This window comes from Streptomyces sp. NPDC002513 (assembly GCF_053595355.1).
On sequence record NZ_JBSFXK010000001.1, the window covers coordinates 1 to 56,174 of the forward strand.

A 56,174-nucleotide genomic window follows, 5' to 3' on the forward strand; every position below is an offset into this window, starting at 1 on the left:
TCGACCGAACCAGCTACAAAGCCACCACCAGCATCGAAATCCTTGCGGCCGCAAGCCCTTGACAACGTGCCCCAGCCACAAACTTCACGGCCTTGCGACTAGTGCCCCAACAGGCAACGTTCGCCCCGTCGCGGCGCCCGGCACGCACTCTCGCCGCACCAGCCGAAAGCCCAAGTACATCCAGTACGAGGACTTCCGGCCGGCACGCCGAGAGCACGCACCGGACGCCGCTCCTTGACGGGCAAACGTTGCCTGCCGGGGCACTAGCCGCACGACCAGGGGCGTCATCAAAGGGGCGCGCGTCGCCACAGGGAGTGCGCGGCGACGCGACCTCCCGCGATCGGCGACGGCTCCCTGAAACCGGGTCAAATGCCTCGCCAGCACGGCCGCTTGGGGCCTTCTTGACTTCTTCATTCCCCTGACATGAACAGTTCATCGACAGAGTGGCCCCCATCGCGTGATCCCTTCACCGCGCCGTCACCGCGCGGTTGTCTACGCGGATCACCTCGACCACAACATGCGACGAACCGCATCGCAGGGGGTTCTATGAGATCCAACCGCGCCAAGGCGCGCGCCGGGGTGAGCCTGGCAGCGACGCTGCCGCTGCTCACCGGCGCACTGGCGCTCGGCATACCCGCGGCGCACGCCGCGGACAACCCCGGCCGGGCCCTGCTCGCGGGCACCAAGCCCGCGTGGGCCACGGCCAAGGCGGACAAGGGCGCGAGCGCGGACAGCGCCCGGGTCTCGGCCCGCGTCTACCTCGCCGGCCGCGACTCCGCCGGCCTCGCCGCCTACGCGAAGGCCGTCTCCGACCCGCGCTCGCCGCTCTACGGCAAGTACCTGAACGCCAAGCAGACGCAGGCGCGCTTCGGCGCGACCAAGGCCCAGGTGGCCGCGGTCACGTCGTGGCTGAAGTCGTCGGGCCTCACGGTCACCGCGGTCACGCGGCACTACGTGGCCGTCACGGGTGACGTGACCGCCGCCGAGAAGGCGTTCGGCACCCAGCTGCACAACTACGCCAAGGGCTCGAAGATCTACCGCGCGCCGTCGAAGGCGGCCTCCGCGCCCCAGGCGCTCAAGGGTGCCGTCCTGACCGTCACCGGCCTGGACAACGCCCCGCACAAGGCGAACCACGACGACCAGCTCCCGCCGCCGGACGCCGTGTTCAACAACTCCGGGCCGTTCTCCTCGTACTACGGCTCGAACACCGCGACGACGCTGCCGGACGCGTACGGCACCAAGATCCCGTACGCCGTCAAGGGCTACACCGGCCGGCAGTTGCGGGCCGCGTACGGCGCCGGGACGTACACGGGCAAGGGCGTCCGGATCGCCATCACCGACGCCTACGCCTCGCCGACCATCGCCTTCGACGCGGCCACCTACGCGAAGAAGCACGGCGACGCCGCGTACGGCACCGGCCAGCTGCACCAGGTGCTGCCGGACACGTACACGAAGACCAAGGAGTGCGGGGCCGCCGGCTGGTACGGCGAGGAGACCCTCGACGTCGAGGCCGCGCACGCGGTCGCCCCCGCCGCGGACATCACCTACGTCGGCGCCGCGTCCTGCTACGACGACGACCTGCTCGACTCGCTGAGCAAGGTCGTCGACAACCACCTGGCCGACATCGTCTCCAACTCCTGGGGCGACGTCGAGGCCAACCAGACGCCGGACCTCGCGGCCGCCTACGACCAGGTCTTCCAGTTCGGCGCGGTCGAGGGCATCGGCTTCTACTTCTCCTCCGGCGACAACGGCGACGAGGTCGCCAACACCAAGACGAAGCAGGTCGACACCCCGGCCAACTCGGCGTGGGTGACCGCGGTCGGCGGCACCTCGCTCGCCGTCGGCAAGGGCGACAAGTACCTGTGGGAGACCGGCTGGGGCACCGAGAAGGCCTCGCTGTCCACGGACGGCAAGAGCTGGGTGAACTTCCCCGGCGCGTTCACCTCGGGCGCGGGCGGCGGCACCAGCAAGACCGTGCCGCAGCCGTACTACCAGAAGGGTGTCGTCCCGAACGCGCTGGCCACGGCGAACAACGCCGCGGGCAACCGCGTCGTCCCGGACATCGCGGCGATCGCCGACCCCAACACGGGCTTCAAGGTCGGCCAGACGCAGACCTTCCCGGACGGGTCGCAGCAGTACAGCGAGTACCGGATCGGCGGCACCTCGCTCGCCGCGCCGGTGATCGCGGCCGTCCAGGCCCTGGCGCAGGAGGCGCACGGCGGCAAGGCGATCGGCTTCGCCAACCCGGCGATCTACGCCAAGTACGGCTCGAAGTCGTTCCACGACGTCACGGACGACCCGACGGGCTCCGGCCTCGCCGTGGCACGCGTCGACTTCGTCAACGGCCTCGACGCGAGCGGCGGGGTGAGCGTTTCCGTGCGCAGCCTCGGCAAGGACAGCTCCCTTCAGGCCGTGAAGGGCTATGACGACGTGACCGGTGTGGGCTCGCCCGCCCCGGGCTACGTCGACTCCTGGCGCCGCCGCTGACCGGCGGCCCCGCGCGGTGACCGCGTCGCGCCCGTCCCCCTCGCGGGGGGCGGGCGCACGTGCGTGCACACCCTTGGGATCAGGCCGGGGCGGGGCGGTCCGGCCCCTCGTCGTCGACGCGGTAGGTCCTGGTCCAGGTGGCTCCGCACCGGCAGCGGGACCGCTCGATCAGTTCCCCGTCCTCGGACACCCCCAGGCCCTCGGTGACGCGGACGTGCACATGCTGGCTCATGAAGCGTCGCTTTCCGTAGTGCTGTGTCCTGGCTTCGGGCCCATCGTCACCTGTGCCGCCGTCGGCGGCAGTGCCCTGGGTCACAGGCCCGGCCCCGGACCCCGGGCCGCCGCGTGGGATGGGCCACACCCCATTGTGTCGCTCTGACGATTACACTGGCCGGGTGCCTCAACTTCGCCTCGCCCTGAATCAGATCGACTCGACCGTCGGAGACATCGCCGCGAACGCCGAGGCGATCGTCCGCTGGACCCGGCACTCCGCCGACCAGGGAGCGCACCTGGTGGCGTTCCCGGAGATGGTGCTCACCGGATACCCCGTCGAGGACCTGGCCCTGCGGTCGTCGTTCGTCGAGGCCTCGCGCGCGGCCCTGAAGGACCTCGCCGCGCGGCTGGCCGTCGAGGGCCTCGGGGAGCTGCCGGTGGTCGTCGGCTACCTGGACCGCTCCGAGACCGCCCAGCCGAAGTACGGCCAGCCGGCCGGCGCCCCGCAGGACGCGGCGGCGGTGCTGCACCGCGGCGAGGTCGTCCTCACGTTCGCCAAGCACCACCTGCCCAACTACGGCGTCTTCGACGAGTTCCGCTACTTCGTGCCCGGCGACACGATGCCCGTGGTGCGGCTGCACGGGATCGACATCGCGCTCGCCATCTGCGAGGACCTGTGGCAGGACGGCGGCCGGGTACCGGCCGCGCGCACCGCGCAGGCCGGGCTGCTGCTGTCGATCAACGCCTCGCCGTACGAGCGCGAGAAGGACGACACGCGCCTGGAGCTGGTGCGCAAGCGGGCGCAGGAGGCCGGCTGCACCACCGCCTACGTCGCCATGATGGGCGGCCAGGACGAGCTGGTCTTCGACGGCGACTCGATCGTCGTCGGCCCGGACGGCGAGGTGATCGCGCGGGCGCCGCAGTTCGTCGAGGGCAGTGTCGTCCTGGACCTCGACCTGCCGGCGGCGCGGCCGGACGCGCCGGAGGGCGTCGTCGACGACGGACTGCGCATCGACCGCCTGGTGCTGTCCGAGGAGCCGCTGCCGGCCTACGAGCCCGAGCTGGCGGGCGGGTACGCACAGCGGCTGGAGGACGCCGAGGAGGTCTACTCGGCGCTGGTGACGGGCCTGCGGGCGTACGTGGCGAAGAACGGCTTCCGGTCCGTGCTCATCGGTCTCTCCGGCGGTATCGACTCGGCACTGGTCGCGGCGATCGCGTGCGACGCGGTGGGCGCGGAGAACGTGTACGGGGTCTCGATGCCGTCCAAGTACTCCTCCGGGCACTCCAGGGACGACGCGGCGGAGCTGGCCCGGCGCACCGGCCTGCACTTCCGTACCGTCCCCATCGAGCCGATGTTCGCCTCCTACATGGACGCCCTCGGACTGACCGGCCTGGCGGAGGAGAACCTCCAGTCCCGGCTGCGCGGCACGCTGCTGATGGCCGTCTCCAACCAGGAGGGCCACATCGTGCTGGCGCCCGGCAACAAGTCGGAGCTGGCGGTGGGCTACTCGACGCTGTACGGCGACTCGGTGGGCGCGTACGGCCCGATCAAGGACGTGTACAAGACGTCGGTGTTCCAGCTCGCGCGGTGGCGCAACCATGCGGCGGCCCAGCGGGGCCAGACGCCGCCGATCCCGGAGAACTCGATCACCAAGCCGCCGAGCGCGGAGCTGCGCCCGGACCAGGTCGACACGGACTCGCTGCCCGACTACCCGGTCCTGGACGCGATCCTGGAGCTGTATGTGGACCGGGACCAGGGCGCGGACGCCATCGTGGCGGCGGGCTTCGACCGCGATCTGGTGGTGAGGACGCTCCGGATGGTCGACACCGCCGAGTACAAGCGCCGGCAGTACCCGCCGGGCACGAAGATCTCGGCGAAGGTCTTCGGCAAGGACCGCCGGCTGCCGATCACCAACCGCTGGCGCGAACAGGCGTAGCGGCTGCGCCGGGGGCCGTGGCATCCACGGTGCCCCCGGCTTTCACGCGTCGTCGCCGGGGCTGCCCGCCCCGGCGGCCGGGACGGCCTCGTCCTCGGACGCGCGGACATCGCGCGCGGACATCGCACGTGCGGAGGTCGCACGTGCGGACATCGCGCGCCGGACGTCGGATGCCGGGCATCGGCCCGCCGTCCCGTCCCGTCCGTCAGCCGCGCACGCGCTCCGTGTGCTCCGGCTCCGGCAGGTGCGTCGCCACCAGGCGTTCCCGCGCGTCCCCTGGAGCGCTGCGGCGGCGGTCGACCGCGTAGGCGACCCCCGCCACCGCGAGGCCCAGCACCGCCAGCGCCGCGCCCGCGAGCGCCGGGGAGGTGACGCCGAGACCCGCGGCCAGGGCGAGGCCGCCGATCCAGGCGCCGCCCGCGTTGGCCAGGTTGAAGGCCGCCTGGTTGGCCGAGGAGGCGAGGGAAGGGGCGGCGGACGCCTTCTCCATCACCATGAGCTGGAGCGGGGAGCCGGTGACGAACGCGGCCATGCCCAGCAGTACCACGGCCACGGCCGCGCTCCACTCGGCGTGCAGGAGCGGCGGGAACACGCCCAGCACCACCGCCAGCGCGAACAGGCCGCCGAAGAGGGTGCCGCGCAGCGAGTGGTCCGCGAGCCGGCCGCCCACCAGGTTGCCGATCGTCGCGCCCACGCCGAACAGGGCCAGGAGCAGGGTCACGCTGGCGTCCGCGTAGCCCGCCGCGTCCGTCAGCATCGGTGTGATGTAGCTGTACGCCGCGAACAGCGCGCCGAAGCCCGCCACCGTCGTGCCGAGCGCCAGCCAGACCGGCAGGGAGCGCAGGGCGGCGAGTTCGCCCCGCAGGCCGCCGGCCGTGGTGTGGGTGTGGTCGTGCGGGATCAGCAGGGAGAGCGACACGATCGCCGCCACGCCGATCGCGCTGACCCCGAGGAACGTCGCCCGCCATCCCAGGTGCTGGCCCATCAGGGTGGCGACGGGTACGCCGGCGATGTTCGCGACCGTGAGGCCCAGGAACATCAGCGAGACCGAGCGGGCCTTGCGCTCGGGGGCGACCAGGCCGGTGGCGACGACCGCGCCGACGCCGAAGAAGGCGCCGTGCGGCAGTCCGCTGAGGAAGCGGGCGGCGAGCAGCGCGTCGTAGCCGGGTGCGAGGGCCGACAGCGCGTTGCCCACCACGAACAGGGCCATCAGGCCGATGAGGACCGTGCGGCGGGCCAGCCGGGAGGTGACCGCGGCGAGCAGCGGTGCGCCGATCACCACGCCCAGCGCGTACGCCGAGACCAGGTGCCCGGCGGTGGGGATGGATATGTGCAGGTCGTCCGCGACATTGGGCAGCAGGCCCATCATCACGAACTCGGTGGTGCCGATGCCGAAGGCGCCCACGGCGAGGGCGAGCAGGGCCAGGGGCATGAGGGACCTTTCAGAGCGGAGTTCCGTACCGGGGACGATGCGTAAGTTCGACTACGGAACAAAGGCGCGCGCGGCTGGTATTCCGGGGGCTCAGGACTCCGTGCCGACCTTCACGCGGGCGGCGACCGGAAGGTGGTCGCTCCCCGTGCGCGGCAGGGTCCACGAGCTGACCGGCTGCACGCCCCGGACCATGATCTGGTCGATCCGCGCCATCGGGAACGACGCCGGCCAGCTGAACCCGAAGCCGCTGCCCGCCGCGCCCTGGGTGGAGCGCAACTGCGAGGTGACGGCGTTCAGGGCGCGGTCGTTCATGGTGCCGTTGAGGTCGCCGAGCAGGATCACCCGGCTGAGGTGCTCGTCGGCGATGGCCTCGCCGAGCGCGTCCGCGCTGGTGTCGCGCTGTCGTGCGGTGAACCCGGCCGCCAGCTTGACCCGCACCGAGGGCATGTGGGCGACGTAGACGGCGACCTGGCCCTCGGGCGTCTCGACGGTGGCCCGCATCGCGCGGGTCCAGCCCAGTTTGATGTCCACGGCCGACACATCGGCGAGCGGGTACCTGCTCCACAGGCCGACCGTGCCCTGCACCGAGTGGTACTTGTACGTCGACGCCAGCGCCCGCTCGTAGACCGGGACCGCGGACGCCTTCAGCTCCTCCAGCGCCAGTACGTCCGCACCGGAGGCGGCGACGTCGCGGGCCGTGCCGGCCGGGTCGGGGTTGTCGGCGTTGACGTTGTGGGTGGCGACGGTGAGGTCGCCGCCGCTGCCGGTCTTGTCGCCGAGCAGCCCGCCGAAGAGGTTCAGCCAGACCACCACCGGCACCAGCACGGCGATCAGCGCGGTCGCCGACCGCCGCACCAGCGCGAGGATCAGCAGCAGCGGGACGCCCACGACACCGAACCAGGGCAGAAACGTCTCGCTGAGGCTGCCGAGGTTGCCGATGTCGTTGGGGATCCGCGCGTGCAGCAGCATCACCAGCGCGAGGAGGACGGCGAGAGCGGCCGCAACGACGCCCCGGCGCCAGATGCCGCGGTCACCGTGCAGGAGGCGCCGGAGCCGGGATTCCGGGCGGTGGGGATCCGTGCCGCCGCTGCCCGTCTCCGTCATGTACGCCTGCGCCATACGTCGCCTCACACCTTGCCGTGCACACCGTCGTCCCCCCGGGATACGACCCTAGGGGATGATCGACTCGGTCCCCGCCGTCCCATGACGGCCGTACACGGACGAAGACGGAGAACCCGGCTCCGGGAGTTCCGGCCACGGGCACGAGAGGGGCCCTCTGTGACGAAACCCGCACATACGCACTACGAACTGACGGCCCGTAGCCCGTCCAGGACCGTGTCGACGACCCGCTCGGCGAGGCCCTCCTCCAGCTCGGCGCCGGGGCGCAGCACGGAACGCACCAGCAGTGGACCGATGAGGATGTCGTTCATCAGCTCGATGTCCACGTCCGGGCGCAGCTCGCCGTTCTCCTGTCCGCGGCGCAGGACTTCGAGCCCGAGCCGGCGCCGGGGGGCGACGACGGTGGAGTGGTAGGCGGCCCAGATCTTGGGGCTGTTCTTCACCTGGGCGTTCACCGTGCGCAGGATCGCCGAGGAGCGGCTGGCCAGGCCGCGCCGCCGCATCGACTCCAGGAGCGCGACGAGGTCCTCGCGCATCGAGGTGCCGGGCAGTTCCAGGTCCTCGGGCTCGGCGGCGCGCAGCACGTCGACGAAGAGGTCCTCCTTGTTGCTCCACCGGCGGTAGATGGTGGCCTTGCCGACACCGGCGGTGCGGGCGATGCGCTCTATGGACAGGTCAGCGAGGGGCACACCCTCCTCGATGAGCTTCATCACACTTTCGATGATGGCCCGTTCGACGGCCTCGCTGCGGGGGCGTCCGCGTGCGGGGCAGTCCTGGTGGGGCCTGCTTTCGGCGAGGCTCACGTTCGACTCCGTCCTTGCTTCGCTGGGGTCATTCTCCCCGGGCGCCGTGCCGGGCACCGGCACCCCCCGCCGGTGCCCGGTCGATGACGTGCCGTCAGCGGCCGTCAGTGGTCCGCGGCCACCAACTGCGGCTCCTCCTTGCCGCTCTGTCCCGCGGTGGGCTTCCCGGGCAGGAACAGCGCCACCACGATCACGCCGATCACCGCCACGCCCGACCCCCACAGCGCCGTCACATGCATCGCGTGCAGGAAGGCGTCGTTGGCCGGGGAGACGAGGGCCTTGCCGTTCGGGCCGAGTTTCGCGGCCACGCCGAGGGTCGCCTCGATGGACTCGCCCGCGGTGTGCCGGACGCCCGCCGGGAGCAAGGTGAGCTTGTCCTGGATGCTGTCGCGGTACGTCGTCGACAGCACGGAACCGAGCACGGCGATGCCGAGCGCACCGCCGACCTGGCGGAAGGTGTTGCTGAGCGCGGACGCGGAGCCCGCCTTCTCGCGCGGCAGCGCCTGCATGATGACGACGCTGGCCGGGGTCATGATGTGGGCCATACCGGTGCCCATGAGGAAGAAGATGACCTCGAGGATCCAGATCGGCGTGTCCGCCTTCAGGGTGGCGAACGCGGCGAGCATCGCGGCGACGACGATCAGGCCGGCGGTGGTGGTGACCCGGTTGCCGAACCGTTCCACCACCAGCCGGGCACGCGGCGCGAAGATCATCTGCGCGGCGGCCAGCGGCAGCATCAGCAGACCCGTCTGCAGCGGCGAGTAGCCCCGCACGCTCTGGGTGTAGAAGACGGAGAAGAAGGTCACGCCCATCAGCGCGAAGAAGACCAGCGCGATCGCGGAGATGGCGGCGGAGAAGACCTTGTGCTGGAAGTACGTGACGTCGATGGACGGATGGTCGCTGCGCTTCTCGTACACCACGAAGAACGCGAGGACGGCGAGACCGGCGGCGATCGTCGCCAGCACCTTGGCGTCGGTGAAGTCGGCGAGCTGGCCGCCCTTGATGATGCCGTAGACGAGCAGGACCAGGCCCACGACCGACAGGACCACGCCGACGACGTCGACCCGGCCGGGGCGGGGGTCGCGGGAGTCGGGGACCAGCCAGATCATCAGGACCAGCGCGAGGATCACGATCGGCACGTTGATCAGGAAGACGGAGCCCCACCAGAAGTGGGCGAGGAGCGCGCCACCGGTGATCGGTCCTATCGCTATGCCGAGGCCGACGCCGCCGGCCCAGATGCCGATGGCCTTGGGCTGCTCCTCACGCTCGAAGACGTTCATGAGGACCGCGAGCGTCGCGGGCATCACGAAGGCCGCACCGAGGCCCATGACCGCGCGGAACGCGATGAGCTGGGCCGAGGAACCGGACTCGGCCGCGAGCGCCGAGCCCGTGCCGAACACGACGAGACCGGCCAGCAGCGCCTTCTTCCGGCCCAGGCGGTCGCCGAGGAGGCCCGCGGTGAACAGCAACCCGGCGAACACGAGCGTGTAGGAGTTGATGGCCCACTCCAGCGCGCTCTGGGTGGCGCCGAGACCGGTGGGCGCCGGAGTGGAGATCGTCTTGATGGCGACGTTCAGGATGGAGTTGTCGAGCACCACGATCAGCAGGCTGAGCATCAGTACGCCGAGGATGGCCCACCGGCGCCGGTGCACCGCCTCCGGCACCCGCCGTTCGACAGAGGCAGCTGGAGTAGTCATGGCCATGAGGCTAGGCCATTTAAGAAACGGAACCGTCTCGTATCGAAAATTCTTTATGGAGAAATTGAATTCTTTGCGGAAAATTTAAGCACGCATCGGTCCCGGCACGGTCCGGCCCGGCGTCCCGAGACGGACGCACGGCGCCTCCCCCACTACCACTAGCCGCCCGTGACACGAAGTGCCACCATGGGGGTGATCCGGGGACGCCGTCAGGGCGCCTCGAGATGACCGAAGGAGCGTTGCGATGACGCAGCTTCCGGCTGCCCAGGAGCAGCCCGTGCAGGGCGCGCTCAAGCCCTCCGACAGCAGCAAGGCGCTGTACGGAGGCAAGAGCACCCGCCGCATCACCGTCCGCGACATCACCGCCGCCAAGGAGCGCGGCGAGAAGTGGCCCATGCTCACCGCGTACGACGCGATGACCGCGTCCGTGTTCGACGAGGCCGGCATCCCGGTGATGCTCGTCGGCGACTCGGCGGGCAACTGCCACCTCGGGTACGAGACGACCGTGCCCGTCACCCTAGACGAGATGGCCATGCTCTCCGCCGCGGTCGTACGCGGCACCCGGCGCGCCCTGATCGTCGGCGACCTGCCCTTCGGCTCCTACCAGGAGGGCCCGGTGCAGGCGCTGCGCTCGGCCACCCGCCTGGTGAAGGAGGCCGGGGTCGGCGCGGTCAAGCTGGAGGGCGGCGAGCGCTCGCACGGCCAGATCGAACTGCTGGTGCAGTCCGGCATCCCGGTCATGGCGCACATCGGCCTGACCCCGCAGTCCGTCAACTCGATGGGCTACCGGGTACAGGGCCGGGGCGAGGAGGCCGCCGCGCAACTGATGCGGGACGCCAAGGCGGTGCAGGACGCGGGCGCGTTCGCGGTGGTCCTGGAGCTCGTTCCGGCGGAGCTGGCGGCCGAGGTGACGCGGTCCCTGCACATCCCGACCGTCGGCATCGGGGCCGGTCCGGAGACGGACGCACAGGTGCTCGTATGGACCGACATGCTGGGTCTGACCGAGGGCCGGGTGCCGAAGTTCGTGAAGAAGTACGCGGATCTGCGCCAGGTCATGGGCGACGCGGCCAAGGCGTTCGCCGAGGACGTCGTGGGCGGGACGTTCCCGCTCGAGGAGCACTCGGTGCACTGAGCGGCCGCCGCGTGCGCTGACCGACCCACTGCGGGCCCCGTCAGGCCGGCCCCGCAGTTCCCGGCGCCCCCCTGACGGGGCGCCCCGACAGCCCGCCGATCTTCCCCCGTCGGCGGGCTGTCGCGTTTTCACAGCGCCGTATCGGCTTCCGGGCCCTCGGTGCCGGTGCGGCGTCGCGCGACGCCGTCGAGCAGTCGCCGCCGCTGCGCGGAGTCGGTGGCGGCCGCCACCGCGGTCAGGGCGAGCGCCCGCGCACCGTCGAGGACCGCTCGGTCCGCGCCCGGCGACGTCCCGTACGCGGCGAACTCCGCCGTGTGCTGCAGGGCGCCGCCGGTGTCGTACCCGATGGTGGGGTGGATCGAGGGCAGCAGCCGGGAGACGTTGCCCATGTCTGTGGACGCGGTCCTCTCCACGTGCCGGGCGTGCGGGGTGCGGCCGAGGCTGCGGGCCGCGTCGGTGTAGGCCCGGGTCAGGAACGGGTCCTGGCGCAGATCGGCGAAGTCCCGGCCATGGGACTGCAGTTGGAGCACCGCCCCGGTGGCGTGGGCGCCCGCCTCGAAGCAGGCGCGGACCCGGGCCTGGACGGACCTGAGCTGTTCGAGGGTCGGGGCCCGCACCTCGAAGCGGGCGCGGGTGAGGTCGGGCACGACGTTGGGTGCGCTGCCGCCGTCGGTCACGATGCCGTGCACCAGGGAGCCCGGCGGCAGATGCTGGCGCAGCAGGCCGAGTGCGGTCTGGGCCACCGTCAGGGCGTCCAAGGCGTTGACGCCGTCCCACGGGGCGAGCGCGGCATGCGCGGGCCTGCCCTGGTAGGTGATGTCCCAGGCGCCGATCGCCAGTGAGGACGAGCCGACGCTGTCGTCGGAGGCGGCGTGCACCATCATCGCCGCGGCCACGTCGTCGAAGACCCCGGCCTCGATGAGCAGCGCTTTACCGCCGATGTCCTCCTCGGCCGGGGTCCCGACGAGCCGCACCGTGACACCGATCCGGTCGGCCACGGCCGCGAGGCCGAGCGCCGCCCCGACCGCGGCCGCGCCGTTGACGTTGTGACCGCAGGCGTGGCCGAGGCCGGGCAGCGCGTCGTACTCGGCACAGAAGGCGATCACGAGATCCCCCGTGCCGTACGTGGCGTCCAGCGCGGTCGGCAAGGACGCGAGGGGGCGGGTCACCGTGAAGCCGGCCGCCTCGAGGAGGTCGGCGATCTTCCCGGCGGAGCGGTGCTCGTGCAGGGCGGTCTCGGGTTCGGCGTGCAGGCTGTGGCTGAGCGCGACCAGGCGGTCGGCCCCTGCGTGGACCGCCTCGGACACCGCGGCGTGTGTCGACTGCGACGTCGCGGACGTCGTCATGCCAGGCCCTCCTTCGGAGCGACGGTTTCGGTACGGGACGTGGCGGATGCCCGGGGAGCCATGCGGGTGCTGCCGTAGGCCAGGGCCAGGGCCGACCCGAGGAGCGCGACGCCCGCGCACACGCCCCAGCTCCACTCGTAGCCGGACAGGGCGATCCGGCTGTCGGCCCCCCGTTGATGCCCCGCGAACAGGCCGCCGATCACGGCCGCGCCGATCGCCGCGCCCAAGGACAGCGCCAGCTCGTTGATGCCCACGGCGAGCGCGGTCTGCCGCTCGGGCACGACCTCCGCGGACAGCGTCCGAGTGATCGACTCGAACAGGCCGGTGGCCAGACCCACGACCAGCGCGGAGGCGATGTACTGGGCCAGCGTGGCGTGGAACAGGACCATGCCGAGGAAGCCAAGGGCGATCAGAGCGCCGCCGGCCGCGAGGACCGCCCGGTCACCGACTAGGCGGGCAAGACGCGGGGTGGCGGTGGAACCGGCGAACCCCGCGACCACCATGGCCAGGGACACCGTCGCGATGGCCTGCGGCCCAAGACCCATGCCGTAGCCGACGCGTGCCGGATCGGCGCCCAGGAACAGGGCGTTGGCGCCGAGGAACCCGATGGTGCCGAACGCCGCGCAGAACGTGTGGGCACTGATCACCGCGAGCCGCCGGTCGCTCAGCATCCGCACGCTCACCAGGGGATGCGCGGCACCGCGCTCCACCACCACCCACGACACGAGCGCGAGCACCGCCAGCGCCGCGGTGCCCAGGGAACGCCCCGACGTCCAGCCCCAGGCACTGCCCTGCGCGAGCACCAGGACGAGCGCCACGAGCCCGACTGTCAGCAGGGCCGCCGCGCCGAAGTGGAAGCGACCGCCGCGCTCCGTGTCGCTGTCCGGCAGCACGAGTGCGGCGACGACGGCGAGGACCGCCACCGGCACCGCCGCCCACAGCCCCGCCACGGCATGCCCTTCGCTCAGCGTGCCCGCCACCAGGCCGCCGACGCCGATGGCGATGAGCAGTGCGCCGACGAGGAGAGACATGCCGGTGCGGCCGCGCTCGGGCGCGCGGGACCGCAGGATCCCCGCCAGCAGCGGGAAGAAGCCGACCACCGCGCCCTGCAGCACCATGCCCACGGCGAGCGTGGCCACCGTCGGCACCACGGCCGGGAGCAGTGAACCGGCCGCCACCATGGTGACCGCCACCCGCAGCAGCCGACGGTGCCCGTACAGGTCGCCCAGGCGCGACAGCAGCGGCGTGAGCACCGCGAACGCGCACTGGGACAGCAGGTAGAGATTGTTCTGGCCCACGCCGCCGACGCCGAGCCGGTTGCCCAGCTCGGGCAGCAGCGGCGTCAGGTAGCCCTGGACGACGCCGCTGAACACCACGACCACCGCCATCGCGCCGAGCATGCCGCGACCGGTGCCCATGAGAGAGCCGGGACGGATACCGCCTCCGGCTGATCGGTCTGTGCCCACAGCAGATTCCCTTCTGGTGGCCCACATCGGAAGTGGGGGCTACTGTGCGGGCAGCGGCCGGACAGAGCTGAGATTTCAACGAAAACCTTCGTGGAGTTCCCTTCCTATGCGAGAAACGGTCACCGTCAGCGAACTGGACCTCGCCCTCGTCAACGCCCTCCAGCTACGCCCCCGGGCGTCATGGACCGACCTGGCGCCGCCGCTGGGCGTCACGGCGAGCACCCTCGCCAGGCGCTGGGAGCGGCTCACCGACGAGGGCCTTGCCTGGGTCTACGCCGCGCCGGGCCGGGAGTTCTCGCACACGCGCTGCACCGCGTTCGTGCTGCTGCGCTGCCGCCCGGGCACCCGCGCCCGCATCGCAGAACGGCTCTGCGCGTTCGAGGAGGCCGTCACCATCGAGCTCACCGGCCCCGGCAGCGCCGATCTGCTCCTGGACGTCCTCGCCCCCGACCTGCCCGCGCTCACCCGCTTCCTGACCACGCGCCTCGAGCGCCTGCCCGGACTCGTGTCGGTCGACTGCCTCTTCGCCACCTCCCTCTTCGTGGAAGGCAGCCGGTGGCGGCTGCGTTCGCTCGCGCCGACCCAGCTGAACGCGCTGGGCGCCTCGGACTCGGGGGCCCGCGAGCCGATGTCCACCGTCGGACTCGACGCCGTGGACCGGACCCTGCTCGACGCCCTGGTGCGCGACGGCCGGCTCGGCCTCGCGGCGCTCGCCGACCAGGTCGACACCAGCCCCGCAACCGTACGCCGCAGGCTGCGCCGGCTGACCGACTCCGGCGTCCTCACCTTCCGCTGTGACATGGCGAACGCCCTGACCGGCCGCCCGGTCCCGGTCTCGCTGCTGGGACGGGCCCCCGCGCGGGATACGGCCACCATCCACCGCACGCTCGCCGCGCTCCCCGAATGCCGCCTGGTCGCCGCCGTCACAGGCACCGCGAACATCTTCGCCACCCTGTGGGTGCACGACCTCGGGGACATCCAGCGCCGCGAGACCGCCCTGTGCTCACGGCTGCCGACACTGACGGTGACCGACCGGATCGTCGGCCTGCACACGGTCAAACGCATGGGGCACATGCTGGACGAGGAGGGCCGACGGACCGGCCTGCGGGCGATCCGGCCGTGGTGAGCCGGCGGGCAATCGTCGGCTGCGCCGGCGGGGAGTCGTCGGCTGCGCCGGCGGGGAGTCGTCGGCTGCTGTCGGCAGTGCTGTAGGCGGCCTGTCGGTGGTTTGTCGGTGGTGGCTGTCATCTTTGTCGGCATGACGCGAATCGACAAGAACCCCACCGACGCCGCTCCGGACGCGGCCGTCACCGTACGGGGGCTGGTCAAGCACTACGGCGAGACCAGGGCGTTGGACGGCGTCGACCTCGATGTGCGCGAGGGCACCGTCCTCGGCGTGCTCGGGCCGAACGGCGCCGGCAAGACCACCCTGGTCCGCTGTCTGTCCACCCTCATCGTCCCGGACGCCGGCCATGCCACGGTCGCCGGCTACGACGTCGTCCGGCAGCCCCGCCAGACCCGGCGCGTGATCGGCCTCACCGGCCAGTACGCCTCGGTCGACGAGAAGATCTCCGGGTTCGAGAACCTGTACATGATCGGGCGGCTCCTCGACCTGTCCCGCAAGGAGGCCCGGGCCCGGGCCGACGGGCTCCTGGAGCGGTTCTCGCTCACCGAGGCCGCCAAGCGCACGGTGCGCACGTACTCCGGCGGTATGCGGCGGCGGCTGGACCTCGCCGCCTCGTTGATCGGGCGACCGGCCGTGCTGTACCTGGACGAGCCGACCACGGGTCTCGACCCCCGCACCCGCAACGAGGTGTGGACCGAGGTCAAGCGGATGGTCACCGAGGGCGCGACCGTGCTGCTCACCACCCAGTACATGGAGGAGGCCGAACAGCTCGCCTCCGAGCTGACCGTCATCGACCGCGGCAAGGTCATCGCGGGCGGCCGTATCGACGAGCTGAAGGCGAAGGTCGGCGGCCGGACGCTGCGCGTCCAGCCGGCGGACCCGGGCGAGCTGCGCCCGACGGCCACGGCGCTCGACGAGTTCGGTCTCACCGGTCCCGGCAAGGCGGCCGTGGACACCGAGACCGGCACCGTCCTCGTGCCGATCCTCAGCGACGAGCAGCTCACCGCGGTGGTCGGCGCGCTCACCGCCCGCGGCATCACGCTCGCCGGCATCTCCACCGAACTGCCCAGCCTGGACGAGGTGTTCCTGTCCCTCACCGGCCACAAGGCCAGTGCCCCGCAGGACGCGTCCCCCGCCCGTGAGGAAGTCGCAGTATGAGCACGGCCACCGTCACCGCGCCCGCCGCACCCGTCGCCGACGGCCGCATCGGGCTGCGCGGCAATCTGCGCCACATCGGCGCCCTGGTCCGCCGCAATCTGCTGTGGATCCGCCAGGACCCGGAGTCGATGTTCGACGCGATCCTGTTCCCGATCGTCTTCTGTCTGCTGTTCGTGTTCGTCTTCGGCGGCGCGATCGCCGGCTCCGACAACCGGCACGCCTATGTGAACTACGTGGTCCCCGGCCTGATGGCGATGATGGGCATGAACATCGCCCAGGGCGTCGGCACCGGATTCAACGAGGACTTCCAGAAGGGCGTGATGGACCGCTTCCGGTCCCTGCCCATCAGCCGGGGTTCCGTCCTGATCGCCAAGATCACCGTGGAGATCGGGCGGATGCTGGTCGCCACGGCGGTGCTGCTCACGGTGGGCTTCCTGCTCGGTCTGTCGGTGTCGAACGTACCCGGTCTGTTCGCGGCCATCGGTCTGTCGATGGTCTTCGGCTTCGGAGTCATGTGGATCTTCCTGACCCTTGGTGTGGTGATGAAGAGTGCCCAGGCCGTCCAGGGAATGGGGTTTCTCGTGCTGATGCCGTTGCAGTTCGGTTCGTCGATCTTCGCCCCGACCAAGACCATGCCGGGCTGGCTCCAGGCCTTCACCGACTACAACCCGCTGTCGTCACTCGCGGACGCGGCCCGCGGCCTGATGAACGGCCACGCGTCGGTCACCCACGACGTGCTGATGACCCTGGGCTGGACGGTCGTCCTCACGGCGGTGATGGCCCCCATCGCCATCCGCAAGTTCACGACCAAGACCTGACCCGCCCCGCGGCACCCCGGTCCGCGTCAGACCAGGGCGGTGGCCTCCTCCGCGGAGAGGCCGCCGCCCTCGGCGTACGCCGTCTCGTACGCCGCGTCGCCCAGCGCGGCCCGCGCGCCCGCCTCAGCGACGGCCCGGGCCTCGCGCTCGCTCGGGCTCGGGAAGTGTCCGGGCGGCAGCAGCCGGTCGGCGGCGCCCAGGCACCGGGCCGCGTCCGGGACGCGGCTCCCGCCGTCCAGGCCCGTGAGCGCGATCGCGGCGGTCGTCAGGTGCACGGAGACCATCTGCGGAGCCATCATCAGGCTCATCCGTTCCAGGGCCCGCGCGAACGCCGTGCGCAGCTTGGCCAGGGCCTCAGGGTACTTCTCCTCGACCGTGTCCAGCCAGGCCTCCACGCCGACCACGAAGCCGTCGAAGACCACGAACCCCACGGCGCCGAACTCCTGCCGCATCAGCCGCAGATGCTCGCGCGCCTCGGCCACCCGGCCGGTGCGGCCGAGCCACATCGCCAGGAAGAGCCGGGCGGCGGGCAGGGCCTCGTTGAACGCCCCCTGGGCCTCCTCGACGACCTGGCGCAGCAGCCGTTCCCCCTTCTCGGGCTCCCCCGCGTCCAGCAGGACACTGCCGAGCCGGGCGCCGAGCACGGTCATCTGGGACCGTGCGCCGAGCTGTTCGGCGTACTCGCGGGCGGCCTCGTAGTCGGCGGCGGCGGACCGGTACTCGCCGCGGCGTTCACGGGCCTCACCGCGGGCGGACAGGGCCTCGGCCGCGCCCCAGGCGTCCCCGAGCCGACGGAAGATCTCCAGCGCCTCGTCCGCGTCCCGGGTCGCGTCCCCCGCCCAGTGGGTGCGGTTGGCGAGGACGTTGGCGCGGATCTGCAGGACCTGGGCCAGTTCCCAGGTGTAGTCCAGCTCGCGGCAGGTGCGGACGGCCTCGTCGAGGACCTCGCGCACCCGGTCGAGATGACCGCCGAGTACGACGGCGAAGAACCACAGGGAGCCGGGGAACCGGCAGGTCTGCGGCTGGCCCGGGCGGTAGGTGGCGCCGACGACGCGCAGCTTCTCCTGCGCCGCGGGCGTCTCCCACGCCTGGAACTCCATGTCCATGCAGGCCAGATGGACGAGATGGGCGCCGCGGCGGGCCTCCTGGAGGATCTCCGGGCGCATCGGCGGCGGGGTGTCGGTGCACTTCTCGAGGAGGTCCGGCACCGGCTCGGCGGGCGCCGTGAAGGGATCGGGGCCGAGCGCGATGACCGCGGTGGACCAGATCCGGGACTCGACGCGCTGATCGCGGATCTGCCAGTACCAGGCCAGGGAGTGCAGCAGGCACAGCGCCTCCTGCTCGTCGCGGGCGGCGACGGCACGGCGCAGGGCGGTGCGCAGGTTCTCGTACTCCACCTGGAGCCGTTCGACCGCCGCGCGCTGGGCGGACGAGCGCAGCAACGGGTCCGTGGTACGGGCCAGTTCGCGGTAGTACGTGAGGTGGGCGCGCTCGGCGCCGGGCCGGTCGCCCGACTCGTCGAGCCGTTCGCCCGCGTACTCGGAGACCGTCTCCAGCAGCCGGTAGCGCATCTCCCCGTCGCCCGACGGGGCCGCCACCACCAGGGACTTGTCGACGAGCGAGCCGAGCACCTCCAGTGCGGCGGGGCCGCACACGGCCTCGGCGGCGGTGAGGTCGCAGCCGCCGGCGAAGACGGACAGCCGGCACAGCGCCGCGCGTTCGTCCGCGTCGAGGAGGTCCCAGGACCAGTCGACGACGGCCCGCAGGGTCTGCTGCCGGGGCAGCACGGTGCGGCTGCCGGAGGTGAGCAGCCGGAAACGGTCGTCGAGCCGGTCGGCGATCTGCCGCGGCGACAGCATCCGCAGCCGGGCCGCCGCCAGTTCGATGGCGAGCGGCAGTCCGTCCAGGCGCCGGCAGATCTCCGCGGCGGCCGCCGCGGTGTCCTCGTCGGCGTCGACCCGGAAGCCGGGCCGGGCGGCGGCGCCGCGGTCGGCGAGCAGCCTCAGCGCGTAACGCTGCGGCAGCGGCTCGACCGGGCGCAGCAACTCCCCCGGAACGCCGAGCGGTTCGCGGCTGGTGGCGAGGACCGTCAGCTCGGGGCAGTGCCGGAGGAGGTGTTCGACGAGGCGGGCGGCCGCGTCCACGACGTGTTCGCAGTTGTCGAGGATGAGCAGCATGCGGCGGCGTGCGCAGTGCTCGGCGAGCCGCTGGAGCGGGTCGTCGTGGCGGTCGGTGACGGCGCGCATCTCCTCGGCGCCCGCGCCGCGCAGCACGGTCTCGCGTGCCCCGACGGCGGTCAGCACGGCCTCGGGCACCGCCTCCGGGTCGTCGACGGGCGCCAGCTCGGCCAGCCACACCCCGTCCGGCGCCGCCCGTTCCACCGCCTCGGCGGCCTCCTGCGACAGCCGTGTCTTCCCGGCGCCGCCGGGCCCGAGCAGGGTGACGAGCCGGGCGGCCGCGAGGTCACGACGCAGGGTCTCGATGTCGGTGTCCCGGCCGACGAAGGAGGTGAGGCGGGCCCGGAGGTTGCCGGGGCGGGACGCGACGGTACTCGCATCGGCGAGGGCCGCCTCGGCGGGCGGGACGGTGGTCTTCGGGGCACCGGCGTCCGGAAATGCGGCCTGCGGGACGGCGGTCCCCGGGAACGCGGCCTGCGGGGCGGCGGTCTGCGGCGGAGCGGCGGACGGTGCGGGTGCCGGGGTGTGCGGCAGCCGTCCGTGCAGCAACTCCCCGTGCAGATCCCGCAGTTCGGGGCCCGGGTCGGAGCCGAGGCGGTCCGCCAGCAGCCGTCGTACGGCCTCGTAGGCGGCCAGGGCCTCGGCCGGACGGCCCGCGTCGCGCAGCGCGCGCAGCCGCAGTGCCTGGAGGGACTCGTCGAGCGGGTGGAGGTCGCACAGGGCGGTCAGCTCGGGCAGGTACTGCTCGCCGTCGCCGAGGGCGAGGGCGGCGGTCAGCCGGGCGCGCCGCGCGTCGAGGCGGCGGGTCTCCCAGCGGGCCGCCTCGGCGGCCCGGTCCGGAAGGTCGGCGAGAGCGGGCCCGTGCCACAGGGCGAGGGCGTCGTCGAGCACGACCGCCGCCTTCCGGGGGTCGCCGTCGGCCAGCGCCCGCAGCCCCTCACCGGCGAGCCGCTCGAAACGGTGCAGGTCGACGTCGTCCGGGGCCGCCGCCAGCCGGTAGCCGCCGTCCGCCGACTCCACCGCGTCCGGCCCGAGCGTCCGGCGCAGCCGCCCGACCAGCGCCTGCAGGGCGCCGGTGGCGTCGGCGGGCGGGTCGCCGTCCCAGACCTCGTCGACGAGCAGGGCGACGGGGACCGGCCGGCCGACCCGCAGGGCGAGCACGGTCAGCAGGGCACGCAGCCGGGCCCCGCCGACCGGGACGCGCGTGCCGTCGGCGCGGTGTGCCTGGGTGGTGCCGAGAATGCGATAGCGCACGGGGTTCATTGTCTCCGGTGGCGGACGAAGGACCGCCCGGCCCGGCGGTCCCCCGGCCTGACGAGGCCGGAGGCCGGGGAGAGGCCGGGGGTCGGGAGAGAGCGGGAGGCGGGGAGAGGAGGACGGGAGCGCGGGAGCACGTCGTCGACGTCCATGAGCAGCAAGGGCCGGCTCACCTCCTCGCCCACGGAGCAGGGCGTGCCACAGCACTCCGTCTGCCGGTCCGGGTAGAACACCTGTCGCATCCCCACGCCCCCCACCTTCGCGGAACTCGGCCCCCGGGGCGAGCGTTTTCCGGGTGCGCCCGGTACGGTCGGGCAGGTCCGCCCCGCGTCTTGAGTCCAGGGAGCCCCATGACCACCGCCGCCACCCGGCGCAGCGACCGGAGGATCAGCCCCGTCTTCGTCGGGCTGCTGGCCGTGACGGCGGTCACCGGCTGGGCCACCTGGAGCGGCTTCGCCGCCACGCCGGGTGTCGCCGTGTTCCTGTTCGTGACGGCCGCCTGGATCGTGTCGCTGTGTCTGCACGAGTACGCGCACGCGCGTACCGCCCTGCACGGCGGTGACATCTCGGTCGGCGCGAAGGGCTACCTCACGCTGAACCCGCTGAAGTACACGCACGCGCTGCTGAGCATCGTGCTGCCGGTGGTCTTCCTGATCATGGGCGGGATCGGTCTGCCGGGCGGCGCGGTCTTCATCGAGCGGGGCCGGATCCGGGGCCGCTGGCGGCAGAGTCTGATCTCGGCGGCGGGCCCGCTGACGAACGTGGTGTTCGCGGTCGTGTGCACGGCCCCGTTCTGGCTGCACGCGCTGGACGGGGTGCCCGCCGAGTTCCAGTTCGCCCTGGCCCTGCTGGCGCTGCTCCAGGTCACGGCCGCGATCCTGAACTTCCTGCCGGTGCCGGGCCTGGACGGCTACGGGGTGATCGAGCCGTGGCTGCCGTACGGCGTCAAGCGTCAGGTGGAGCCCTTCGCGTCGTTCGGCCTGCTCGCCGTGTTCGCGATCCTGACGATCCCGTCGGTGGGCGGCGCGTTCTTCGACGCGATCAACTCGGTCCTGAACGCGCTGGGCATCGACGACCTGCACAGCGCCTGCGGCTGGGAGCTGTACCGCTTCTGGCGGCCCGCTCCCGGCCTCTGCGTCAGCCCGTGACCGACCGCGTCAGCCCGTGACCGACCCGCCGCGGTTGCGGCCACGGCGCAGGTAGTACCAGGCCATGTTGGACGACACGCCGGCGAGCAGCACCCAGACGATCCCCAGCAGGCTGCCCCGGGCGAAGGAGACGACGGCCGCGGCGACGGACAGGGCGCACACGGCCAGGGCGTAGAGAGCGAGTCGCCGGGCCGGGCCGGGTGGGGGGAGAAGGGACATGGGGGGCGGCTCCTGACGGGACGGACGGCGGGGTCGTACGGCGTCCAGTGTCCCCCATGCCCGGGGCCCGCCAGACGCCGGTCAGACGTCGGTCACCCTCAGCCCGGCGTGTGCCTTGTACCGCCGGTTGACGGAGATCAGGTTCGCCGTGAGCGCCTCGACCTGGTGGGCGTTGCGCAGCCGCCCGGAGAAGATGCCGCGCATACCGGGGATGCGGCCGGCCAGCGCCTGCACGATCTCGACATCGGCGCGCTCCTCGCCCAGGACCATGACGTCGGTGTCGATCTGTTCGATGTCCGGGTCCTCCAGGAGGACGGCGGACAGATGGTGGAAGGCGGCGGTGACCCGCGAGTCCGGCAGCAGCGCCGCGGCCTGCTCGGCGGCGCTGCCCTCCTTGGGCTTGAGCGCGTAGGCGCCCTTCTTGTCGAAGCCGAGCGGGTTGACGCAGTCGACGACGAGCTTGCCGGCCAGTTCCCCGCGCAGGGACTGAAGGAGCGGGCCGTGGCCCTCCCACGGCACGGCGACGATCACGAGGTCGCTGCGGCGCGCCGTCTCGGCGTTGTCGGCGCCCTCGATGCCGTGGCCGAGTCGGCCGGCGGCGGCCTGCGCGCGCTCCGTGGCACGGGAGCCGATGATCACCTTCTGGCCGGCCCTGGCGAGCCGGTAGGCGAGGCCCTTGCCCTGCGGCCCGGTGCCGCCGAGCACGCCGACGACGAGCCCGGAGACGTCGGGAAGGTCCCAGGGATCCTTGGCGGGGGCCTTGGGTGCACTGTCGCTAGAGGTCATGGGCCGACTCTACGTGCGCCGCGGTCCCGCCCGCCGCTCAGGTGAGGGCCGCCACGGGTATCCGGCGGAAGGTGATCGTCTCGTAGGCGCCGAAGTCGCCCGTCTCGTAGAGCAGACCGACGGTGCCGGCGTCGACGCGGACCAGGTCGGAGTATGCGGCGGGCCGCCCGTCGACGGGGTACGCGGCCCGCCAGGTGGTCCCGGCGTCGGCGGAGACGCGGACGGTCATCAGGGCGCGGAAGGCGGGGTCGGCGGGGCCGGAGAACAGCAGCAGGCCGGGGTCGCGCAGGTGCAGGACGCTGCCCTGGCAGACGGGCGCGACGAGGCCCGCCTGCGGGCGGAAGGGCTTGACGAGGGTGCGGCCGCCGTCGGCGGAGTGGGCGTCGGCGCGGTTGCCGGGGGACGGGGAGTCGTTGCGGGTGTTGAGGTAGACGCGTCCGTCGGGGAGTTCGGCCGCCGTGGTCTCGTTGACGTTGATGTAGCCGTCCGTGTTCTCGTCCAGGTAGCCGAGGTACCAGCTCTCGCCGCGGTCGTCGCTGAGCAGGCAGTGGCCGCTGTTGTACTTGGCCTCGGCGCCGGTGTCGCCGCCGGTGGGCGCGAGGGTGTGGTTGCCGGGGACGAGGACGCGGCCCGTGGTGAGCTGGAGGGCGTGGCCGGGGGTGGTGGCGTACCAGCGCCAGCCCGGCTTCTTGACCTGCCCGGTGATCTCGTGCGGGGCGGACCAGGTCAGTCCGTCGTCGTCGCTGTGCTGCACCCAGACGCGGCGCCCGTCGGCGGGCGTGACCTTTCCGCGCAGGATGGCGTCCTCCGTCGCGCTCGCCGCCGCGCGGACATGGACGAGCAGGACGCGGCCGGTGTCCAGGACGACCGGAGCGGGGTTGCCGGCCAGGTCCGTCCCGTTGCGGGCGACGGCCTGGAGCGGGCCCCAGGTGCGGCCGCCGTCCGTGGACCGTTTGAGCACGATGTCGATGCGCCCGTGGTCGGCGGCGGAGGTCACCCGCCCCTCGCAGAACGCGAGGAGCGTGCCGGCCCGGGTCACGACGACGGCGGGGATCCGGTAACTGGCGTATCCCTCACGGCCCGCCCGGTAGGGGACGGATCCTACGGCGGACTCGGGGGTCTCGGCGGGCTCGACGGGCCCGGCGGACTCGGACCCGGCGGACTGAGCGGGCCCCGAGGTCCCGGCGGACTCGGCCCCCTCGGCTGCGGCTGCTGCGGCTGCGGCTGCGCTCTTCTCGGTCATGCGGCTCCTCGGACAAAGCGGCGGTGGAGCGTGACGCGACGGTCGTGAACCATGGTCCGGCTCCTTGCCCGGGTCGGGCGAATTCGGGGTGAACTCCGGGTCACGAGTCGCCGGTTGCGGCAGGATGCCTGCGCATGGACGCCGTACGGGTCGCGTTGTTGCGGGAAGTGCTCGCCGGAACCGAGTGGCTGGGTGCCACGCGGCGGTTCGCGGGGACCCTGCGCGGCACCGTGGTGTCGCACGGGGGCGGACTGCTGCTGGTCGGCACGGAGGAGTACGAGCCCTGGCATCTGGCCGCGCACCTGGTCGACGAGGCGGCCTGGTCGGGTACGCCGGAGCTGTCCCCGACGCTGGTCCGGCACGCGGCGCGGACCTCGGACCCCGCGCATCTGGCGGTGGGGCTCGGACGGCTGTCGGCGGCGCGGCGCGAGGAGACACTGCTGGTGGTGTCGCCCGCCGCGCCGGAGGCCGGGCTGCTGGAACGGGTCCATGACGCGCGCCGGGCCGGGGCGACGGTGCTGGCGCTGGAGTCCGGGGACCGCGATCTGGTGGCCCTGGCGCACGAGGCGCTGACGGTGCCGACGGACACGGACCTCGATCTGGACACGGTGCAGCACCTGGTGAGCGCGGCGGCCGGGGAGAACGTGCCGCCGGGGCCGCGGGGGCGCCGCCGCTTCCGGGACCGGCTGGCGCGCCTGGCGGACCAGCTCACGTCCCCGCCGCCGCCGCAGTGGTGAGCGCCCCGAAAACCACTTGCCCGGGGTGCCGGGCCGACCGAGCATGACCCGTCGTGACCGAAGACGCCCCCGCTCCGCCCGTGACGCCCTCCGCACCGGCACCGGCGCCCCTGAACGGCCCCGCGCCCGAGGCCGCCACCCTCGAGGGCGCGAACGGCTCCGGGCTGCGCGCCCTGCTCCCCGACCTCGCGCCCTGGCACGCGTCGGCGGACTTCCGCAGGCTCTGGCTGGCCGGGATGATCAGCAACTTCGGCACCTTCCTCACCTTCGTCGCGCTCCCCGTGCAGCTGAAGGACCTCACCGGCTCGGCGGCGGCCGTGGGCGCCATCGGCGCCGTCGAACTCCTGCCGCTGATCGTCTTCGGTCTCTACGGCGGGGCGCTCGCGGACGCGCACGACAAGCGGAAGCTGATCCTCGCCACCGAGGCCGGGCAGGGGCTGATGTCCGCCGTGCTCCTGCTGAACGCGCTGCTGCCCCGGCCCGCCGTCTGGCCCCTGTACGTCGTCGCGGCCCTGTCCTCGGCTCTCGGTGCCCTTCAGCGTCCCGCCCTGGACTCCCTCGTCCCGCGCATCGTCGCGCACGACCACCTGCCGGCCGCCGCCTCGCTCAACTCGCTGCGCTGGACGGTCGGCGGGGTCGCGGGCCCGGCGCTGGCGGGCGTGGTCGTCGCGTACGCCGGGCTGGGCGCGGCGTACGGCGCCGACCTGGTGACCTTCGTGGTGTCGGTGGTGCTGTGCCTCGGGCTCGCGGCGTCGCCCGCGGCGCACGAGGCCGCGAAACCGTCGCTGCGGTCGATCGCGGAGGGCGCGCGCTACGCGTGGAGCCGCAAGGAACTCCTGGGCACGTACGCCGTCGACATCGTCGCGATGCTCTTCGCGATGCCGCTGGCGGTGCTGCCGTTCCTCGCCGACGAACTACGCGCGCAGTGGTCGCTGGGGCTGATGTACGCGGCCTTCCCCGCCGGGGCGCTGATCGTGTCGCTGACCGGCGGATGGGCCTCGCGGATCCACCGGCACGGGCGGATGGTGGTCCTCGCGGCGGCCGGCTGGGGGCTGGCGGTCGCGGCGGCGGGCGTCGCGGAGAACGTCTGGCTGGTGCTGCTCCTCCTGACCCTGGGCGGCGGTTTCGACATGGTCAGCGGGATCTTCCGGAGCGCCATGTGGAACCAGACGATCCCGGACGAGCTGCGTGGCCGCCTGGCCGGCATCGAACTGCTGTCGTACTCCGTCGGCCCGCAGCTCGGCCAGGTCCGCTCGGGCGGCATGGCCGCGTGGCGGGGGGTGCGTACCTCGGTCTGGTCGGGCGGGGTGCTGTGCACCGGCGCGGTGGCCCTGCTGGCCCTGTGCCTCCCCGGCCTGATGCGCTACGACGCCAGGACGAACGAGCACGCGGTACGGCTGAGAGCCCGGCGGGCAGGAGGGACCGCCTGAAGAGCGGGCGGGAAGGGGCGCCTGAAGAGCGGGCGGACGGGGCCCGCGCCGCTCGCCCGGGCCGCTCAGTCCTCGTCCCGCTCCTCCGCGGGCGCGTCGTGCCACCGGGGGTCCGTGTCCCACTCCTCGTTCCGCTCACGCGCGATGTCCATCGCGTGCTGCGCCTCCTCGCGGGACGGGTACGGACCGAAGCGGTCCTTCCCCGGACACTGGGGGCCCTCCTCGACCGTCCGGTGGTCCAGGCAGTAGAACCACTCGCCCGGTTTCCCGGCCGTCCGCTTCTTGAACAGCGCCATCGCTGGAGCTCCTTTCACCACGGTCCATGTTCCCGTACGTCCGCTGGATAGACTCGTTGGCATGTCTGGCCAGTCGCTGCTCGTACCAGGAGAGCTGTCTCCCACCCGTTCCGTACCCGGAAACATCCGGCGTCCCGAATATGTCGGCAAACCCGCGCCGACCCCGTACACCGGGGCCGAGGTGCAGACTCCGGAGACCATCGAGGCGATGCGTGTCGCCGGGCGGATCGCGGCCCGGGCGATGGCCGAGGCCGCGAAGCTGATCGCCCCGGGCGTCACCACGGACGAGCTCGACCGGGTCGCGCACGCGTACATGACCGACCACGGCGCCTATCCGTCCACGCTCGGCTACCGCGGCTTCCCCAAGTCGTTGTGCACCTCGGTCAACGAGGTCATCTGCCACGGCATTCCGGACTCCACGGTCCTGCGCGACGGCGACATCATCAACCTGGACGTGACGGCGTACATCGGCGGCGTCCACGGCGACACCAACGCCACGTACCTGGTCGGCGACGTGGACGAGGAGTCCCGGCTGCTGGTCGAGCGCACCCGTGAGTCCCTCAACCGCGCGATCAAGGCCGTCCGGCCGGGCCGGCAGATCAACGTCATCGGCCGGGTCATCGAGTCGTACGCCAAGCGGTTCGGCTACGGCGTGGTGCGGGACTTCACCGGGCACGGGATCAACTCGTCGTTCCACTCCGGGCTGATCATCCCGCACTACGACAGCCCGCACGCGACCACCGTGATGCAGCCCGGCATGACCTTCACCATCGAACCCATGCTCACCCTCGGCACCCGCGAGTACGACATGTGGGACGACGGCTGGACCGTGGTGACCAAGGACCGCAAGCGCACGGCCCAGTTCGAGCACACGCTGGTCGTCACGGACACGGGCGCGGAGATCCTGACTCTCCCGTAGACACCCGCGTCCTGGCGTGTCCGCGCCGCCCACGCCACGAAGCCCGCTCGTGCACGGACGCTGTCGGTTCATTCCGCCCCGCTGGATCTCGTCCGGCTTCGGTGCCGGGTCTCTAACCGGCGGGGCTTGAGCAAGACGCGCCTTGGGCAGAGAGCACGGCATGGGTGACCTGATCGGTGAGTGGGCGACGCAGGTAGCGGAAGCCGAACTCAGCAGTCCGCTTCCACGACGGTGGGCGCATACACAAGGAGTGGCTGAACGCGCGGTTGAAGTGCGTCAGGTTCTCGGCATAGACGCTGGCCTGCTCTTCGCTGCCGCCACGCTTCATGACGTCGGGTACGCACCCCGGCTCGCGGTGACCGGCTTCCATCCGCTGGACGGGGCCCGGTTCCTCCGTGACGAGCACGGGGCTGACAAGCGGCTGGTGCGGCTGGTCGCGAACCACTCGTTCGCGCTCCTGGAGGCCGAGGAGCGCGGGCTGAGGGAGGAACTCGCAACGGAATTCCCGTTGCTGGAGGAGCCTCTGCTCGTGGACGCCCTCGTGTACTGCGACATGACGACGACGCCCGACGGCGGCCGGACCACCGCGCGGGAGCGGGTCGCGGAGATCGTCGACCGCTACGGCGCGGACAGTGTAGTCGGGCGGTTCATCCGGCGGGCGGCGCCGGAGATCTTCTCCTCGGTCGAGAGGATCGAGGCCGCGCTGGCGGCTCAGCCGAGGTAGGGGTACGTGCCGGCGAGGTAGTCCCCGATCTGCTGGCGCATGCTCGGGTGGACGTCGTAGTGGTCCAGGTCGGCCGGCTGTACGAAGCGGACACCGTCGGCCTCGTCGTTGATCGTGGGCGCTCCGCCGACGGGGCGGCCGATGTAGGTGTTCTCGTACTGCTGGCGGATCTCGCCGTCGGTGTAGGCGACGATATGGTTCGGGTTGGTGTAGACGCCGAGGAAGCCGGTGATCTCCGCGATGATGCCGGTCTCCTCCAGGCACTCGCGCACGGCACATTCAGCCGCGGTCTCGCCGATGTCCTGGGCTCCACCGGGGAGTGCCCACTGGCCGGTGTCGCGGCGTCGCTGGAGAAGAATGGCGCCGGTCTCGTCGACGACGAGGAGGTTGCTGGCCGGGATGAGGGTGTTCGCCTTCGGGGCGGTGGGGTCGTTGTAGTACTCAGTCCTGCCCATGGTCGGCGGTCCTCTCCGGGTCGGGTGTCCATGGCCGTGCGATGGCCCAGACGGCGTCGAAGCTTTGAGCGTAGCTCTCGAACCACCCTGCGTCGTCTGCCCTCTTGAGGTGGAGGAGGGGGTTGGCGCTGGCGGGTTGTCCCCAGATGTGGGGGTTGACGAGCAGGTTGTCGTCGTAGCGGAACATGGACGGGACGCGAGCCTACGGAGCCGGCGCGTACCAAGGGGCGTACGGATCGACTGATCATGCGCGATATGTTCGTCCGCGACGAGCTGCCCGTACCTGACTGGCACTCCGTTGAGACCGCCCTCGCCCAAGCGGGAGAAGCACGGCTGGATGAACTGCGCAGGCGCGGAACTGCCTTGCCCGGCGCCTATGAGGCGCTGAAGGCCGCCTCCGCCCAGAGCGGGTGGGTTTCCTCCGTCCTGACCGGCAACGTCGCCTCCAACGCACGGGTGAAGCTATCAGCGTTCGGCCTCGACTCACTGCTGGACCTGCCGGTGGGCGCCTACGGAGCGGACGCCGAGCTCCGTCCCCAACTGGTTGCTGTCGCCCGCGAGCGCGTGCAGCGGCTTCGCGGCGTTCCGGCTGACGTCCCCACCGTCCTGGTGGGGGACACCCCTCGCGACGTGGAAGCGGCCCTGACCACGGGCTCCGGGATCGTCGCCGTCGCATCGGGCATCCACGGACCGGAGGAACTGACCGCCGTCGGCGCGGCTGAAGTCCTGCCCGACCTTTCGGACACGAAGCGCGTTCTCGACATCCTGGAGTCCTTCGCAGGTCACTGAAAATGTCCCAGGACGTCCTCGGACCGTCCCTGAACGCGGTGACGAGGTCCCCGGGCAGAAGGCCACTATCAGGGCTCCCAACAGGCAGTCAGCCGAAGGAGCCGATGTGATCGGGGAAGTCACCGGGATCAGGAAGATCCGGATGCTGTACCTGCAGCTGCTCTACCGCTGCAACTTCACGTGCCTGCACTGCTTCCACGGCAAACGGCTTCAGTACGCCGACGCCTTCACCGCCGAGGAAGCCGTCAGTCTCCTCTCCCTGATGCGGGACGAGTACGGCACAGAGGCCGTGACCCTGCTCGGCGGAGAGCCGTTCGTCCACCGGGACCTCGCGCAGGTCGTCCGCCACGCCAAGGAGGAGCTGGGCCAGCGCGTCGAGATCTGCACCAACGGGTACCGGATCGAACGCCGACTGACGGAGATCGCTCCGCACCTGGACCTACTCAGGGTCTCGCTGGAGGGCGTCGGATCGACCAACGACGGCATCCGCAGGCAGGGCAGCTACCACAGCGCCCTCAACTCGCTCAGTCTGGCGCGGGATCTCGGCGTTCCGACGGGCGCGACCATGACCGTCACCTCGCGGAACATCGACGAGGTCCTCCCTCTCGCCAGCGTCTTGGCGCAGCTTGGGGTCCGGCAACTCAAGCTCCATCACCTGCGGCCGGTCGGCAACGCCGCCGACCATCCCGAGCTGCTGGTCACCGACCCCTCCGCTTACGGCCGGCTCCGCGAATTGCTCGCATCGGCCGATCTGCCCCTGGAGGTGATCGTCGACGAAGACCTCTCCGAGAATGGCGCCCCACAGGTCTGCGCACCGTCCGCCGGGCCGCGCGAGATCGACCGCATCGAGGCCGACCCGCGCGGAGCGCTGACCATGTCCTGCAAGGCCGTAGGCAAGGACTCGCACGCCTTCTGGTACGAGAAGGCGGCGGGACGCATCGTCCACAGGCCGTCGGCCACGGACGAACTCGCCCTCGGGGTGCCGGACGTGGTGTATGCCCGTGCCTGACCACCCGCGCTTCGAGAGCCTGGAGGGCTTACGGGGCACCGGTAAGTCCACCCTGGCGCCGATGCTCGCCGCCGCCCGCCATGCCGTCCTCGTCCCCACCGTCCCGTCCCTCTATCAGCCCGTCAGACACGCGTTGGACGAGGGGACGAACGTCGAGGCGCGGATGTGCCTCTACCTCTCCGCGCTGTTCACTGCGGCGGAGGAGATCCGGCACCACCTTGATGCTGGTCTCTCTGTCGTCGTCGAGAGCTACTTCGCCCGGTGCCTCGCCAACCACCGGGCCCTGGGCGCTCGGCTCGGCGTCGCCCTGCCGAGCTGGCTGCCGACACCCGTCACGTACCACCTCGTCTGTGCCGACGACGAACGGCAACGTCGCCTCGCTGGACGGAACAAGCCAGCATCGCGGTGGGACGCACTGATCGAGACCGCCACGGACCGGGTGACGTACGCCTACGCCTCGTTCCCGATGCATCGCATCGACACCACGGGGCGCAGCCCCGACGAGGTCCTCCGCGTGATCACAGACACCGATACGCAAGGAGCGCACTCCCATGCAGACACAGAGCCTGTGGGAGCACACCCTCACCTTCTTCCCCCAGTTCCTCGCCACGCTGCGGGAACGCGTAGCCCCTGACGCCATCATCGCGGTTGTCGGCGCGAGCGACGGCAAGTTCGTCCTGCCCCTCGCCGCCGCTGGCTACCACGTTGTCGCCATCGAACGCGACGCGGTTGCCCTCCACGGAGGCGACGTCCACCTCCCGGGTGACAGCCAGGCACACGCGCTGGGCCTGATCGATCGATTGAAGCTCGAAGAACTCCGCGACCGCGTACAGGTCGTTGAGGACGACTTCCTCGACGGCGAACCCCTGGGCCTGCAGTGCGAGGCGGTCTGGACGAGCTGCTCGTGGCACTACAGTGCCAACCACCACCGCCCGCTCGCCGAGTTCGTCGACCGCATGCAGCGCCTGGTCCGCCCGGGCGGTGTGCTCGGCGCGGAGTTCATGATGCCCGTCGAAAGACGCCACCACATGATCGAGCACTACACCTCCCCCGAGCGCCTGCGCCATCACTTCCTCGGCGACTGGGAGGTCCTGCTCACCCTGCGCACGAACGAGTTCACCGAGCGACCCCACGTCGGCCAGCCGCACCGCCACACCCACCGCATGGGCCTGATCATGGCCGCCCGAACGTCCACCCTCACCGACCACTTCTGAGACAAGGACCCATGAAGCACGAGTACGAGGCGAAGTTCCTGGCCGTCGACGCCGTCGGCCTCCAAGCCAAGCTGACCGCCCTCGGCGCCGTCCGGGCACTCCCCCGCACGCTCCTCACCCGCAAGATCTTCGAGAACGACTCTCTCGACGGCGGGGCCTGGCTCCGCCTGCGTGACGAGGGCACCCGCTCGACGCCCACGCTCAAGCAGGTCACCGATGCCACGACGATCGACGGCACCAAGGAGATCGAGACCGAGGTCACCGACCTGCACGCCATGGCCGACATCCTCCGTCGAGTCGGCCTCACCGAGGTCCGTTACCAGGAGAACTACCGCGAAGAGTGGCGCCTGGGCGAGGTCGCCTTCGACTTCGACACCTGGCCTGACCTGCCCACCTTCCTGGAGATCGAAGGGCCGGACGAGGCATCGGTCCGACAGGCCGCCGCGCTGCTGGACCTGGACTATTCCGAGGCCCGGTTTGGCAGCGTCGACGAGATTTACAAGAGCGAGGCGGGCCGCGACATTCTCGCCGAACCGACCCTCCTGTTCTGCGACTCCGAGAAGCAGGAGGACGCTTCCCCGACGGCCCAGGGCCGTTGATCACGGAGGCGGACGAGCAATGGTGACGGAAGTCGCTCTACAGCACAGGATCATCCCTGGAATCACCGAGTTCGTCCGCGGAGGAAGCCCGGACCACTCCGCCCGGCCGACGAAGCCGCCGCGGTGGGACAGCCGACCTCCGGAAGAAGGACCGGCAAGCATCGGGGCCAGAACAGGTTCCTCCGCCGAGGTTGAGCCCCCGCCCTAATCAGCAGGTGTCCGCCGTCCCCGCGGCGTGAGCCTAGCCAGGGTCCGTCAACGCTCCAGCAGCACCGGTCCGTCAGCGCTCCAGCAGCACCCTCCCTCCGATCTCCACCCACCCCTCGGGCTGCGGTGCCGTCAGGATCTGCGAGCCCGCTCCCTGGGTGATGTTCAGCGCGCGGCCCAGTCGCGCCGTCAGCAGCAGCGCCGCCGCGCCCGTCGCCTCGTCCTCGTCGATGCCGTCGTCGCGGCCGGGGAAGGCGCGGGCGCGCACACGGCCCGCCGCCTCGTCCTCCCACGCCCAGGCGTAGATCCACTCTCCCGGCGGGGGCACCTCCAGCGCGTCCACCTCGGCGGCCGTCGCGTACTGCTTCAGCGTGCGCGGCGGCGCCCACTCCGGGAGAGCCTCGATCCAGCTGAACTCGCCGTCCAGGCGCGCCCCCACCACACCGGCCGGGGTGACGATCTCGGGCACGTCGAGCAGCCAGGCCGTGCCCACACAGGGGTGCCCGGCGAAAAACAGCCGCAGCGTGGGGGTGTAGATGTCGATGACGCCGCGCTCGGGATCGTCGACGAACACCGTCTCGCTGAAGCCGAGCTTCGCGGCGAGCGCCTGCCGGTCGCTCCGCTCGGGAACCGTCGAGCCGTCGCGGACGACGCCGAGTTCGTTGCCGTACCCACCGCCGGGTCCGCAGAAGACACGCAGCACGTCGTAGTCAGTCACGCGGGCATTCAAACATCACTCCGGGCCGCCGGGGAGCCGGTCAGCCGTGCAGCCAGATCCGCAGCGGGCCGACCGGCTCGAAGCCATGGCGCACGGCGACCGCCAGGCCATCGCCGTGCTCATAGCCGACCACCGGCAGAGTGGGGAAGAGCCGGTGCACAGCATCCAGTACGACCGGCCAGGCCACGCCAAGGTCGCCGCCGAGTGCGAAGACGTTGGAGATTCCGACCACCTGGTCACTGAGACTCGCCACCGCTCCGGCGACCACTCCGCCGTCGGCGGAGTGTCCGGCGATCACGAATGTGGCGGGGTCGTCGAGCAGTTCGGGCCGGAAGAGGTTGGCATTTCCGTCCCCGTCGTCCCAGGCGAGCGCCCATGCGCGCAGTGTGTCCGGGTCGCCCGCCACGTCCCAGGCGACATCCGGCGCGGTGGCGGGCGCACTCGCCGGACGGTGGATCCACTGCGCCTCGAACAGCACCTGGAAGCCGGCCTCCGTCAGGTCGAGGTCGGCGAAGCTGTCCTTGACGGAGGCGCCGGGCGCGGCGGTGTCGATCCGGGCCTCCAACGCGGCCGGGTCGGCCCCTGGCACCAGCGTCACCGCGTCGGGGTAGTACAGCGGCGTGCGGGCCGGAGCGGCCCATACCTCTTCCCCGAACTCGCCCGCCAAGCCGTGCGATCGGCTCATCACTGCGCACCATTCGGCGTTGTTGCGGGCGGCGGCCTGGACCAGGAGTTGCTTCGGCGTCGTCACGAGTACGGATCATGGTTCGTCGAGGCCCGGCTGGTCGAAGGCTTTTCTCCTGCCCGCAGGACGGACGTCTCACCCGAGATGGGTCAGTTCCCGTAGAACGACGTGATCGTCCACGGGCTGCGACAGTTGACCTTTTCTTGGTCATTTCTTGGGGATTGTTTTAAGATGGCGCACTCAAGCCGTATCCGTGATCTTCCGTCCGACCGGAATCACGACCCGGTTGGTGTGAGTGAGGTAAGGCTCAGGTAAGTTAGGCAAGCCTCACCACACCGCGCGGGCTCCCTCCGTGCGGTGCAGTCCTTCGTTCGCCCCCTGGGAGCATGCATGCGAGCCGCCCGACTCTCCGTCGTCACCGCCGTCGCCACCGCGGCCGCCCTGACCGCCGTCACGGCCTGCACCGCGAAAAGCGACGCCGAGGGCAGCGACGCGATCCAGGTGACGGCCGCCGACACCACGTGCGACACCTCAACCACGTCCGTGCCGGCCGGCCAGGTCACGCTGAAGATCGAGAACAAGGGCTCCAAGGCCACCGAGGTCGAGATCGTCTTCCCGGACGACCGGATCGTCTCCGAGAAGGAGAACATCGGCCCGGGCACCAAGTACACGCTGACCGCCGAGGTCAAGGCCGGTTCGTACGAGATCGCCTGCCGCCCGGGGATGAAGGGTCACGGCGTACGGCAGAAGCTGACCGTCACCGGTGGCACGGCCGCCCAGCGGGACCCGAAGCTGGACCAGGCCGTCGCCGACTACCGCGCCTACGCGCAGGACCAGGCCGACGAGACGCTGCCCCGGGTCGAGACCTTCGTGAAGGCGGTCAAGGACGGCGACGTGGCGGCCGCGCAGAAGGCCTACGCGCCGTCCCGCCTCGGCTGGGAGCGCACCGAGCCGGTCGCCGAGTCCTTCGGTGACATCGACCCGAAGGTCGACACCCGCGCCGACGGCCTGGAGCAGGGCCAGAAGTGGACCGGCTGGCACCGGCTGGAGAAGGCCCTCTGGCAGGACAAGAAGATCGGCGCCGAGGAGAAGACCCTCGCCGACCAGCTCGTCAGGGACCTGAAGGACTGGCAGGCCCGGGTCGGCAAGGCCGAGATCACCCCGACCTCCATGGCCAACGGCGCCAAGGAGCTGCTCGACGAGGTCGCCACCGGCAAGGTCACCGGCGAGGAGGACCGCTACGCGCACACCGACCTCGTCGACTTCAAGGGCAACGTCGAGGGCGCGCAGAAGGCGTACGAGCTGCTGAAGCCGGTCGCGCAGAAGAACGACGCCGCGCTGACCCAGGAGCTGGACAAGCAGTTCGCGGCGCTGAACACGCTGCTCGACAAGTACCGCTCGGACAAGACGTCGTACGACTTCGTCTCGTACGACAAGGTCGGCAAGGACGAGCGCAAGGAGCTCTCGGACGCGGTGAACGCGCTCGCGGAGCCGCTGTCCAAGCTCGCCGCCGCCGTCGTGAAGTAGAAGCAAGGGACCACAAGCATGACGGACACGACCACGGACACGGCCTCTTCGCAAGCGGCCTCCCCGGCGCCCTCACGGCGTGCGCTGATCGGCTGGGGCGGCGCGGGACTCGCGCTCGGCGCGGCCGTGGCCGGCGGTGCGGTGGCGGTGGCCCGTACGGGCGACGGCGCCGACCCGGCCGAGGCCGCCACGGGCGCCGCGGTGGGCTTCCACGGCGCGCACCAGGCGGGCATCGCCACCCCCGTGCAGGACCGGCTGCACTTCGCCGCGTTCGACGTGAGGACCGACGACCGCGCCGAGTTCGTCCGGCTGATGAAGGACTGGACGGCGGCGGCGCGGCGGATGACCGCGGGCCTGGCGGTCGGCGAGGGCGCGTACGGCGGGCTCGCCGAGGCCCCGCCGGACGACACCGGTGAGGCACTGGGCCTCAAGCCGACGCGGCTGACGCTGACGATCGGCTTCGGACCGTCGTTCTTCGAGAAGTTCGGGCTGCGGGAGCGGCGGCCGGATGCCCTGGTCGACCTGCCCCCGTTCCCGGGCGACAACCTCGACAGGTCCCGCACCGGCGGCGATCTGTGCGTCCAGGCCTGCGCGGACGACCCCCAGGTCGCCGTGCACGCGATCCGCAACCTGGCCCGCATCGGCTTCGGCAAGGTCGCCATCCGCTGGTCCCAGCTCGGCTTCGGCAAGACCTCGTCGACCACCCCGGACGCCCAGACCCCCCGCAACCTCATGGGGTTCAAGGACGGCACCCGCAACATCGCGGGCACGGAGACGGACCGGCTGAAGAGGTTCGTCTGGGTCGGGGACGGCGACGGCGACCGGAACACGGCCTGGATGACCGGCGGCTCGTACCTCGTCGCCCGGCGCATCCGCATGAACATCGAGACCTGGGACCGAGCCTCGCTCCAGGAGCAGGAGGACGTCTTCGGCCGCGACAAGGGCGAGGGCGCCCCCGTCGGCAAGGCGAAGGAGCACGACGAGCCGTTCCTGAAGGCGATGAAGCCCGACGCGCATGTGCGGCTCGCCCACCCCGACTCCCACGGCGGGATCACGATCCTGCGCCGCGGCTACTCCTTCACCGACGGCACGGACGGACTCGGCCGCCTGGACGCGGGCCTGTTCTTCCTCGCCTACCAGCGCGACCCGCGCAAGGGATTCATCCCGCTGCAGCGCAGGCTGTCGGCGTCCGACGCGCTCAACGAGTACATCCAGCACGTGGGTTCGGCCGTCTTCGCGGTCCCGCCGGGGGTCCGCGACCAGAACGACTGGTGGGGCCGGGCCCTGCTGACCGAGGAGGCGTAGTCCGTGTTCTCCAACTACCTGATCGGCCTGCGCGAAGGACTGGAAGCCAGTCTCGTCGTCTGCATTCTGATCGCCTATCTGGTCAAGACGGGCCGCCGGGACGCCCTGAAGCCGATCTGGATGGGTATCGGCATCGCGGTCGCCATCGCGCTGGGCTTCGGCTGCGTCCTCGAATTCGGCTCCCAGGAGCTGACGTTCGAGGCCCAGGAGGCGCTCGGCGGCACCCTGTCGATCCTCGCGGTGGCCCTGGTGACCTGGATGGTCTTCTGGATGCGGCGCACCGCCCGGCATCTGAGGTCCGAACTGCACGGCAAGCTGGACGCCGCCCTGCGGATGGGCACGGGCGCGCTGGTCGCCACCGCGTTCCTCGCTGTCGGCCGGGAGGGTCTGGAGACCGCGCTGTTCGTGTGGGCGTCGGTGCACGCGGCCAGCGACGGCACCCCGCGCCCGCTCATCGGCGTCGCCCTGGGGCTCGCCACGGCGGTCCTCCTGGGCTGGCTGTTCTACCGCGGCGCTCTGAAGATCAACCTCGCCAAGTTCTTCACCTGGACCGGCGGCATGCTGGTCGTCGTCGCCGCGGGCGTGCTCGCCTACGGCCTCCACGACCTGCAGGAGGCCGGCTGGGTCCCGGGGCTGACGAACCTCGCCTTCGACATCAGTGGCGTCATCCCGCCGGACAGCTGGTACGGCACGCTGCTGAAGGGCGTGTTCAACTTCCAGCCCGACCCGACGGTCCTCCAACTCACGGTGTGGGCCCTGTATCTGGTCCCCACGCTCGCGATCTTCCTCTCCCCGGCCGGGTTCGCCCTCGGCAGGAGCAGGCAGCAGGTTCCGCCTCCCCCGGTGCACGAAAAGGTCTGACGGTGCGCCGGCCGCCGCCGGCGGTGTCACGGTGCGGACGCGGTAGGGGAACCCGCCGCCCGCCGCTCGCCCCGCCCCGGTAGGGTTCGCCTCCGGGAAGGGGAAGGTGAAGGCCACTCATGAGCAGGGATCGCGGGGTTGGCGGGGAGCGCAGCCCTCTGACACGTCGTAGCCGGGGCCCTCGGACGCCTCGTCGGCGCGGCTCTCGGACGCTTCGGGGGCGCGGCCGCTTCGCCCTGGCGACAGCGGTGGCCGCCGTCGTCTCCCTGACGGCGAGCGGCTGCGTCGTCGTCCACGGCGAACGCGAGGTCGTGCCGACGGCGACCAGGCCCGAGGCCGCCCGCGCGCTCAAGGACTTCCTCGCCGCCTACAACAAGGCGGACAAGACCTACGACCGCTCCCAGGACGCGGACCGGGTCACCGGCGCCCTCGCCGACATCGACGCCGGCAAGCTGGCGGCGGGACACCGGACCAGCCCGGACGGCAATCCGGCCCATGTCCCGCTGAAGCTGACCGACGCCCGGTTCACGATCCCGAAGAAGGCGGGCTGGCCCCGCTGGTTCGTCGCCGACGCCCACGCCAACAAGGGCAGCACGGAAGCCCATTGGCTGCTCGTCTTCACCCGCTTGGGCCCGGACAAGGTGTGGGCGGTGTCGTATCTGACCATCCTCGCGGCGGGTGACGTGCCCACGTTCGAGAAGGACAAGGACGGCTGGGCCGAGCCCGTCACCGCGGACGACGCGGCGCTCGCCGTGCGGCCGAGCGGGCTCGGGGCGGCCTACGCGTCGTATCTGAAGAGCGGCGGGACCGTGTTCGCGCCGGGCCCGCACACCTCGCAGTTCCGGGCCGGCCGGCTGGCGAACGCGAAGCGGCCCGGGCTGGCCCAGCAGTATCTCGACCAGCCGCTGACGGACGGCGCCTACGCCCCGGTGGGGCTGCGCACCACCGGCGGTGGCGCGCTGGTGTTCTTCGCCACGCGCCGCTTCGAGAAGCAGACGGCCGCGCAGGGCGTGAACCTCGACGTCAGCGCGAACACCAAGGCGCTGCTGACCGGAGAGGTCAGGCAGTCCCTGACGCTGGAGTTCGTCTCCAACCAGGCGGTGCTGGACCCGGCACGCGGTCAGGTGACGTTCCTGAGCCGGGTGGAGGGGCTGACGGGCGCGAAGGGGGAGTGAGGGCTCAACTCCCGTGCGGCCAGCCCGCGAGCTGGTCCCCGGCGGCGTTCCCGGCGTGGCGCGCGCAGGCGTCCGTCAGATGCTCCAGCAGGCTCAGCGGATCCGGCAGCGCGTGCTCCGGCCCCCGTACCCACGCGACGGTCAGATCACCGGGCAACTGCGCGGGCGGTACGAGCACGTACGAGCCCCGGCAGTGCCAGCGCAGACCCGGATGCTCGTCCATCGTCTCCGGCTGGCAGTCCAGCGCGCACGGCCACCACTCGTCCTCGTCCTCGGGGGTGCCGCGGGTCAGGGTGAAGAACAGCATGCGGGCGTCGCCGGTCTCGGCGACCGGTCCCACCTCCACACCGGAGGCGAGCAGCGCCGCCAGGGCCTCCTCGCCGGCCTCCCACGGGACGTCCAGCACGTCGTGCACCATCCCGGTCGCGGTGATGAAGTTCGCCTGCGGCTGGTGCCGGGCCCAGCGCTCGACCTGCGCCCGGTCCGTCGTGGACTGGGTCTGCCAGGCGAAGGAGACGGGGTGCCGGGCGGGCGTGGGACAGCCGATGCGGTCGCAGGAGCAGCGGTAGCCGACGGGGTGCGCGGCGGGCGCGAGCGGCAGCCCCGCGGCGGCGGCAGCCAGCAGCATCGCCTCACGGCCGCCGTCACCGGCGTCCTCCTTGAGACGGGCGGGACGGCGTCCGCGCAGCCACTGGGAGATCCTGCCCTGCCCGCCCGTGCGGCGGCCGAACTCTGCGCTCATCTATCCCCTCGCCTCACTGCCGTGACCGGGACACATGCCCCATGGTCCCACCATCCTGCGCCCCGGTTGACCGGAGACCCCGTCCGGGGTAGGAGGGGCAACGCCAACCGCGGGCCGGTATCAGAGGCCATTACGGGATTTATCCGTATGTATCCGGCGGAAGGGAGACCGACGTGGGTGTCCGACCGCACTCGTGTACGGGCGGGGTCTTCCGTGGTCCGTGAGGGGTGCCGGCCCGGCGCGGGTGCGGGCCGGACCTGGCCGGCAGCCGGGGGCAAGCGGGTGTCAGTCCTCGTGGGCCGGGGGCCACGGGTCGCCCCAGTCGGTGTCGCGGGCCGCCCGGTAGAGGGAGCCGTGGCGTTTGGTCACCGTGTCGCGGTGCAGGGACTCGTCCGGGCCGCACAGGTCGAGAAGCACCTGGCCCTTGCGGATCTGCGGCCGGCGGACGACCCGGGAGGCGGCCGGGTGCACCGGGAAGCGGGCCGCGGCGACATAGCTGAACTTCTCGTCCTCGTACGCCAGCGAGCCGCCCTTGACCTGCCGGTGCAGCGAGGAACGGCTGACCCGGGCCGAGAAGTGGCACCAGTCCTCGCCGGGCACGATGGGGCAGGCCGCGCTGTGCGGGCAGGGCGCGGCGACCTGGAAGCCGGCGCCGATCAGCCGGTCGCGGGCCTCGATGACCCGGGCGTAGCCGTCCGGGGTGCCGGGTTCGACGACCACGACGGCCTGCGCGGCCGCCGCGGCGGCGTCGACGACCGCGGCACGGTCGGCCTCGGTCAACTCGCCGAGGACGTAGGAGACCGTCACGAGATCAGTGCTCTTGAGCGTGAGCGCCGATCCGATACGAGAGCGGTGCCACTCGGCGGCCTTCAGTTCCGGGTTCGCGGCGGCGATCTCCCGGCCCAGCGCGAGCGCGGGCTCGGCCCAGTCGAGCACGGTGACCGGGCGCTTCCCCTCCCAGGTGGCGCTGACGGCCCAGGTCGCCGCCCCGGTGCCGCCGCCGACATCCACATGGCTCCCCGGCGCCCATCCGGGCACGGCGTCGGCGAACGCCGCCAGCGCCGCGGACACCGCCTCGAACGTCGCGGGCATCCGGTACGCGGCATACGCGACCACGTCCGAACGGTCCCGCAGCACGGGCACGTCCGTCGGGGTGCGCCCCCGGTAGTTGGCGATCAGCCGCTCCACGGCCTGCGCGGCCTGCCGGGGCGGCAGCCCGTCGAGCAGTCCGGCGAGGGCGGCGCGCAGGGTGTCGGCTGGGGAGACGGGGACGTTCACCCGCCGATTCTCTCAGGTGCCCCGGACCGCCCGCGCCAGTCGGTTCCCCATCGCCACGCGCACCCGGTGGTCCGGGTCCCGGCGGCGGGGATGGACCGCGTTCGCGAGGAGGACGAGGAAGGTGTCCGTCGCCGGGTCCAGGACCAGGGACGTGCCCGTGAAGCCCGTATGGCCTGCCGCGCCCCGGCCCGCCAGCGCGCCCATGAACCACGGCTGGTCGACCGCGAAGCCCAGGCCCGGCGCAGTCAGCATCAGATCGACGAGGTCGGGGCCCAGGATGCGCGCGGGCCCGTAGGAGCCGCCGGACAGCAGGGTGCGGCAGAAGACCGCCAGGTCCCGTGCCGTCGAGAAGAGGCCCGCGTGCCCGGCCACCCCGCCGAGCGCCCAGGCGTTCTCGTCGTGGACCACCCCCCGCAGCATGCCCCGGTCCACCTTGGCCCACGGTCGCCGCTGGTCCTCCGTCGCCGCCGCGTCCGGGCTCGGCCCGAAGCCCGTCGCCGTCATCCCGAGCGGCCGGGTGATGCCGTCGTGGACGAGCGTGTCGAGTGTGCGCCCGGTGACGCGTTCCAGGACGTACTGGAGGAGCAGCAGGTTCAGGTCCGAGTACCGGTAGGTGCCGGGCGCGCCGACCGGGGCCTCCGCGCGCAGCAGTGCGAGCCGGGCCGCGTCCGACGGGCAGTCGTACAGCGGGAGTTCGGGCCGCAGCCCGGAGGTGTGGGTGAGCAGTTGCCGTACGGTGATCCCGTGTTCCGCCGCCGCGTGGAAGTCCGGCAGGTACGCCGCGACCCGCGCGTCGATGCCGAGCGTGCCGCGCTCCAGTTGCTGCATCGCGGCGACCGTCGTGCACAGCTTGGTGAGCGAGGCCAGGTCGAAGGGCGTGTGCACGGTCATCGGCACCCGCGCCTCGGGCGGCAGCTCGACGCCCCGGTCCGCCTCCGCGTCGTAGGCGGCGTACCGGACCGCCCAGCCCGCCGCCTCCTCCACGGCGATCACCGGGCCGCGCCCGGCGATCACCACGGCACCCGCCGCCCAGGGGCGCTCCCCGCCGACGGCGTCGTGGAGGTCCCGCACGACAAGACGCAGTTCCTCCGGGTCGAGCCCGGCCTTCTCCGGGGTGTCGACGCGCAGTCTCGGTGCGCTCAGTTCTCCTCCCCCACGCTCTCCACGCCCGCGCGGGTGCGGGTGTGCCAGGGACGGCACAGTGTCACGAAGCAGGCGGCGGCCACCAGTGCGGCCGCCAGTTGGACGACGGCCATCGGGACCGCGGTGTGCTCGCCGGCGATCCCGACGAGCGGCGAGGCGACCGCCCCGATGAGGAAGGAGATGGTGCCGAGCAGCGCGGAGGCGGAACCGGCGTGGTGCCGGGTGCGCATCAGGGCCAGCGCCTGGGTGTTGGGAAGGGTCAGGCCCATCGCCGACATGAGGACGAACAGGGCCGCCGCGACCGGCACGAGCCCGACGGGGCCGAGGGCGCCCGTCGCCATCAGCAGCAGCGCGGCCGCGGCGAGGGTGATGACCGCGAGGCCCGCCGCCAGCACCTTGTCGAGAGCGACCCGGCCGACCAGGACCTTGCCGTTGATCTGCCCGGCGATCACGAGGCCGACGGAGTTGAGGCCGAACAGCAGGCTGAAGGTCTGCGGGGAGGCGCCGTAGATCTCCTGGATCACGAACGGGGAGGCGCTGACGTAGGCGAAGAGCGCGGCGAAGGCGAAGCCGCCCGCGAGGGTGTAGCCGGTGAAGGCCCGGTCGGCGAGCAGGGCCCGAAGGGAGCCCAGGGCCGCGCCCGCTCCGCCGCCGTGCCTGCGGCCCGGCGGAAGGGTCTCGGGCAGCCTCGTCCACACCAGCGCGGCGAGCGCGATCCCGACGGCCGTGAGGACGACGAACACGCCCCGCCAGTCCGTGAAGCGCAGGATCTGGCCGCCGATCAGCGGCGCGACGATCGGCGCGACCCCGGAGATCAGCATGAGGGTGGAGAAGAACCGGGCCATGGCCACGCCGTCGTACAGATCACGGACGACGGCGCGCGCGATCACGATTCCGGCCGCGCCCGCGAGCCCCTGCACCAGCCGGAACGCGACGAGCGACGTGACCGAGGGCGCGAGCGCGCACAGCGCGGTGGCGACGACGTAGACGGCCAGCCCCGCGAGCAGCGGGCGCCGCCGCCCCCACTTGTCGCTCATCGGGCCGACCACCAACTGGCCGAACGCCATGCCCGCGAGGCAGGCGGTGAGGGTGAGCTGCACGGTCGCGGCGGGCGCGTGCAGGGACGTGGTGACCTCCGGCAGGGACGGGAGGTACATGTCCATGGCCAGCGGGGGTGTGGCGGTGAGCCCGCCGAGGAGGAAGGTGACGAGGAGCCCGGTGCGGCGGGGCGCGGCACCGTTCCGGAGCACCTCACCGTTCCGGAGCGCGGCACCGTCCCGGGCGGGGGGTGCGGCCGGGTCCCTCGGGGCGGTGGCGGTGGGCGGTGCGGCGGCAGGAGCCGTCGCCTCCGCCCCGGGTATGTGGTCCTCCGGCTCGTCCCGGTGACGCGTGGTGCGGCCACGCTCGGGCATGTGCCCCCCTCTCCTCACGGTCTGCCCCCATGCTCTCAGCTCCTGCGGGGTGGCTGGAGAAACCGGACGGTTGGCGCACGACGCTCGCGCCGTATGCGTGGCGCCGTCGCTCCGGGGCCGGTACGGGGCGGGGGCCCCGGCGGAGGCGCAGGTCGCGACGGTGGAGGCGGCGGGGCCGCGCAGGGCCCGGCCTGGCTGGTGGGCAACCGCTCAACCTACACAAACGGAATGTGAACCTCCGTGCCATGCGGGCACATTGCGGGCTTATGCTCAACACTCCTCCACCAAAGCTTCACAGTTGGAGCAGTGGGGTTCCGGAGACCACCTCCGGGGGGGGAGGCGGCAGCCGTTCCGCGGACCGGCAGGGGGTGGACCCCGCCCGGGACCGCGGGGTGCGCACGGATCGCGGAACGGCTGCCCACATGCCGGCGGCGGGTGACGTCCCTCGCAGTGGCCGTGCCGCCGCGTCGATCCAAGCAGTGCCTCGTCAAGGCGACGACGGGCTTGTCACGCCGCCGACGGCTCGTCAACGCCGGTGCCGCGCCTCCTCCGTCGTGTCCCGCCGCCGTCGCCCCCGCAGCGCGTACGCCCCGCCGGCCAGCAACGCCAGTACGCCCGAGGCCCCGCCGGCCAGGCCCCACGACGAGCGGTCGCGCGCGACGGGGGCCCCGGCCGCTCCCGCGCGTGCCGTCCCCGTCGGCGCGGGCGTCGCCTTCGCCCCGCCCTCGCTGAGCGGCTCCACCAGCGTGCCCACGGCCTGGGCGGTCCCGGCGCGCCCGAAGCCCCAGTCGAGCAGGGCGGCGGTCTCCGCGTAGACGCCGTTGCCGCCCGGCCGGGGGTGCATCACGGTCACGAGGAGGGTGCGGCCCCCACGGGTGGCGGCTCCCGTGAAGGTGTTGCCCGCGTTGCTGGTGTAGCCGTTCTTGACGCCGATGAGTCCCTTGTAGGTGCCAAGGCCCCACGCGCCGGTGAGCAGGCGGTCGGTGTTCTGGATCTGGAAGGTCTTCTTGCCGCCCGCCGGGAAGTCGGCGGTCCTCGTCGCGCAGTACCCGCGGAAGTCGGCGCGCTTCAGGCCGTGGCGGGCGAACAGCGTGAGGTCGTACGCGGAGGACAGCTGTCCCTTGTGGTCGAAGCCGTCCGGGCTGACCACATGGGTGTCCAGGGCCTGTAGGTCCGCGGCCCTGGCCTGCATCTCGGCGACGGTCTTCGCGAGCCCGCCGTTGAGATGGCTGAGGACGTGCACCGCGTCGTTGCCGGAGCGCAGAAAGACGGCGAGCCACAACTGCTCGACGGTGTACGTGATTCCGGGCCTGATGCCGACCAGGCTGGACCCGGCGGGGACGTCCGCGAGTTCGGCCTCGGTCACCTTGTGGGTGAGGGTGCGGTCGAATTTCCCCAGCACGGTGTCCGCGAACAGCATCTTCAGTGTGGAGGCGGGCGCGAGCCGGCGGTGCGCGTCGTACGCGGCCAGCACCTCGCCGCTGTCATGGTCGGCCACGAGCCAGGAGCGGGCGGTGAGCTTCTTCGGCAGGCCGGCGGCGGCCCCCCGCACCTGGACGCCGGAGCCGCCCAGACGTGCGCCGCCGATGGCCACGGGGTGCTCGGGACTCGCGATGGCGGGCGCGGCGGCGGTCAGCGGCGCGGCGGCGGCGAGCCCGAGAAGGGCACGCCGGGACATCTGCGCCGCGCAGGAGGAGGACGAAGAGGAATCACGCACCCCGGGACCGTACAAGGGCAGCCTTCAACAGCATGCAGCAAGGTCTCAAAAGGGCGGCAAAGCAGGGGTCATGACGTGGTGCGGCCGCGCCCGCACACCGGTCAGGCCCCCGCCCGGAGCCCCTGATCCGCGCCCGCGGCCTCCGGGACCGCCGGCTCCGGAGCCGCTTTCCGCACGCTCGATGGTCTCCATGCCCGACGACGCTATGAGTTGGAGCGCGCTTCAGGGCAAGGGCCGGGCGGCGGTGATCAAGGTCCGCGCGGTCGGGAAGCCGGGGGATCCGCGTCGGGCAGGGGGTGCCCCGACCGAGGAGTGCCGTGAGGTCCCCGGAACACGCCACCCGAACGGCGCCGTGGGCAGGCCGGCGGGCGGGGGCGGTGGGACGGTGGGAACGCGAAGGGAAGACGGTCCCTGTTGTCCGGCCCGGGAGTGATCGTGAGCTGTGTCGACCGACGTGACGTGGGGCTGCTCCTGCTCCGGCTGGGCACCGGCGGGGTGCTGGCCGCGCACGGCACGCAGAAGCTGTTCGGCTGGTTCGGCGGCGGCGGTGTCGAGGGGACCGGACAGTTCATGGAGTCGGTGGGCTACCGGCCGGGGAAGGCGAGCGCGGTGGCGTCCGGGCTCGCGGAGACGGGCAGCGGTGTGCTGCTGGCCCTCGGCCTCGCGACGCCGGCGGCGGGTGCGGCGGCGGCCGGTGCGATGGCGGGGGCGGCGGCCGTGCACGTACCGAACGGATTCTTCGTCCAGAGCGGCGGCTACGAGCACCCGGCGACCCTCGGCCTCACGGCGGCGGGCCTGGCGATCGCGGGGCCCGGCCGGCTCTCCGTGGACGCGCTGTTCGGCCAGGTGGTGAACCGCGAGTGGATGGTCCCGGCGGCGTTCGCGGTGACGGCGGCGGTCACGACGCTGGTGATCGGAGCACGGAACAAGCGGCTGCGGAGGAAGACGGAAGGGGAGCAGGAGACCCTGTTCGACGAGTAGCCGGCGGGGCCGGGCGACGGGGTGTCAGTTCGACCGTTCCTACGGGCCGGTGGGGTGGCCGGCCGCTCTCCCGGCCTGCGCCTTCACGGTCGGCCGCGGTCCGCCGAGGCGCTGAAGAATCGTTTCAGCATGGCCTCGCCCGCGCGGCCGGACGATGAACGACCGTGAAGCATTCGTGCCCAGTGACCAAGTAAGCGTTCCCGGTCGGTTGTTGGCACTTACCAGACTGATAAGATCATTACACTTTCAGCAGGCTGGTATCGCGTCGAGTACGCGTGCACGGGGGGACAGTCTCGCAGGCCCCATCGCGAAGGAGTCGCCGTTGGTCCGCCGATGAGGCCCACGGCCCGCGATGCGGGGGGCCTCGGTCGTGTGGCCGACAGTTACTTCCGCGAGGCGACTTGAAGAGAGTCTCATGACGTCACTGATCAAGGATCCACTCCTGTGGATCCTGCTGGTAGTACTGATCGCTGCGGTCATCGCAGTGAATCGAGCCCGGAGAACCAACATGGCGCTCCGGAAGCAGAACGCCGATCTGCACACCACCCGGGACGGGCTCCACGCGGAGACCCAGAGGCTGCACGGCGAGTACGCCGCACTGCGGGCCGACCAGGAGCGGGCTCTGGCGGAGGTGCGCGGCGACGCGGAAACGGAGACGAAGGACGTTCTGAAGGCGTGGATGCGCAGCTTGCAGGTGCTGGCCGATCAGCAGCAGCGCTCCATCAGCGATCTGGCCCGGGTGAAGTACGGCGATGATCCGCAGATCCTCGCCGACCTGATGACGATCGACCACACCAACAGCCAGTTCGGCCGGCGCGCCCAGGGCATCGCCGCCCTGTGCGGCGGCTGGCTGGGGCGCCGCGAGGCCGCCGCGTCGGTGTATGACGTGGCCCGGAGCGCCACGGGTCGTATCAAGCACTTCGACCGGGTGAAGATCCACAACCGGATCAATGTCCACATCGTCGCCACCGCGGTGGAACCCGTGGCCGTCGTTCTCGCGGAACTGCTGGACAACGCCACCAACTACAGCGCGCCGGGTACCCCCGTCGAGATCAACATCCAGGCCGTTCCGACCGGTATCGTCCTGATCGTCGACGACGCCGGTCTGGGGATCAGCCAGGAGGAGAAGGACCGTGCCGCCGCTCTGCTGAACCCGGCGACGCCGATCTCGATCACCAGCCTCGGCAACCCGCCCCGGGTCGGATTCGCTGTCGCCGGAGTGCTCTCCGAACGGTACGGCTTCAAGGTGTCCGTGGACTCCGTATCGCCGTACGGAGGTGTACGCGCGGTCATCCTTCTGCCGGAGAGCCTCTTGAGCAACGAAGCCCCCGAGCCCGCGGCCGAGACCGACCTGTACGCCGACACCGACACCCCCGCCCCCGAGGCGCGCCTGGCCCGGATTCCGGCCGCGGTGCCGATCATCGGGACGACGGCGGGCGGACTGCCCAAGCGCCGTCGAGCGGTCGCGGTGGTTCCGCAGCCCGTCGCCGCGGACCCGGAGCCGGTGTCGCAGCACAACAGCGAGGTGACCGCGTCGCGCATCGGGGCCTTCGCACGCGGAACGCTGCGCGGGCGGGACACGACCACCACGGAAGGAACTCAAGAACAGTGAAACCCGATCTGTCGTGGGTGCTCGACGACGTGTTGACGGTGAGCGGCGCCCGCCATGCGATTCTCGTCTCGGCCGACGGCCTGCTCCTGGAACGCTCCAGCGACATCTCCCGGGATGACGCCGAGAAGAACGCCGCCGCGATGAGCTCGATGCAGTCCCTGAGCCGGGCGGTCGCCCCCTTCGTGGCCGGCGGCAAGGGGATCTGGAAGCAGACGCTCATGGAGTACGACGGCGGCTGGATCTTCCTGATCGCGGCGGGCAGCGGGTCCTACCTGGCGGTCTCCGCCGCTCTGGACGTCGACATGGAACTCATGTCGATCCGGATGCAACAGCAGGTGAAGGCGCTGGGTGTCGCTCTGAGTACGCCGGAGCGACAGAGCGCTGGTGCCGAGGCATGACCACGCCCGGCGAGGAAGCTCCGGTCTCCAGCGAACTCGTCCGCTCCTACGTCATCACCGGCGGCCGGCGGCTGCCCTCCGCCGACGACCTGTCGCTGCACACCCTGGTCACCCTGGCTCCCGACCGGGAACTGCCCCTCGGAGCCAGCCCGGAGGTGCGTGCCATCTGGGAGCTGTGCGGCGGAGGCTATCTGGCCGTGGCCGAGGTGGCCGCGCACCTGGGCCTGCCGGTGGGTGTCGCCCGTCTGCTGTTGAGCGATTTAGCGGAACAAGGGCATCTGTTGCGCCGCGCCGCGCCGCCCCCTGCCCAGGCCGTCGACAGAGACCTCATCGAAAAGGTGCTGTATGGACTTCAAACCCGTTTCGCCTGAGGCCCGATACGTCTCGGGCGCGGTGACCACCACCGCGAAGATTCTCGTGGTGGGCCACTTCGCCGTGGGCAAGACAACGTTCATCGGCTCGCTGTCCGAGATAGCCCCCTTGCGCACCGAGGAGAAGATGACGCAGGCGTCCACCCACGTGGACGATCTGCGCGGCGCGCCGGACAAGGTGACGACCACCGTGGCCCTGGACTTCGGCCGTCTGACCCTCAGCGACGAGGTGGTGCTGTATCTCTTCGGCACACCCGGTCAGCAGCGCTTCATGCAGCTGTGGGAGGACATGGCCCGGGGCGCGATGGGGGCGCTGATCCTTGTCGATCCCGTCCGGCTGGCCGACTCGTTCCCGGTGATCGAGCTGGTCGAGAAGTACGGCCTGGAGTACTCCATCGCGGTGAACAGCTTCACCCCGGACAACCCGTACGCGGAGGACGAGATCCGCGAGGCACTCGATCTCCTGCCCGACACACCCGTCACGTACTGCGACGCACGGAAGCGGGACTCGTCGGCCATGGCACTGATCACCCTCGTCCAGCATCTCCTCGCCCGGTCGGTCTGAGCCGGCCGCCTTTCGCCACCACCGCCCGGAGCGCTACCGCTCCGGGAACTCAAAGGAACACCTCATGGATCTTCAGCAACCGGCCGCCGCATCAGGCGTCCCTGCGAGATGCCCCATGCACGGCCAGGACTTCGCCGACGACCCGCAGCGTGTGTACGACGCGTTGCGCGCGTACGGGCCCGCGGCCCCGGTCGAACTCGCCCCGGGTGTGGACGCCACCCTCGTCACCGACTACCAGGCGGCGCGGACCGTACTGCAGAACACCACGGACTTCAGCCGGGACCCGCGCCGCTGGAAGGCCCTCAACGAGGGCCGGATCGCCCTGGACAACCCGGTGCTGCCGATGATGGCGTACCGTCCCAACTGCCTGTTCACCGACGGCGCCGTCCATCTCCGGCTGCGCAAGGCCGTCACCGACAGCCTCGACCAGCTCAACATCGGCAGAATCCGGCGTGACGTCGAGCCCATCGCCGCGTTCCTGATCGACCAGTTCAGCGAGCGCGGGCGCGCCGACCTCCTCAACGACTACGCCAAGCTCCTGCCGCTGCTGCTGTTCAACCGGCTCTTCGGCAGCCCCGCGGGCATCGGTGACCGGATCACCACCGCGATGTCGGCGATCTTCGACGGCAAGGACGCGCTCAAGGCCAACGAGGAACTGACCTCGTGCCTGATGGAGCTGATCACGCTCAAGCGGCGTGACCCCGGTGACGACGTCACCTCCTGGCTCATCCAGCATCCCGCCGGGCTGAACGACGAGGAGCTCAAGGACCAACTCGTCATGCTGATGGGCGCCGGTGTCGAGCCCGAGCGCAATCTCATCGGCAGCGCCCTGCTCCTGCTGCTGTCCCGCGGCTCCTCGGCCCGCGGCGCGGGCATGCTGACCGAGGAAGCGCTGGACCACGTCCTGTGGAACAACCCGCCCATCGCCAACTACGCCACCCACTACCCCGTCCACGACGTGGACCTGGGCGGCGTCCACGTCGAGGCCAACACCCCCCTGGTGATCAGCTTCGGGGCCGCCAACAGCGACCCCGCGCTCCGGGACGCCCGCCAGTCCCTGAGCAAGGGGGCGCACCTCGCCTGGGGAGCCGGCCCGCACGCCTGCCCGGCGAAGTCACCGGCGACCGTGATCGCCGTGACCGCGATCGAGGCGATCCTCAACGCGCTGCCCGACCTCACCCTCGATGTTCCGGCGGACCAACTGAAGTGGCGCCCGGGTCCCTTCCACCGCGCCCTGGTCGCCCTGCCCGTCCGGTTCACCCCGACCCCCGGCACCCGGGTGGCCGCACTCCACACCACCGTGCAAGCCACTCGGACGGCGACGGCGGAACAACCGCCCCGGGCCCACACCGCACCGGTCCCCCGCCAGGAGAACAGGCCGGCCAAGAAGGGATTCTGGAGCACCTTCCTCGACGTGTTCCGTGTGTGAGGCACTGAATGTGACAGGGGCAACACTCAGCGGCGCATGACTCAAGGTCATGGAGGGGTAGGTTCCGCCGGTATCTCTTCGGTAACGAACGCCCCGCCAAAGGAGCCTCGCGTGACCGCTGTTGACGACATAGGTGGCATAACCATCGACCGCCGCGCCGTCATCTCAGTACTCCGGCGTCTTCGCTCGACCGATGGACAGCACAACCCGCTCCCCCTCTGGTCAGAGCTCCGCGCGATGGGAGACGTCGTACCCGCCCCCTGGGGCGGATACTTCGTCACCGGTTTCGAGGCATGCAGCCAGGTCCTGCGCGGCAGGAACTGGCTGGTGCCCGACATCGCCTGGCAGGAGCGCCAGCCCGACCCCGAGCGCTGGCAAGCCACTGCCACCCAGGAGATGAGCCACGCCCTGTCCCGGCTCAACGCTCCCGTGCACACCTGCCAGCGCCGCGCTCTCGGCAACCTCTTCGACCGTCAGACCCTCGAGAGAATGCGGCCCGACATCGAAGAGCACGTCGACCAGCTCCTCGACGACCTCGACGCGGAGTTGCTCGCCGGCGGCGACGCCGACTTCGTCGCCGCCGTCAGCGAGCAACTGCCGGTCCGCACCGTCGGACGCTGGCTCGGCATCCCCGCCGAGGACTACGCGCACATCCTGGACATCACCCACCGGCAGGTCCACGCCCAGGAACTCCTGCCCACCAGGAGCGAACTCGCGATCTCCGCCGAGGCCACCCTCGAGATCCGGGCGTACTTCACCGACCTCATCCGCCGGCGCCGGGCCCGGCCCGGCAACGATGTCGTCTCCCAGTGGATCGGCCACTGGGACGCCGAGATGCCCGACGACCAGGCAGCCGCGGACCGTCTCCTCTACTACCTCACGATGTTCATCACCATCGCCTCCCTGGAGACCTCCGCGACCCTGCTCTCCGTCTCCGTCTGGCTCCTGCTTCAGGACCCGGCCCGTTGGGACTGGCTGCGCCGCCATCCCGAGCACGTCGACGACGCCATCGACGAGGCGCTGCGCTACGACCCGCCCATCCACCTCAACTCGCGCATCGCCGCCGAGGACACCGTCCTGGCGGGTGTGCCCATCCCCAAGGACGCCATGGTCCATGTCCTGTTCGGCGCCGCCAACCACGACCCGCGCCGCAACGAGGACCCCCACACCTTCGACATCCTCCGCCCCAACGGCGCCCATCTCACCTTCGGCGGCGGAGCCCACTACTGCCTCGGCGCGGCACTCGCCCGGCTCGAAGCCCGAACCCTGCTGACCCGCCTGCTGAATCGATTCCCCACCCTGCGACTCACCGCCGGCCCCACCTACGCACCCCGGATGGTCTTCCGGCGTGTGACCTCCCTGAAAGTGACGACATGAGCGCCCTGCCCACCCCTACCAGCCAGTCCCTCAAAACGCTGCGGGCCGACCTGCGGGGGTCCGTGCTGTCCATCGAGCTGAACGCCCCCGACCAGGGCAACACCGTCACCGAGACCCTGCTCGACGAGCTTCTCGCCGTCCTCGACGCGCAGGACACCGGCACCCGGGTCATCGTGCTCTCCGCCGCCGGCCCCGACTTCAGCCTCGGAGGCGACCGCACCGAGTACGCCGAGCACCTGGCCCAGGACCCCTCGGGCAGCGGCATCCGCGCCTCCGGCGCCAAGGCGCGCCGCGTCTGCGAGGCCCTCGCCACCAACCCGGCCGTCACCATCGCACGCGTCCAGGGCAAGGCCATCGGCGCGGGCCTCGCCCTCGCTCTCGCCTGCGACCTCAGGGTCGGAGCCGACACCGCGACCTTCCGGCTCCCCGAACTCGCGCTCGGCCTCCCCACCGCCTGGGGCGGCCTCCTCCCCCGGCTCCTGGCCGAGGTCGGCGCGGCCCGCGTCCGCGAACTCATCCTCACCGGCCGCCCTGTCACCGCCCACGAGGCCCAGACCCTCTCCATCCTCCAGAACGTCGTCCCCGAAGAAGACCTCGACGCGGCGGTGACGGCCTGGTCCAAGCCCCTCCTGCGCCGCTCGGCCGCCGCGCTACGGGTCAACAAACTCCTGCTCAACGCCCACGCCGCGACGGCACGCCTCGCCGACGCGGCCGCCTTCGACTCCGAGCTGATGGCATCCGTGCTCGCCGAGGCCGAGTACACACGCGGACAGCGCCACACCGGCCCCCTGGCCTGAACCGCCCTGCCCGCGGAGGCGGTCAGAGGAAACCTCTGACCGCCTCCGCGGGCCGTCTCCACGCTCTCCCGATGAACGCCCCGCGTCAGTCGCGGGCGGTGAAGGCGTAGAGGTTGCCGTCCCAGGCGCCGATCAGCAGCGTATTGCCGGTGACGGTCGGGGTCGACAGGACGGGAGCGCCGAGGTCCAGGTCCTGGAGCTTGGCGCCGGTGGTCTTGTCCAGGCCGTACAGGTGGCCGTCGGTGCCGCCGATCCACAGCGTGTTGCCGCTGACGGTCGGCGAGCCGACGAAGGCCCTGCCGCTCTGGAAGTCCCAGAGCTTGGTGCCGGTGGCGGCGTCGAAGGCGCCTACGCGGCCGTTGGTGAAGGCGGCGTAGACGGTGTTGCCGTCGACCGCCGCGGAGGCACCCGGCTGGCCTGCGTCGTCCTTGGAGACTCCGGTGCTCCGGTAGCGCCACAGCTCCTTGCCGGTGGCGGCGTCGCGGGCCAGGAGGGTGTTGTTGCCGGCGTCTCCGATGAAGTCGGTGGTGAACACCCGCCCGTCCGCCACCACCGGAGTGGAGTGGTGGACGCCGCCGACGCCTCCGGCGGAGACGAGCCGCTGACCGGTGGCGGCATCGTAGATCCGCAGACCACCGCGGCTGTCGTGGACGTAGACCTTGCCGTCGACCACGGTGGGGGTGCTGCTGTCCCACCAGCCGCTGTCCACCGGGGAGTTCCACAGCTGCTTACCGGTGGCGGTGTCCACGGCGACAAGGTGGCTGCCCGTGGTGGTGTAGCCGAAGTAGTAGACGGCGGAACCGGAGACGGTCGCCCCGCCGTAGGCGTAGCCGTCGTAGGGGCCGGTCTCCGAGGAGCCGGGGAGGGTGTAGCTCCACTTCTTCGCGCCGGTCGCCGCGTCCAGCGCGGTCAGGGTGCCGCGCATCTCGGTGACGTAGAGGGTCCCGTCGTGCACCACGGGCGTGGACTGGACCAGGCTGTCGGTGGCGAAGTGCCACTTCGTCCGGCCGGTGGCGACGTCGACGGCGTCCACGCCGTTGCCCTTGGCCCCGTCGGTGTCCCAGCTGCCGATGTACGCGGTTCCGTTCGCGACCACCGGGGCGGACATACCGATGGTGGCTCCGGTGCGGTGGGTCCAGGCATGGGTGAGGCTGCCGGAGCCCAGGCTCCCGGGCTGCAGTCCGGTGTGGCGGGCATCGCCGTGGAACTCGGGCACGTCCGCACCCGGGCGCACCGTGTCGGCCTTCGGTACGACGGAGAAGCGGCTCGTCGTGGACCAGCTGCGGCCCGCGTCGTCGAACGCGGTGACCTTGGCGGTGTGGTCGCCGAGCTTCAGCTCGCGGGTGTCCCAGGGCGCAGACCACGAGAACTTGCCGGTGCGGCGCAGCCCTTCTTCCTCACCGCCGTCGATGCGCACCTCGACCCGCACCACATGGCTGGAGGTGTTGTAGGCGTCCACCTGGAACTCGGTACGGCCCTGGCCGACCCGGGAGCCAGGGGCAGGCGAGGTGACCGCGACCGTGTGGTCCTGGTTGAACATCCGGAACTCGGCCTTCAACGCGCCGTCACGCAGGGTGACCTCGCGGAAACCGGTGGGTGAATGGTCGTCGTTGTAGGTCGCCGAGGCCGTGTTGTACTCCACCGCGCCGTCCAGCAGGTGGGGGTCGGTGAAGTTGGTGTGCATGTGACCGTTGAAGACGGCCTTGACGTCGTACCCCTTGAGCAGTCCGAGCAGGGCGTTGATCTGTCCGGTGGAGCCGCCGGGGTCGGGGGTGTCCAGCGGCTCGTGGGTGTTGACCACGATCTGCTTGCTGCTGCCGTCGGCGTTCTTGCCGTTCAGCTCCAGGTCCTGCTTCAGCCAGGCGAGCTGCACCGGATCGCCGAGGCCGCCGTTGTTCTCGAGCTGGATGAAGTGAGTGTTGCCGTAGTCGAAGGAGTACCAGGAAGGACCGAGCAGCGCACGGTAGTTGGCGAGTCCGCTGTCCCCACCGCCGTGGTCGTGGTTGCCCGTCAGCGGCCAGATCGGGAGCTTGGAGTTCGCCGAGCCCTTGAGCCATGCCTGCCAGTGGGAGGGCGCGCCGTCGCCGCTGAGGTCTCCGGTGGCCAGGACGAAGGCCGGCTTGGTCGGCAGTGCGGCCATGTCGTCCAGTTGCTTCGCGAGCTTGCCCGGGGTGACGCCGTCACCGTCCGCGGGCGCCTCCGGACCGTCCGGGCTGGTGACGTGGGTGTCGGTGATCTGGGTGAAGGTGAAGTCGGGCCGCTCGCTGCCCTTGTCGCGCCGCAGATCGAAGTTCTGGGTGAGGGTGGTGTCGGCCTCGGGTGAGCCGAGGTCGCGGTAGAAGCGCTGAACCCGGTTGCTGCCGAGGGTGGCCGAGTAGCCGCGCGGCATGGTGATGTCGACGATGGTGCGGGTCCACTGGTTGAGGTCGGCGGAGAGCTTGTAGTGGCCTTCGCTGTCGGTGCGGACGATGGTCGCGCCGTCCGAGACGGACACACCGGCCAGCCCGCGCTCGCCCTTGTCCTGGGTGGAGTTGCCGTTCTTGTCGTCGAAGACGGTGCCCTGGACGGTGGCATGGCGCGGGGGGCGGGGGGCCATGTCGAAGTTCACCGGCGCGGCGAGTGCCTGGTACCCGTCGTTGGCCAGCAAGTACGCGGAGTAGGAGCCAGTCGGCAGGCCGGAGGTGTCCAGGGTCACGGTACCGCTGGCGTTCGGGACGTAGACCCAGGTGAGCGAGGCCCCGTCGCCGGGCTTGCGGCTCGCCGGGTAGATGCCGATCCAGTTCGTGGCGCTGGGAGCGTCGGTGGTGTAGCCGAAGCTGAGCTTCTGACCGACCTGAGGCTGCTGGGTGTTCAGGGTGAGGGTGGACGCGCTCACGGCCGCCTGCGGGCCGCCGGCCGGTGCGGCGGACGAGACCGGTGCGCCCACAACGGCGAGGACAACGGCGCAGGATCCAGCCACTACTGCGGATCGGATGCGGGAAGAGGGCACGCTGCGCTCCTTACGGTGCGGAGAGTTGTCCATACAACTCTGTCCGACACAGCACAGCGAGGGCAGGTGTCCGATAGGTATTGCAGCAGCATACTGAGCATGTTGATCGTATGTCCCCATTGGGCGGTCCAGGTCAACTGTGCACAGCATGAGGGGGCCGATCCCGTCCGGCACGACCACGGTGGCCTGGCTGGAAGCCGCCGAGGCCGTTCCGCCTCCCGGCAGCGCTGTCGACTCCCTCGGGAGACGGCCGCCGACCCGGCGACGGCGCTACGACGGCGGTTTCGTCTGCCCCTGCGCGGCCTGCAGGTCGGCGAGCAGCTCGGCCTGTCCGGCCAGTACACCGGAGAGGATGGTGCGGGCGACGCGGAGGAGCTCGGCGACGTACGGGCTGGTGAGGGAGTAGTAGACGGTCGAGCCCTCCTTGCGGGTCACCACCAGGTTCGCGCGCCGCAGGACGGCGAGCTGCTGGGAGAGATGGGCGGGTTCGATACCCACCTCGGGAAGCATCTCGGCGACCGCGTGCTCACGCTCGCTCAGCAGTTCCAGGACCCGGATGCGGGCCGGGTGGCCGAGTGTCTTGAAGAACTCGGCCTTCAGTTGGTACAGCGGCGTACTCATCGCGCCGTCGCCTCCCCGACACACCGGCACGGCCCCACCGGCCGGGCCCCGACGCATCGTATCCACCCACTCGTCAACACCATGCGGCCCATCCTCGCCTGCGACAGCGGCCACGCCGAACCCGCGCCGAGGATCAGGCCCGCCGAATCCGGCAACGGCGGCATGAGGGTGTGCTTCCTCGTGCGGGCGGTGGGTCGCGGGCGTGCCGATCGGTCAGAGGGGAAGGGTGATCCAGATGCTCTTGCCCCGGCCGTCGGCATCCGCGCGGATCACCGCCGTGCCGCCCAGGCCGAGGACGAGCTCCATGACGGTGCCGAGGCCGCCGGCGCGGATGCCGGAGCCGGCACCCGCCCCACACAGCGGGGGCCGGCAGGGGTGGCGGTCATGGACGGCGAAGGCCAGGCAGTCCGGGCCCGCCGCGTAGATCACGGTCACGGTCGGGGAGAGGGCGGCGGCGTGCCGAACGCTGTTGGTGACCAGCTCGCTCAGGATCAGCAGAGCGGGATCCGCCGTGGGATGACGCAACCC

At 71.5% G+C, this 56,174-nt stretch carries 50 protein-coding genes and 2 pseudogenes (1 of these 52 running past the window's edge); 28 read left to right on the forward strand and 24 right to left on the reverse strand.

From position 1 onward, the window contains the following. The first annotated feature begins 546 nt into the window (after positions 1 to 546). Complete coding sequence (locus ACWD5Q_RS00005; RefSeq protein ID WP_451424674.1) at positions 547 to 2,487, forward strand: S53 family peptidase; 1,941 nt, start codon at positions 547 to 549, stop codon at positions 2,485 to 2,487. Between the two features lie 79 nt (positions 2,488 to 2,566). Here the strand turns inward: ACWD5Q_RS00005 and ACWD5Q_RS00010 are convergent, their stop codons facing one another. Further along, the gene (locus tag ACWD5Q_RS00010) at positions 2,567 to 2,719 is read right to left on the reverse strand and encodes a hypothetical protein (RefSeq protein WP_451424675.1); all 153 of its coding nucleotides are present in this window, start codon (positions 2,717 to 2,719) and stop codon (positions 2,567 to 2,569) included. A gap of 163 nt (positions 2,720 to 2,882) precedes the next feature. On the opposite strand from ACWD5Q_RS00010, the gene ACWD5Q_RS00015 reads away from it, so the two are divergent. Further along, on the forward strand, positions 2,883 to 4,637 hold the full coding sequence (locus ACWD5Q_RS00015) for an NAD+ synthase (RefSeq protein ID WP_451424676.1): 1,755 nt from the start codon (positions 2,883 to 2,885) through the stop codon (positions 4,635 to 4,637). A gap of 205 nt (positions 4,638 to 4,842) precedes the next feature. On the opposite strand, the gene ACWD5Q_RS00020 is transcribed toward ACWD5Q_RS00015, so the two are convergent. From ACWD5Q_RS00020 to ACWD5Q_RS00035, 4 genes are all read right to left on the reverse strand, one after another. Beyond that, positions 4,843 to 6,069 carry an MFS transporter gene (locus tag ACWD5Q_RS00020; RefSeq protein WP_451424677.1) on the reverse strand — a complete coding sequence of 409 codons (1,227 nt, stop codon included), beginning with the start codon at positions 6,067 to 6,069 and terminating at the stop codon, positions 4,843 to 4,845. A 90-nt stretch (positions 6,070 to 6,159) separates the two neighbouring features. Then, positions 6,160 to 7,188, reverse strand: coding sequence for an endonuclease/exonuclease/phosphatase family protein (locus tag ACWD5Q_RS00025; RefSeq protein ID WP_451424678.1), 1,029 nt, complete (start codon positions 7,186 to 7,188; stop codon positions 6,160 to 6,162). 182 nt (positions 7,189 to 7,370) lie between these two features. Further along, positions 7,371 to 7,991, reverse strand: coding sequence for a TetR/AcrR family transcriptional regulator (locus ACWD5Q_RS00030; protein WP_451424679.1), 621 nt, complete (start codon positions 7,989 to 7,991; stop codon positions 7,371 to 7,373). Positions 7,992 to 8,095: 104 nt separating this feature from the next. Continuing rightward, positions 8,096 to 9,688, reverse strand: a complete 1,593-nt coding sequence (locus ACWD5Q_RS00035; RefSeq protein WP_451424680.1) for an MFS transporter — start codon at positions 9,686 to 9,688, stop codon at positions 8,096 to 8,098. 244 nt (positions 9,689 to 9,932) lie between these two features. On the opposite strand from ACWD5Q_RS00035, the gene panB reads away from it, so the two are divergent. Beyond that, entirely contained in the window at positions 9,933 to 10,820 is an 888-nt protein-coding gene (gene panB, locus ACWD5Q_RS00040) for a 3-methyl-2-oxobutanoate hydroxymethyltransferase (protein ID WP_451424681.1), read from the forward strand. 128 nt (positions 10,821 to 10,948) lie between these two features. Here the strand turns inward: panB and ACWD5Q_RS00045 are convergent, their stop codons facing one another. Both ACWD5Q_RS00045 and ACWD5Q_RS00050 read right to left on the reverse strand, forming a co-directional pair. Then, positions 10,949 to 12,166 carry an amidohydrolase gene (locus ACWD5Q_RS00045; RefSeq protein WP_451424682.1) on the reverse strand — a complete coding sequence of 406 codons (1,218 nt, stop codon included), beginning with the start codon at positions 12,164 to 12,166 and terminating at the stop codon, positions 10,949 to 10,951. Next, positions 12,163 to 13,584, reverse strand: a complete 1,422-nt coding sequence (locus tag ACWD5Q_RS00050) for an MFS transporter (RefSeq protein ID WP_451424683.1) — start codon at positions 13,582 to 13,584, stop codon at positions 12,163 to 12,165. Before ACWD5Q_RS00050 ends, ACWD5Q_RS00045 begins: the two co-directional genes overlap by 4 nt. A 154-nt stretch (positions 13,585 to 13,738) precedes the next feature. On the opposite strand from ACWD5Q_RS00050, the gene ACWD5Q_RS00055 reads away from it, so the two are divergent. From ACWD5Q_RS00055 to ACWD5Q_RS00065, 3 genes are all read left to right on the forward strand, one after another. Continuing rightward, complete coding sequence (locus tag ACWD5Q_RS00055) at positions 13,739 to 14,758, forward strand: Lrp/AsnC family transcriptional regulator (protein WP_451424684.1); 1,020 nt, start codon at positions 13,739 to 13,741, stop codon at positions 14,756 to 14,758. Positions 14,759 to 14,890: 132 nt separating this feature from the next. Further along, positions 14,891 to 15,916, forward strand: coding sequence for an ATP-binding cassette domain-containing protein (locus tag ACWD5Q_RS00060; RefSeq protein WP_451424685.1), 1,026 nt, complete (start codon positions 14,891 to 14,893; stop codon positions 15,914 to 15,916). Next, positions 15,913 to 16,734: an ABC transporter permease gene (locus ACWD5Q_RS00065; protein WP_451424686.1), complete on the forward strand. Its 822-nt coding sequence runs from the start codon at positions 15,913 to 15,915 to the stop codon at positions 16,732 to 16,734. The genes ACWD5Q_RS00060 and ACWD5Q_RS00065 overlap by 4 nt, the downstream gene beginning before the upstream one ends. Positions 16,735 to 16,760: 26 nt before the next feature. On the opposite strand, the gene ACWD5Q_RS00070 is transcribed toward ACWD5Q_RS00065, so the two are convergent. Further along, positions 16,761 to 20,174 carry an AfsR/SARP family transcriptional regulator gene (locus ACWD5Q_RS00070; RefSeq protein ID WP_451424687.1) on the reverse strand — a complete coding sequence of 1,138 codons (3,414 nt, stop codon included), beginning with the start codon at positions 20,172 to 20,174 and terminating at the stop codon, positions 16,761 to 16,763. Positions 20,175 to 20,518: 344 nt separating this feature from the next. Between ACWD5Q_RS00070 and ACWD5Q_RS00075 the strand changes: the two genes are divergently transcribed. Further along, complete coding sequence (locus tag ACWD5Q_RS00075) at positions 20,519 to 21,316, forward strand: site-2 protease family protein (protein WP_451424688.1); 798 nt, start codon at positions 20,519 to 20,521, stop codon at positions 21,314 to 21,316. A gap of 9 nt (positions 21,317 to 21,325) precedes the next feature. On the opposite strand, the gene ACWD5Q_RS00080 is transcribed toward ACWD5Q_RS00075, so the two are convergent. The 3 genes from ACWD5Q_RS00080 to ACWD5Q_RS00090 form a co-directional block, all read right to left on the reverse strand. Then, positions 21,326 to 21,535: a hypothetical protein gene (locus ACWD5Q_RS00080; RefSeq protein WP_451424689.1), complete on the reverse strand. Its 210-nt coding sequence runs from the start codon at positions 21,533 to 21,535 to the stop codon at positions 21,326 to 21,328. Between the two features lie 81 nt (positions 21,536 to 21,616). Then, the gene (npdG, locus tag ACWD5Q_RS00085) at positions 21,617 to 22,321 is read right to left on the reverse strand and encodes an NADPH-dependent F420 reductase (protein WP_451424690.1); all 705 of its coding nucleotides are present in this window, start codon (positions 22,319 to 22,321) and stop codon (positions 21,617 to 21,619) included. A 37-nt stretch (positions 22,322 to 22,358) separates the two neighbouring features. Continuing rightward, positions 22,359 to 23,564, reverse strand: coding sequence for a sialidase family protein (locus tag ACWD5Q_RS00090; RefSeq protein ID WP_451424691.1), 1,206 nt, complete (start codon positions 23,562 to 23,564; stop codon positions 22,359 to 22,361). A gap of 134 nt (positions 23,565 to 23,698) precedes the next feature. Between ACWD5Q_RS00090 and ACWD5Q_RS00095 the strand changes: the two genes are divergently transcribed. Next, positions 23,699 to 24,301: a hypothetical protein gene (locus tag ACWD5Q_RS00095; protein WP_451424692.1), complete on the forward strand. Its 603-nt coding sequence runs from the start codon at positions 23,699 to 23,701 to the stop codon at positions 24,299 to 24,301. Between the two features lie 110 nt (positions 24,302 to 24,411). Continuing rightward, complete coding sequence (locus ACWD5Q_RS00100; RefSeq protein WP_451424925.1) at positions 24,412 to 25,731, forward strand: MFS transporter; 1,320 nt, start codon at positions 24,412 to 24,414, stop codon at positions 25,729 to 25,731. Positions 25,732 to 25,796: 65 nt separating this feature from the next. On the opposite strand, the gene ACWD5Q_RS00105 is transcribed toward ACWD5Q_RS00100, so the two are convergent. Further along, positions 25,797 to 26,027 carry a hypothetical protein gene (locus tag ACWD5Q_RS00105; RefSeq protein WP_451424693.1) on the reverse strand — a complete coding sequence of 77 codons (231 nt, stop codon included), beginning with the start codon at positions 26,025 to 26,027 and terminating at the stop codon, positions 25,797 to 25,799. Positions 26,028 to 26,088: 61 nt separating this feature from the next. Between ACWD5Q_RS00105 and map the strand changes: the two genes are divergently transcribed. Beyond that, entirely contained in the window at positions 26,089 to 26,946 is an 858-nt protein-coding gene (map, locus tag ACWD5Q_RS00110) for a type I methionyl aminopeptidase (protein WP_451424694.1), read from the forward strand. A 160-nt stretch (positions 26,947 to 27,106) separates the two neighbouring features. Then, positions 27,107 to 27,670: an HD domain-containing protein gene (locus tag ACWD5Q_RS00115; protein ID WP_451424695.1), complete on the forward strand. Its 564-nt coding sequence runs from the start codon at positions 27,107 to 27,109 to the stop codon at positions 27,668 to 27,670. On the opposite strand, the gene ACWD5Q_RS00120 is transcribed toward ACWD5Q_RS00115, so the two are convergent. Both ACWD5Q_RS00120 and ACWD5Q_RS00125 read right to left on the reverse strand, forming a co-directional pair. Beyond that, entirely contained in the window at positions 27,658 to 28,125 is a 468-nt protein-coding gene (locus ACWD5Q_RS00120) for an NUDIX hydrolase (protein WP_451424696.1), read from the reverse strand. The two genes, ACWD5Q_RS00115 and ACWD5Q_RS00120, sit on opposite strands and share 13 nt — an antisense overlap. Then, a pseudogene (locus ACWD5Q_RS00125) lies at positions 28,112 to 28,315 on the reverse strand (XRE family transcriptional regulator); the annotation flags it as partial. The gene ACWD5Q_RS00120 and the pseudogene ACWD5Q_RS00125, both read right to left, overlap by 14 nt. Between ACWD5Q_RS00125 and ACWD5Q_RS00130 the strand changes: the two are divergent. The 5 genes and pseudogenes from ACWD5Q_RS00130 to ACWD5Q_RS00150 all read left to right on the forward strand — a co-directional run. Then, positions 28,315 to 28,914, forward strand: a pseudogene (locus ACWD5Q_RS00130) (haloacid dehalogenase-like hydrolase); the annotation flags it as partial. The pseudogenes ACWD5Q_RS00125 and ACWD5Q_RS00130 sit on opposite strands and share 1 nt — an antisense overlap. Before the next feature lie 106 nt (positions 28,915 to 29,020). After that, a complete protein-coding gene (locus ACWD5Q_RS00135) occupies positions 29,021 to 29,923 on the forward strand; it encodes a radical SAM protein (RefSeq protein WP_451424697.1) in 903 nt (300 codons plus the stop codon). Beyond that, positions 29,910 to 30,557, forward strand: coding sequence for an AAA family ATPase (locus ACWD5Q_RS00140; protein ID WP_451424698.1), 648 nt, complete (start codon positions 29,910 to 29,912; stop codon positions 30,555 to 30,557). The genes ACWD5Q_RS00135 and ACWD5Q_RS00140 overlap by 14 nt, the downstream gene beginning before the upstream one ends. Then, positions 30,475 to 31,137 carry an SAM-dependent methyltransferase gene (locus ACWD5Q_RS00145; RefSeq protein WP_451424699.1) on the forward strand — a complete coding sequence of 221 codons (663 nt, stop codon included), beginning with the start codon at positions 30,475 to 30,477 and terminating at the stop codon, positions 31,135 to 31,137. The genes ACWD5Q_RS00140 and ACWD5Q_RS00145 overlap by 83 nt, the downstream gene beginning before the upstream one ends. Positions 31,138 to 31,148: 11 nt before the next feature. Then, a complete protein-coding gene (locus ACWD5Q_RS00150; RefSeq protein ID WP_451424700.1) occupies positions 31,149 to 31,736 on the forward strand; it encodes a class IV adenylate cyclase in 588 nt (195 codons plus the stop codon). 280 nt (positions 31,737 to 32,016) lie between these two features. Here the strand turns inward: ACWD5Q_RS00150 and ACWD5Q_RS00155 are convergent, their stop codons facing one another. Beyond that, a complete protein-coding gene (locus ACWD5Q_RS00155; protein ID WP_451424701.1) occupies positions 32,017 to 32,661 on the reverse strand; it encodes a PhzF family phenazine biosynthesis protein in 645 nt (214 codons plus the stop codon). 40 nt (positions 32,662 to 32,701) lie between these two features. Beyond that, positions 32,702 to 33,412: a hypothetical protein gene (locus ACWD5Q_RS00160; protein WP_451424702.1), complete on the reverse strand. Its 711-nt coding sequence runs from the start codon at positions 33,410 to 33,412 to the stop codon at positions 32,702 to 32,704. Between the two features lie 324 nt (positions 33,413 to 33,736). Between ACWD5Q_RS00160 and efeO the strand changes: the two genes are divergently transcribed. The 4 genes from efeO to ACWD5Q_RS00180 all read left to right on the forward strand — a co-directional run bounded on the left by efeO (position 33,737) and on the right by ACWD5Q_RS00180 (position 38,214). Further along, complete coding sequence (gene efeO, locus ACWD5Q_RS00165) at positions 33,737 to 34,873, forward strand: iron uptake system protein EfeO (protein WP_451424703.1); 1,137 nt, start codon at positions 33,737 to 33,739, stop codon at positions 34,871 to 34,873. An 18-nt stretch (positions 34,874 to 34,891) separates the two neighbouring features. Next, positions 34,892 to 36,178, forward strand: coding sequence for an iron uptake transporter deferrochelatase/peroxidase subunit (gene efeB, locus ACWD5Q_RS00170; protein WP_451424704.1), 1,287 nt, complete (start codon positions 34,892 to 34,894; stop codon positions 36,176 to 36,178). Positions 36,179 to 36,181: 3 nt separating this feature from the next. Then, positions 36,182 to 37,039: an iron uptake transporter permease EfeU gene (gene efeU, locus ACWD5Q_RS00175; RefSeq protein WP_451424705.1), complete on the forward strand. Its 858-nt coding sequence runs from the start codon at positions 36,182 to 36,184 to the stop codon at positions 37,037 to 37,039. A gap of 248 nt (positions 37,040 to 37,287) precedes the next feature. Further along, positions 37,288 to 38,214, forward strand: a complete 927-nt coding sequence (locus ACWD5Q_RS00180) for a hypothetical protein (protein WP_451424706.1) — start codon at positions 37,288 to 37,290, stop codon at positions 38,212 to 38,214. Positions 38,215 to 38,218: 4 nt separating this feature from the next. On the opposite strand, the gene ACWD5Q_RS00185 is transcribed toward ACWD5Q_RS00180, so the two are convergent. The 5 genes from ACWD5Q_RS00185 to ACWD5Q_RS00205 all read right to left on the reverse strand — a co-directional run bounded on the left by ACWD5Q_RS00185 (position 38,219) and on the right by ACWD5Q_RS00205 (position 44,467). Further along, complete coding sequence (locus ACWD5Q_RS00185) at positions 38,219 to 38,956, reverse strand: bifunctional DNA primase/polymerase (protein WP_451424707.1); 738 nt, start codon at positions 38,954 to 38,956, stop codon at positions 38,219 to 38,221. Positions 38,957 to 39,241: 285 nt separating this feature from the next. Next, on the reverse strand, positions 39,242 to 40,234 hold the full coding sequence (locus tag ACWD5Q_RS00190) for a small ribosomal subunit Rsm22 family protein (RefSeq protein WP_451424708.1): 993 nt from the start codon (positions 40,232 to 40,234) through the stop codon (positions 39,242 to 39,244). A 12-nt stretch (positions 40,235 to 40,246) separates the two neighbouring features. After that, the gene (locus ACWD5Q_RS00195) at positions 40,247 to 41,434 is read right to left on the reverse strand and encodes a serine hydrolase domain-containing protein (protein WP_451424709.1); all 1,188 of its coding nucleotides are present in this window, start codon (positions 41,432 to 41,434) and stop codon (positions 40,247 to 40,249) included. Then, on the reverse strand, positions 41,374 to 42,789 hold the full coding sequence (locus ACWD5Q_RS00200; protein ID WP_451424710.1) for a multidrug effflux MFS transporter: 1,416 nt from the start codon (positions 42,787 to 42,789) through the stop codon (positions 41,374 to 41,376). The genes ACWD5Q_RS00195 and ACWD5Q_RS00200 overlap by 61 nt, the downstream gene beginning before the upstream one ends. A gap of 526 nt (positions 42,790 to 43,315) precedes the next feature. Further along, positions 43,316 to 44,467 carry a D-alanyl-D-alanine carboxypeptidase family protein gene (locus tag ACWD5Q_RS00205; RefSeq protein WP_451424926.1) on the reverse strand — a complete coding sequence of 384 codons (1,152 nt, stop codon included), beginning with the start codon at positions 44,465 to 44,467 and terminating at the stop codon, positions 43,316 to 43,318. Positions 44,468 to 44,941: 474 nt separating this feature from the next. Between ACWD5Q_RS00205 and ACWD5Q_RS00210 the strand changes: the two genes are divergently transcribed. From ACWD5Q_RS00210 to ACWD5Q_RS00245, 8 genes are all read left to right on the forward strand, one after another. Then, positions 44,942 to 45,487, forward strand: a complete 546-nt coding sequence (locus tag ACWD5Q_RS00210; protein WP_451424711.1) for a DoxX family protein — start codon at positions 44,942 to 44,944, stop codon at positions 45,485 to 45,487. Between the two features lie 415 nt (positions 45,488 to 45,902). Continuing rightward, the gene (locus tag ACWD5Q_RS00215) at positions 45,903 to 47,099 is read left to right on the forward strand and encodes an ATP-binding protein (RefSeq protein ID WP_451424712.1); all 1,197 of its coding nucleotides are present in this window, start codon (positions 45,903 to 45,905) and stop codon (positions 47,097 to 47,099) included. Next, a complete protein-coding gene (locus ACWD5Q_RS00220; protein WP_451424713.1) occupies positions 47,096 to 47,497 on the forward strand; it encodes a roadblock/LC7 domain-containing protein in 402 nt (133 codons plus the stop codon). The genes ACWD5Q_RS00215 and ACWD5Q_RS00220 overlap by 4 nt, the downstream gene beginning before the upstream one ends. Next, positions 47,494 to 47,868, forward strand: a complete 375-nt coding sequence (locus ACWD5Q_RS00225) for a DUF742 domain-containing protein (protein ID WP_451424714.1) — start codon at positions 47,494 to 47,496, stop codon at positions 47,866 to 47,868. The genes ACWD5Q_RS00220 and ACWD5Q_RS00225 overlap by 4 nt, the downstream gene beginning before the upstream one ends. Next, positions 47,843 to 48,433, forward strand: a complete 591-nt coding sequence (locus tag ACWD5Q_RS00230) for a GTP-binding protein (protein ID WP_451424715.1) — start codon at positions 47,843 to 47,845, stop codon at positions 48,431 to 48,433. The genes ACWD5Q_RS00225 and ACWD5Q_RS00230 overlap by 26 nt, the downstream gene beginning before the upstream one ends. A gap of 64 nt (positions 48,434 to 48,497) precedes the next feature. Then, the gene (locus ACWD5Q_RS00235; RefSeq protein ID WP_451424716.1) at positions 48,498 to 49,862 is read left to right on the forward strand and encodes a cytochrome P450; all 1,365 of its coding nucleotides are present in this window, start codon (positions 48,498 to 48,500) and stop codon (positions 49,860 to 49,862) included. A gap of 237 nt (positions 49,863 to 50,099) precedes the next feature. Further along, positions 50,100 to 51,239: a cytochrome P450 gene (locus tag ACWD5Q_RS00240; protein WP_451424717.1), complete on the forward strand. Its 1,140-nt coding sequence runs from the start codon at positions 50,100 to 50,102 to the stop codon at positions 51,237 to 51,239. Continuing rightward, complete coding sequence (locus ACWD5Q_RS00245; protein WP_451424718.1) at positions 51,236 to 52,036, forward strand: enoyl-CoA hydratase/isomerase family protein; 801 nt, start codon at positions 51,236 to 51,238, stop codon at positions 52,034 to 52,036. Before ACWD5Q_RS00240 ends, ACWD5Q_RS00245 begins: the two co-directional genes overlap by 4 nt. An 85-nt stretch (positions 52,037 to 52,121) precedes the next feature. Here the strand turns inward: ACWD5Q_RS00245 and ACWD5Q_RS00250 are convergent, their stop codons facing one another. The 3 genes from ACWD5Q_RS00250 to ACWD5Q_RS00260 all read right to left on the reverse strand — a co-directional run. Next, positions 52,122 to 54,962 carry an outer membrane protein assembly factor BamB family protein gene (locus ACWD5Q_RS00250; RefSeq protein WP_451424719.1) on the reverse strand — a complete coding sequence of 947 codons (2,841 nt, stop codon included), beginning with the start codon at positions 54,960 to 54,962 and terminating at the stop codon, positions 52,122 to 52,124. 333 nt (positions 54,963 to 55,295) lie between these two features. Continuing rightward, positions 55,296 to 55,646 carry an ArsR/SmtB family transcription factor gene (locus ACWD5Q_RS00255; RefSeq protein WP_451424720.1) on the reverse strand — a complete coding sequence of 117 codons (351 nt, stop codon included), beginning with the start codon at positions 55,644 to 55,646 and terminating at the stop codon, positions 55,296 to 55,298. A gap of 213 nt (positions 55,647 to 55,859) precedes the next feature. After that, positions 55,860 to 56,174, reverse strand: the 3' portion of a protein-coding gene (locus tag ACWD5Q_RS00260) for an ATP-binding protein (protein WP_451424721.1). It continues 117 nt past the right edge of the window; 315 of the gene's 432 nt are visible here — the last part of the coding sequence; its start codon lies beyond the right edge, outside the window; its stop codon occupies positions 55,860 to 55,862.

Coding starts and splice junctions, on each gene's coding strand:
- ACWD5Q_RS00005 (WP_451424674.1), top strand. CDS start 547: ATGAGATCCAACCGCGCCAAGGCGCGCGCCGGGGTGAGCCTGGCAGCG.
- ACWD5Q_RS00010 (WP_451424675.1), bottom strand. CDS start 2,719: ATGAGCCAGCATGTGCACGTCCGCGTCACCGAGGGCCTGGGGGTGTCC.
- ACWD5Q_RS00020 (WP_451424677.1), bottom strand. CDS start 6,069: ATGCCCCTGGCCCTGCTCGCCCTCGCCGTGGGCGCCTTCGGCATCGGC.
- ACWD5Q_RS00025 (WP_451424678.1), bottom strand. CDS start 7,188: ATGGCGCAGGCGTACATGACGGAGACGGGCAGCGGCGGCACGGATCCC.
- ACWD5Q_RS00035 (WP_451424680.1), bottom strand. CDS start 9,688: ATGACTACTCCAGCTGCCTCTGTCGAACGGCGGGTGCCGGAGGCGGTG.
- panB (WP_451424681.1), top strand. CDS start 9,933: ATGACGCAGCTTCCGGCTGCCCAGGAGCAGCCCGTGCAGGGCGCGCTC.
- ACWD5Q_RS00045 (WP_451424682.1), bottom strand. CDS start 12,166: ATGACGACGTCCGCGACGTCGCAGTCGACACACGCCGCGGTGTCCGAG.
- ACWD5Q_RS00050 (WP_451424683.1), bottom strand. CDS start 13,584: ATGGGCACCGGTCGCGGCATGCTCGGCGCGATGGCGGTGGTCGTGGTG.
- ACWD5Q_RS00055 (WP_451424684.1), top strand. CDS start 13,739: ATGCGAGAAACGGTCACCGTCAGCGAACTGGACCTCGCCCTCGTCAAC.
- ACWD5Q_RS00060 (WP_451424685.1), top strand. CDS start 14,891: ATGACGCGAATCGACAAGAACCCCACCGACGCCGCTCCGGACGCGGCC.
- ACWD5Q_RS00065 (WP_451424686.1), top strand. CDS start 15,913: ATGAGCACGGCCACCGTCACCGCGCCCGCCGCACCCGTCGCCGACGGC.
- ACWD5Q_RS00070 (WP_451424687.1), bottom strand. CDS start 20,174: ATGAACCCCGTGCGCTATCGCATTCTCGGCACCACCCAGGCACACCGC.
- ACWD5Q_RS00075 (WP_451424688.1), top strand. CDS start 20,519: ATGACCACCGCCGCCACCCGGCGCAGCGACCGGAGGATCAGCCCCGTC.
- ACWD5Q_RS00080 (WP_451424689.1), bottom strand. CDS start 21,535: ATGTCCCTTCTCCCCCCACCCGGCCCGGCCCGGCGACTCGCTCTCTAC.
- npdG (WP_451424690.1), bottom strand. CDS start 22,321: ATGACCTCTAGCGACAGTGCACCCAAGGCCCCCGCCAAGGATCCCTGG.
- ACWD5Q_RS00090 (WP_451424691.1), bottom strand. CDS start 23,564: ATGACCGAGAAGAGCGCAGCCGCAGCCGCAGCAGCCGCAGCCGAGGGG.
- ACWD5Q_RS00095 (WP_451424692.1), top strand. CDS start 23,699: ATGGACGCCGTACGGGTCGCGTTGTTGCGGGAAGTGCTCGCCGGAACC.
- ACWD5Q_RS00105 (WP_451424693.1), bottom strand. CDS start 26,027: ATGGCGCTGTTCAAGAAGCGGACGGCCGGGAAACCGGGCGAGTGGTTC.
- map (WP_451424694.1), top strand. CDS start 26,089: ATGTCTGGCCAGTCGCTGCTCGTACCAGGAGAGCTGTCTCCCACCCGT.
- ACWD5Q_RS00115 (WP_451424695.1), top strand. CDS start 27,107: ATGGGTGACCTGATCGGTGAGTGGGCGACGCAGGTAGCGGAAGCCGAA.
- ACWD5Q_RS00120 (WP_451424696.1), bottom strand. CDS start 28,125: ATGGGCAGGACTGAGTACTACAACGACCCCACCGCCCCGAAGGCGAAC.
- ACWD5Q_RS00140 (WP_451424698.1), top strand. CDS start 29,910: ATGCCCGTGCCTGACCACCCGCGCTTCGAGAGCCTGGAGGGCTTACGG.
- ACWD5Q_RS00145 (WP_451424699.1), top strand. CDS start 30,475: ATGCAGACACAGAGCCTGTGGGAGCACACCCTCACCTTCTTCCCCCAG.
- ACWD5Q_RS00150 (WP_451424700.1), top strand. CDS start 31,149: ATGAAGCACGAGTACGAGGCGAAGTTCCTGGCCGTCGACGCCGTCGGC.
- efeO (WP_451424703.1), top strand. CDS start 33,737: ATGCGAGCCGCCCGACTCTCCGTCGTCACCGCCGTCGCCACCGCGGCC.
- efeB (WP_451424704.1), top strand. CDS start 34,892: ATGACGGACACGACCACGGACACGGCCTCTTCGCAAGCGGCCTCCCCG.
- ACWD5Q_RS00185 (WP_451424707.1), bottom strand. CDS start 38,956: ATGAGCGCAGAGTTCGGCCGCCGCACGGGCGGGCAGGGCAGGATCTCC.
- ACWD5Q_RS00200 (WP_451424710.1), bottom strand. CDS start 42,789: ATGCCCGAGCGTGGCCGCACCACGCGTCACCGGGACGAGCCGGAGGAC.
- ACWD5Q_RS00205 (WP_451424926.1), bottom strand. CDS start 44,467: ATGTCCCGGCGTGCCCTTCTCGGGCTCGCCGCCGCCGCGCCGCTGACC.
- ACWD5Q_RS00215 (WP_451424712.1), top strand. CDS start 45,903: ATGACGTCACTGATCAAGGATCCACTCCTGTGGATCCTGCTGGTAGTA.
- ACWD5Q_RS00225 (WP_451424714.1), top strand. CDS start 47,494: ATGACCACGCCCGGCGAGGAAGCTCCGGTCTCCAGCGAACTCGTCCGC.
- ACWD5Q_RS00230 (WP_451424715.1), top strand. CDS start 47,843: ATGGACTTCAAACCCGTTTCGCCTGAGGCCCGATACGTCTCGGGCGCG.
- ACWD5Q_RS00235 (WP_451424716.1), top strand. CDS start 48,498: ATGGATCTTCAGCAACCGGCCGCCGCATCAGGCGTCCCTGCGAGATGC.
- ACWD5Q_RS00240 (WP_451424717.1), top strand. CDS start 50,100: ATGGGAGACGTCGTACCCGCCCCCTGGGGCGGATACTTCGTCACCGGT.
- ACWD5Q_RS00245 (WP_451424718.1), top strand. CDS start 51,236: ATGAGCGCCCTGCCCACCCCTACCAGCCAGTCCCTCAAAACGCTGCGG.
- ACWD5Q_RS00255 (WP_451424720.1), bottom strand. CDS start 55,646: ATGAGTACGCCGCTGTACCAACTGAAGGCCGAGTTCTTCAAGACACTC.